The 44,250-nt window shown below is 60.0% G+C and carries 47 protein-coding genes and 2 pseudogenes; 34 read left to right on the forward strand and 15 right to left on the reverse strand.

Features of this window, described 5'->3' with window-relative positions; genetic code table 11:
* The 4 genes from VE934_RS00005 to VE934_RS00020 form a co-directional block, all read left to right on the forward strand.
* A partial coding sequence (locus VE934_RS00005; RefSeq protein ID WP_324883034.1) for an ATP-binding cassette domain-containing protein occupies positions 1–447 on the forward strand: 447 nt, incomplete at its 5' end.
* Positions 448–496: 49 nt separating this feature from the next.
* Positions 497–1,462 carry a phosphonate ABC transporter substrate-binding protein gene (phnD, locus tag VE934_RS00010; protein ID WP_324883036.1) on the forward strand — a complete coding sequence of 322 codons (966 nt, stop codon included), beginning with the start codon at positions 497–499 and terminating at the stop codon, positions 1,460–1,462.
* Between the two features lie 85 nt (positions 1,463–1,547).
* Entirely contained in the window at positions 1,548–2,279 is a 732-nt protein-coding gene (gene phnE / locus VE934_RS00015) for a phosphonate ABC transporter, permease protein PhnE (RefSeq protein ID WP_324883122.1), read from the forward strand.
* A gap of 8 nt (positions 2,280–2,287) precedes the next feature.
* On the forward strand, positions 2,288–2,866 hold the full coding sequence (locus VE934_RS00020; RefSeq protein WP_324883038.1) for a phosphonate degradation HD-domain oxygenase: 579 nt from the start codon (positions 2,288–2,290) through the stop codon (positions 2,864–2,866).
* Positions 2,867–2,870: 4 nt separating this feature from the next.
* On the opposite strand, the gene phnN is transcribed toward VE934_RS00020, so the two are convergent.
* From phnN to phnF, 3 genes are read right to left on the reverse strand one after another with little or no spacing between them, the layout of a single operon-like run.
* The gene (phnN, locus tag VE934_RS00025; protein WP_324883040.1) at positions 2,871–3,413 is read right to left on the reverse strand and encodes a phosphonate metabolism protein/1,5-bisphosphokinase (PRPP-forming) PhnN; all 543 of its coding nucleotides are present in this window, start codon (positions 3,411–3,413) and stop codon (positions 2,871–2,873) included.
* Positions 3,414–3,456: 43 nt separating this feature from the next.
* A complete protein-coding gene (locus VE934_RS00030; protein WP_324883042.1) occupies positions 3,457–4,167 on the reverse strand; it encodes a DUF1045 domain-containing protein in 711 nt (236 codons plus the stop codon).
* Entirely contained in the window at positions 4,164–4,922 is a 759-nt protein-coding gene (gene phnF, locus VE934_RS00035; RefSeq protein WP_324883044.1) for a phosphonate metabolism transcriptional regulator PhnF, read from the reverse strand. The genes VE934_RS00030 and phnF overlap by 4 nt, the downstream gene beginning before the upstream one ends.
* Positions 4,923–5,023: 101 nt before the next feature.
* Here phnF and phnG point away from each other — a divergent pair, with 101 nt between their 5' ends.
* From phnG to VE934_RS00085, 10 genes are all read left to right on the forward strand, one after another.
* On the forward strand, positions 5,024–5,488 hold the full coding sequence (gene phnG / locus VE934_RS00040) for a phosphonate C-P lyase system protein PhnG (protein WP_324883046.1): 465 nt from the start codon (positions 5,024–5,026) through the stop codon (positions 5,486–5,488).
* Positions 5,485–6,084 carry a phosphonate C-P lyase system protein PhnH gene (gene phnH / locus VE934_RS00045; RefSeq protein ID WP_324883048.1) on the forward strand — a complete coding sequence of 200 codons (600 nt, stop codon included), beginning with the start codon at positions 5,485–5,487 and terminating at the stop codon, positions 6,082–6,084. Before phnG ends, phnH begins: the two co-directional genes overlap by 4 nt.
* Position 6,085: 1 nt before the next feature.
* A complete protein-coding gene (locus VE934_RS00050; RefSeq protein WP_324883050.1) occupies positions 6,086–7,234 on the forward strand; it encodes a carbon-phosphorus lyase complex subunit PhnI in 1,149 nt (382 codons plus the stop codon).
* Positions 7,231–8,130, forward strand: a complete 900-nt coding sequence (locus tag VE934_RS00055; RefSeq protein ID WP_324883052.1) for an alpha-D-ribose 1-methylphosphonate 5-phosphate C-P-lyase PhnJ — start codon at positions 7,231–7,233, stop codon at positions 8,128–8,130. The genes VE934_RS00050 and VE934_RS00055 overlap by 4 nt, the downstream gene beginning before the upstream one ends.
* A gap of 44 nt (positions 8,131–8,174) precedes the next feature.
* Positions 8,175–8,954: a phosphonate C-P lyase system protein PhnK gene (gene phnK, locus VE934_RS00060; protein ID WP_414693785.1), complete on the forward strand. Its 780-nt coding sequence runs from the start codon at positions 8,175–8,177 to the stop codon at positions 8,952–8,954.
* Between the two features lie 36 nt (positions 8,955–8,990).
* On the forward strand, positions 8,991–9,680 hold the full coding sequence (gene phnL / locus VE934_RS00065) for a phosphonate C-P lyase system protein PhnL (RefSeq protein ID WP_324883055.1): 690 nt from the start codon (positions 8,991–8,993) through the stop codon (positions 9,678–9,680).
* 21 nt (positions 9,681–9,701) lie between these two features.
* A complete protein-coding gene (locus VE934_RS00070; RefSeq protein WP_324883057.1) occupies positions 9,702–10,841 on the forward strand; it encodes an alpha-D-ribose 1-methylphosphonate 5-triphosphate diphosphatase in 1,140 nt (379 codons plus the stop codon).
* Between the two features lie 79 nt (positions 10,842–10,920).
* Entirely contained in the window at positions 10,921–11,496 is a 576-nt protein-coding gene (locus tag VE934_RS00075; RefSeq protein ID WP_324883059.1) for a serine protease, read from the forward strand.
* Positions 11,497–11,541: 45 nt separating this feature from the next.
* Positions 11,542–12,294, forward strand: coding sequence for a S1C family serine protease (locus VE934_RS00080; protein WP_324883061.1), 753 nt, complete (start codon positions 11,542–11,544; stop codon positions 12,292–12,294).
* Positions 12,291–13,292, forward strand: coding sequence for an FHA domain-containing protein (locus VE934_RS00085; protein WP_324883063.1), 1,002 nt, complete (start codon positions 12,291–12,293; stop codon positions 13,290–13,292). Before VE934_RS00080 ends, VE934_RS00085 begins: the two co-directional genes overlap by 4 nt.
* Positions 13,293–13,301: 9 nt before the next feature.
* Here VE934_RS00085 and gorA read toward each other — a convergent pair whose 3' ends face one another.
* Positions 13,302–14,675, reverse strand: coding sequence for a glutathione-disulfide reductase (gene gorA / locus VE934_RS00090; protein ID WP_324883065.1), 1,374 nt, complete (start codon positions 14,673–14,675; stop codon positions 13,302–13,304).
* A 14-nt stretch (positions 14,676–14,689) separates the two neighbouring features.
* On the reverse strand, positions 14,690–15,580 hold the full coding sequence (locus VE934_RS00095) for a LysR family transcriptional regulator (protein WP_324883067.1): 891 nt from the start codon (positions 15,578–15,580) through the stop codon (positions 14,690–14,692).
* A gap of 124 nt (positions 15,581–15,704) precedes the next feature.
* Between VE934_RS00095 and VE934_RS00100 the strand changes: the two genes are divergently transcribed.
* The 5 genes and pseudogenes from VE934_RS00100 to VE934_RS00120 form a co-directional block, all read left to right on the forward strand.
* Positions 15,705–16,358, forward strand: a complete 654-nt coding sequence (locus tag VE934_RS00100; RefSeq protein ID WP_324883069.1) for a glutathione S-transferase — start codon at positions 15,705–15,707, stop codon at positions 16,356–16,358.
* Positions 16,355–17,302 (forward strand): pyridoxamine 5'-phosphate oxidase family protein, encoded by a 948-nt coding sequence (locus tag VE934_RS00105; RefSeq protein WP_324883071.1) that lies wholly within the window; start codon positions 16,355–16,357, stop codon positions 17,300–17,302. The genes VE934_RS00100 and VE934_RS00105 overlap by 4 nt, the downstream gene beginning before the upstream one ends.
* 31 nt (positions 17,303–17,333) lie before the next feature.
* Positions 17,334–18,752, forward strand: coding sequence for an ATP-dependent RNA helicase DbpA (gene dbpA, locus VE934_RS00110; RefSeq protein WP_324883073.1), 1,419 nt, complete (start codon positions 17,334–17,336; stop codon positions 18,750–18,752).
* A gap of 339 nt (positions 18,753–19,091) precedes the next feature.
* Positions 19,092–19,958 (forward strand): transglutaminase family protein, encoded by an 867-nt coding sequence (locus VE934_RS00115; RefSeq protein WP_324883075.1) that lies wholly within the window; start codon positions 19,092–19,094, stop codon positions 19,956–19,958.
* 11 nt (positions 19,959–19,969) lie between these two features.
* Positions 19,970–20,092: pseudogene (locus VE934_RS00120) on the forward strand (GlxA family transcriptional regulator); the annotation flags it as partial.
* Positions 20,093–20,178: 86 nt separating this feature from the next.
* Here VE934_RS00120 and VE934_RS00125 read toward each other — a convergent pair.
* A complete protein-coding gene (locus VE934_RS00125) occupies positions 20,179–21,411 on the reverse strand; it encodes a DEAD/DEAH box helicase (RefSeq protein WP_324883077.1) in 1,233 nt (410 codons plus the stop codon).
* Between the two features lie 139 nt (positions 21,412–21,550).
* Here VE934_RS00125 and VE934_RS00130 point away from each other — a divergent pair, with 139 nt between their 5' ends.
* Positions 21,551–21,898, forward strand: a complete 348-nt coding sequence (locus VE934_RS00130; protein WP_324883079.1) for a DUF6172 family protein — start codon at positions 21,551–21,553, stop codon at positions 21,896–21,898.
* 166 nt (positions 21,899–22,064) lie between these two features.
* On the forward strand, positions 22,065–22,601 hold the full coding sequence (locus tag VE934_RS00135; protein WP_324883081.1) for a DUF1236 domain-containing protein: 537 nt from the start codon (positions 22,065–22,067) through the stop codon (positions 22,599–22,601).
* A gap of 118 nt (positions 22,602–22,719) precedes the next feature.
* On the opposite strand, the gene VE934_RS00140 is transcribed toward VE934_RS00135, so the two are convergent.
* The 3 genes from VE934_RS00140 to VE934_RS00150 form a co-directional block, all read right to left on the reverse strand.
* Positions 22,720–23,334: a 3'-5' exonuclease gene (locus VE934_RS00140; RefSeq protein WP_324883083.1), complete on the reverse strand. Its 615-nt coding sequence runs from the start codon at positions 23,332–23,334 to the stop codon at positions 22,720–22,722.
* 3 nt (positions 23,335–23,337) lie between these two features.
* A complete protein-coding gene (locus VE934_RS00145; RefSeq protein ID WP_324883085.1) occupies positions 23,338–24,111 on the reverse strand; it encodes a ferredoxin--NADP reductase in 774 nt (257 codons plus the stop codon).
* Positions 24,112–24,218: 107 nt separating this feature from the next.
* A complete protein-coding gene (locus VE934_RS00150; protein WP_324883087.1) occupies positions 24,219–25,409 on the reverse strand; it encodes an acyl-CoA dehydrogenase in 1,191 nt (396 codons plus the stop codon).
* 167 nt (positions 25,410–25,576) lie between these two features.
* Between VE934_RS00150 and VE934_RS00155 the strand changes: the two genes are divergently transcribed.
* A complete protein-coding gene (locus VE934_RS00155; protein WP_324883089.1) occupies positions 25,577–26,491 on the forward strand; it encodes a LysR substrate-binding domain-containing protein in 915 nt (304 codons plus the stop codon).
* On the opposite strand, the gene VE934_RS00160 is transcribed toward VE934_RS00155, so the two are convergent.
* Positions 26,488–27,030, reverse strand: a complete 543-nt coding sequence (locus VE934_RS00160) for a hypothetical protein (RefSeq protein WP_324883091.1) — start codon at positions 27,028–27,030, stop codon at positions 26,488–26,490. The genes VE934_RS00155 and VE934_RS00160 overlap by 4 nt on opposite strands.
* Positions 27,031–27,106: 76 nt before the next feature.
* Here VE934_RS00160 and VE934_RS00165 point away from each other — a divergent pair, with 76 nt between their 5' ends.
* Together VE934_RS00165 and VE934_RS00170 are read left to right on the forward strand one after the other, a co-directional pair.
* The gene (locus VE934_RS00165) at positions 27,107–28,177 is read left to right on the forward strand and encodes a DUF6352 family protein (protein WP_324883093.1); all 1,071 of its coding nucleotides are present in this window, start codon (positions 27,107–27,109) and stop codon (positions 28,175–28,177) included.
* A gap of 70 nt (positions 28,178–28,247) precedes the next feature.
* Positions 28,248–28,412, forward strand: coding sequence for a hypothetical protein (locus VE934_RS00170; protein ID WP_324883095.1), 165 nt, complete (start codon positions 28,248–28,250; stop codon positions 28,410–28,412).
* A gap of 88 nt (positions 28,413–28,500) precedes the next feature.
* Here VE934_RS00170 and VE934_RS00175 read toward each other — a convergent pair whose 3' ends face one another.
* Positions 28,501–29,916, reverse strand: a complete 1,416-nt coding sequence (locus VE934_RS00175; RefSeq protein ID WP_324883097.1) for an aldehyde dehydrogenase (NADP(+)) — start codon at positions 29,914–29,916, stop codon at positions 28,501–28,503.
* Between the two features lie 109 nt (positions 29,917–30,025).
* Between VE934_RS00175 and VE934_RS00180 the strand changes: the two genes are divergently transcribed.
* The 6 genes from VE934_RS00180 (at position 30,026) to VE934_RS00205 (ending at position 35,705) form a co-directional block, all read left to right on the forward strand.
* Complete coding sequence (locus tag VE934_RS00180) at positions 30,026–30,682, forward strand: GntR family transcriptional regulator (protein ID WP_324883099.1); 657 nt, start codon at positions 30,026–30,028, stop codon at positions 30,680–30,682.
* A 60-nt stretch (positions 30,683–30,742) separates the two neighbouring features.
* Positions 30,743–31,774, forward strand: coding sequence for a tripartite tricarboxylate transporter substrate binding protein (locus VE934_RS00185; RefSeq protein ID WP_324883101.1), 1,032 nt, complete (start codon positions 30,743–30,745; stop codon positions 31,772–31,774).
* Positions 31,775–31,968: 194 nt separating this feature from the next.
* Positions 31,969–33,165, forward strand: a complete 1,197-nt coding sequence (locus VE934_RS00190) for a mandelate racemase/muconate lactonizing enzyme family protein (RefSeq protein ID WP_324883103.1) — start codon at positions 31,969–31,971, stop codon at positions 33,163–33,165.
* Positions 33,166–33,185: 20 nt separating this feature from the next.
* On the forward strand, positions 33,186–33,926 hold the full coding sequence (locus VE934_RS00195) for a ribonuclease activity regulator RraA (protein WP_324883127.1): 741 nt from the start codon (positions 33,186–33,188) through the stop codon (positions 33,924–33,926).
* Positions 33,923–34,720, forward strand: a complete 798-nt coding sequence (locus VE934_RS00200) for an NAD(P)-dependent oxidoreductase (protein ID WP_324883105.1) — start codon at positions 33,923–33,925, stop codon at positions 34,718–34,720. The genes VE934_RS00195 and VE934_RS00200 overlap by 4 nt, the downstream gene beginning before the upstream one ends.
* 31 nt (positions 34,721–34,751) lie before the next feature.
* A complete protein-coding gene (locus tag VE934_RS00205) occupies positions 34,752–35,705 on the forward strand; it encodes an SMP-30/gluconolactonase/LRE family protein (RefSeq protein ID WP_324883107.1) in 954 nt (317 codons plus the stop codon).
* A 182-nt stretch (positions 35,706–35,887) separates the two neighbouring features.
* Here the strand turns inward: VE934_RS00205 and VE934_RS00210 are convergent, their stop codons facing one another.
* Positions 35,888–36,370: a helix-turn-helix domain-containing protein gene (locus VE934_RS00210; RefSeq protein WP_324883109.1), complete on the reverse strand. Its 483-nt coding sequence runs from the start codon at positions 36,368–36,370 to the stop codon at positions 35,888–35,890.
* Positions 36,371–36,427: 57 nt separating this feature from the next.
* Here VE934_RS00210 and VE934_RS00215 point away from each other — a divergent pair, with 57 nt between their 5' ends.
* Positions 36,428–37,081: an FMN-dependent NADH-azoreductase gene (locus tag VE934_RS00215; protein ID WP_324883111.1), complete on the forward strand. Its 654-nt coding sequence runs from the start codon at positions 36,428–36,430 to the stop codon at positions 37,079–37,081.
* A 47-nt stretch (positions 37,082–37,128) separates the two neighbouring features.
* Here the strand turns inward: VE934_RS00215 and icmF are convergent, their stop codons facing one another.
* Together icmF and VE934_RS00225 are read right to left on the reverse strand one after the other, a co-directional pair.
* Entirely contained in the window at positions 37,129–40,479 is a 3,351-nt protein-coding gene (gene icmF / locus VE934_RS00220) for a fused isobutyryl-CoA mutase/GTPase IcmF (protein WP_324883113.1), read from the reverse strand.
* A gap of 46 nt (positions 40,480–40,525) precedes the next feature.
* The gene (locus VE934_RS00225; protein ID WP_324883116.1) at positions 40,526–41,368 is read right to left on the reverse strand and encodes a PPK2 family polyphosphate kinase; all 843 of its coding nucleotides are present in this window, start codon (positions 41,366–41,368) and stop codon (positions 40,526–40,528) included.
* Between the two features lie 174 nt (positions 41,369–41,542).
* Between VE934_RS00225 and VE934_RS00230 the strand changes: the two are divergent.
* From VE934_RS00230 to VE934_RS00240, 3 genes and pseudogenes are all read left to right on the forward strand, one after another.
* Positions 41,543–42,220: pseudogene (locus VE934_RS00230) on the forward strand (MBL fold metallo-hydrolase); the annotation flags it as partial.
* Positions 42,218–42,664 (forward strand): rhodanese-like domain-containing protein, encoded by a 447-nt coding sequence (locus VE934_RS00235; RefSeq protein ID WP_324883129.1) that lies wholly within the window; start codon positions 42,218–42,220, stop codon positions 42,662–42,664. The pseudogene VE934_RS00230 and the gene VE934_RS00235, both read left to right, overlap by 3 nt.
* 53 nt (positions 42,665–42,717) lie before the next feature.
* Entirely contained in the window at positions 42,718–43,494 is a 777-nt protein-coding gene (locus VE934_RS00240) for a type III pantothenate kinase (RefSeq protein WP_324883118.1), read from the forward strand.
* Between the two features lie 70 nt (positions 43,495–43,564).
* Here the strand turns inward: VE934_RS00240 and VE934_RS00245 are convergent.
* Positions 43,565–44,250: WS/DGAT domain-containing protein (locus tag VE934_RS00245; protein ID WP_324883120.1), on the reverse strand; the 686-nt coding region annotated here is incomplete at its 5' end.

Consider the following 44,250-nt stretch of genomic DNA (forward strand, 5'->3'; position numbering starts at 1 on the left):
CGCGTCGGCATTGCCGAGTGTTATGCACAGCGTGCCTCTACCCTCTCTGGCGGTCAGCAACAGCGCGCCGCGATTGCGCGCGCCATGGTGCAGGGTGCCAAGGTAATCCTCGCGGACGAGCCGATAGCGTCGCTGGACCCGGAATCCTCGCGCAAGGTCATGGACATCCTGGCCCGCGTCAACCGGGAAGACAAATGCACGGTTGTCGTGTCGCTGCACCAGGTCAATGTGGCCATGAAGTATTGCGCCCGCACCATTGCGCTGCACCAGGGCAAGGTGGTGTACGACGGTCCCTCGGTCGGCCTGACACCTGCCGTACTGCGCGACCTGTACGGCGCTGAAGCCGACGACATCTTGTCCCTGGGCGACGCCATCTCCAGCCTGGAAGACAAGGTCAAACCCGTTCCCCACCTCGCCTGGCCGACACCGATGGCGCAGGCTGCCTGATTGACTTTTCTAGATTTCGCCTTTTTTCCAAACCCATCAAGGAACTTCAATGATTAAAAAACTGTTCACGGGACTGGCTGCCGCGGCGCTGGTCACACTGGCGCCCGCACAGGCGCAGGACATCAAGGAACTCAACTTCGGCATCATTTCGACCGAGTCTTCACAGAACCTCAAGTCTTCCTGGCAGCCGCTGCTGGACGACATGGCCAAGAAGACCGGCTACAAGATCAATGCATTTTTTGCGCCTGACTATGCCGGCATCATCGAAGGCATGCGTTTCAACAAGGTGCATGTGGCCTGGTACGGCAACAAGGCAGCCATGGAAGCGGTGGACCGCGCCAGCGGCGAAGTGTTTGCCCAGATGGTCAATGCCGATGGCACCCAAGGCTACTACTCGCACCTGATCGTACACAAGGACAGCCCCCTCAAGAGCCTGGACGATGTACTGAAGAACGCGAAGAGCCTGTCGTTCGGTAACGGTGATCCCAACTCTACCTCGGGCTTTCTGGTGCCCAGCTATTACGTCTTTGCGCAAAACAAGATCGACGCAAAGACCGCGTTCAAGGTGTCGCGCGGGGCCAACCATGAGACCAATGCACTGGCGGTTGCCAACAAGCAGGTCGATGTAGCCACCAACAACAGCGAAAACCTCGACAAGATCAAGGACAAGCTGCCCGAGAAGTTCAAGGACATTCGCGTGGTCTGGACCTCGCCGTTGATTCCGTTGGACCCTTTGGTGATGCGCAAGGACCTTCCTGAGGTGTCCAAGCAGAAAATCAAGGACTTTCTCTTCAACTATGGCAAGGGTGGTGCTCAGGAGAAAGAGGTATTGATGAATCTCTCCAAACTGTCTGGCTTCAAGGCTTCCACCAACGCACAGTTGATTCCGATCCGCCAGCTTGAACTGTTCAAGGAACGCAACAAGTTTGAAGCCGATGCCTCGCTGCCCGCTGGTGAAAAGCAGGCCAAGGTCGCCGAGATCGACCGCCAGCTTGCTGCGCTGACCAAAAACTGAGCGGCCCGTGAGTACCTCTGTACCTCTGGCGATCGCGACGCCACCCGCATTGCCGCCGGCGCCACGCGCCAGCCTGCTGGGCCTGATGGCCTGGGGCGTGGTCCTGGCTTTGCTGGCCCTGTCGTGGAACGGCGCAGACATGCGTCCGCTGGATCTGATCCGCGACTCGGGCAACATGGCCGAGTACGCGGCCAGCTTTTTCCCTCCCAACTTCAGCCAGTGGCAGATGTACCTGCAGGAGATGATCATCACGGTGCAGATCGCGCTGTGGGGTACGGCACTCGCCGTGGTTTGCGCGGTGCCGCTGGCGCTGCTGTCGTCGGCCAACATTGCGCCCGCGTGGGTCCGCCAGCCAATTCGCCGGCTGATGGACGCTGCGCGCGCTATCAATGAGATGGTGTTTGCCATGCTGTTCATCGTGGCGATCGGCCTGGGCCCTTTTGCCGGTGTGCTGGCGCTTTGGATCCACACGACGGGAATTCTGGCCAAACTGTTCTCGGAGGCGGTGGAATCCATTGATCCGCAGCCGGTTGAAGGCATAAGGGCTACCGGTGCCAATGCGATCGAGGAAATCCTTTACGGCGTGATTCCACAGGTGTTGCCACTGTGGATTTCATACACCCTCTACCGATTTGAATCCAACGTGCGCTCAGCCTCCGTGGTAGGCATGGTGGGAGCTGGCGGCATAGGCGTCGTGCTCTGGGAAATTATCCGGGGCTTTCAATACGCTGAAACCTGCGCGGTGATGATCATCATTGTGGTGACGGTCACCATCATTGACCTGATCTCTGCGCGTATCCGTAAAGTTCTTGTCTAGGAATTGTCATGGCACTTCAAATTGCCGATATCACCGGGCTGTTTCATACACAGGGCGCGGTGCAGTATGGCGCGGAAGCCATCAACCAGCAGCAACATGCGCTGCAGTGCGCCCACCTGGCCGAGCGGGCCGGAAGTTCTGTCGAGCTGATTGCCGCAGCATTGCTGCACGATCTGGGCCATTTGCTGTCGCTGGAAATGGGGACCAAAAAGCCTGGCGCGGATGACTTGCACCAGTACATGGCCATGCCCTTTTTGCGCGGGCTCTTCACTGATGCAGTGCTGGAACCCATCCGCATGCATGTGGACGCCAAGCGTTATCTCTGCCACGTAGACAAGGCTTACTGGGCGTCGCTTTCACCGGCGTCCCAGCGCAGCCTTGAGGTGCAGGGTGGACCGTTCACCGCTGATGAGGCAGCCGCGTTTATCGTTCAGCCTTTTGCGACGGATGCAGTAGAACTGCGGCGTTGGGACGACCTTGCCAAGGACCCGACGGCAACGCCGCCCGACTGGGCGCACTACGCGGGGTTGCTGGAGTGCGCCAGCGTTCAGCGCCCATTCAGTGTTTCAGCGGCAATGGCCGCCTGAAGACTTACAGCAAGCCTGTCAGGTAGTCGGCAAGATCCTGGGCGGCATCCGCCAGCGCACCGTCGTTGACGATGGCGCAGTCTGCCTGCAGGGTAGAAAAGCGTGCATTGCGTTCCAATCTTTCGGCGATCGCGCCGGCGTTGTCCCTGCCGCGCTGCGTCAACCGGTTGTGCAGCTTTTCGTGCGCAGCCGTGATTTGCACCAGGCGCACGTCTGTAGAAGTTGGCAGGAGGTCCGCATGGGCACGCGATCCATTCACCACCACCACCCGGCCGGTGTTCACATCGTGCGCGTAATGCGCCGCAACGCCGTAGCAAAAACCGTGCGCCTCCCAATGCCATGAGAGACCCCCAGATTCCTGAAGCGAGCGAAATTGCTGCTCTGTCACAGGATCGTGGTCCGATCCGGCTTGCGCCGGACGCGTCACCATGCGCCTGGAAAAAACAATGTTTGGGTTTGCTGAAAGGATTTCCGTGGCGGCGGAGATGACGCTGTCTTTCCCCGCACCAGACGGTCCGCAGACAAAGACCCAGACACCGTTGCTCATGCGCAGTTCCCGCATATTTTTTGTAGTTGGCGAGGTAAGGCGTTCATGCATGCAAGCTTAAGTCAAGGATGCGCTGAAACGGCGCCTGCGGTGCGTGCTCCACAAAAAGGCAGAGCCGGTCCAGTGTCATGGGGTTTGTAGCGTTGAGTTGCGCAACCTGCGAAGCCACGGCGTCTGTCACGCGAGCGGCAACAGACTGCTCCACCGGCCCGGTAAGCGTCATGTGGAAGCGGTAGCGCTCCATCACGTAGGGATAGCCGTAGCGGTCCAGCAACTCAATCTCGCGCGCGTCCAGAGTCTCCACGCGGCGGCGCAAGCGGTCGGACGGCACAGGCTCAGCACGCAGGTCGTCAAGCTCTGTCACGCAGGCAGCCGCCAAATCCAGAAGCCGGTCCGGGGAAGCCTCGGGAACCAGCGCAACAAAATTACCCAATGTGGCTGCGCGCAGCGGCCCCAGCGGGACCGGACGCAGTCGGGAGGCCAGCGTGCCAAGGCGGGAGATGAGGCCGGCTTCATCCTGCCCGGCGGCGAGGCGGAAGGGTGCTTTCAGCGTAGCGTGAAATCCGTAGTGCCGGGGCTCCTGGGTGATGTTGTAAAGCTCGGCGGCCGAGATGCCTTCAAGTGCTGGTTGCTGCAAGGGCGCGTCATTGTGTTCGTCGCGGCCCAGCCAGTGGCTGCCCAAAGCCCACCAGGGGGAGAGTTTGTCAGGGGAAAAGTAAACGGCGTAACGAGGGGTCACGAGCAGGTTGTTCATGTAGCGCTCCCGGCGCTGACCACCAGTTGCACCCGGTCACCGCAGAAGACAGTTTCACCGTACTTGATGGCCTGACCTTCCATGTCGATATCCAGACATTCCACACAGAGAACCGGCCGGGTCGTGGGTTGTTTCAAAAGGCGGGCAGTTTCTTCCGATGGCATTTGTGTGGTGACACGGCTCTCCGCCCGGACATAGTCCTGCACGCCAAAATGCCGCAGGATTTCAGTTGTCCGTGTGCCTTCATTGAGCATCTCCAGCAGTCCGGCAAAGCGAGCGGCCGGGTAGTAAGCGGTAGCCAAAGCCACGGGCTGCTCATTGGCTTCATCCAGCATCTCCACCATGAGAACCTTCGCGCCACGGGGGAGTTTAAGTTCATCTGCCGCCCGTTCCGGGGCCACCATCTCGCGGGCTGTCAGCAGCTGTTTGCTGGGCAGCAGGCCCTGGCGCTGCAGGTTTTCGCTAAAGCGGGTGCGTCGCGATAAAACGTAGTCAAGCAATTCGTTCTGGATAAACGTGCCACGGCCAGGTTCAATCCGCACCAGGCCATCTACCTGCAGGGCCGCGACTGCCTGACGCAGCGTGTGACGATTGACGCCAAAGCGCGTGGACAGCTCGTTTTCGCTGGGGAGGCGTCCGGTTGCGGTGAAGGCCCGATCGCGAATTTCACGACTGAGGGTGTCGGCAATCTGCTTCCATACGGCAACGCCGCTTCGCCTGCCTGGAGCACTTGAGAGAGAGCGTTCGCTTGTCATCATTTGGTCATGTTGCCCGGTTGAACTAGCGTTTGTGGAGCCGGGGCTTCAAAAAGTTTGCCTCGACGTTTTTGACTTTAGCAACTGATTTAGACATCTGTATGACAACTCAACCGAACGAATCCGAAAGCTTGCCGCGCAAACGGTGGCTGGGGGTGCTTGCGCGTGCTACCCCACCTGAGCTGGAACAAGCCCTTGCATCTGTGGGCAGCACGGGCCCTCTCGAGCATGTGAGACCTGCCGAGTCGGGCATGGTCATGTTGCGAGGACGCGTAGGCGGCACAGGTGATGCATTCAACCTCGGGGAAGCCAGTGTCACACGCTGCGCATTGCGCGTGGGCTCTGGTGCGCTGGGCGTTGGCTACGCGCTGGGCCGTGACAAGCGCAAGGCGGAGCTCGTCGCGATTTTTGATGCCCTGCTGCAGGACGGTGACCGGCATGCGCATATCCAGCGGACGGTGGTTGCTCCTCTCGCAGAGCGTCAGCTCGCGCAGCGGGACGCGGCCAGTCGCTCGGCGGCAGCCTCCAAAGTCGAATTTTTCACCATGGTGAGAGGAAAAATATGACAACCGCTATTCAACTGAGTGCCGGTTTCGCAGACCCGGTGCATGACGCACAAGACGCGTTCCGGCGTGTTCTTGATGCGTTGTCGCGCCCGGGCCGACCTTTCGCCCTGGGTCAGTCGGTCAAGGGACAGGCGATGGGCGCAGCCACTGCGCATCTGCTGTTGGCATTGACGGATGATGACACCCCGGTCTGGTGGCAACGTAGCGATGAGGCTGCCCTGGGATGGTTGCGTTTTCACACCAGTGCGCCGCTGGCCACGACGCCGGAAGCAGCCGCTTTTGCGGTGATCGCTGACGCATCCACCATGCCGGCGCTCCACGCATTTGCCCCAGGCTCACTGGAGTCACCCGAAGACTCGGCCACCTTGTTTGTTGAAGTGACGTCGCTGGATGAGGGCCCTGCCGTTGAGTGGCGCGGTCCGGGCATCCGCGATACACAGACGGTCCGCATCGCGGGATTGCCGGACGACTTCTGGGCGCAATGGCAGACCAACCACGGCTCCTTCCCCCAGGGAGTGGACATTGTTTTTACCTGCGCGGATCAGGCTGTTGGCTTGCCACGCACGACGCGCGTGCGGCGCCTGGAAGGAGTTTGACATGTATGTAGCAGTCAAGGGCGGCGCTGCCGCCATCGAGAGTTCGTGGCGTTTGCTGGCCGAGCAGCGCCGCGGCGATACGTCGGTGCCGGAGTTGTCCGTGACCCAGATTCGTGAGCAGTTGCCACTGGCGGTGGACCGGGTCATGTCGGAAGGCTCGCTGTACGACCCGGAACTTGCGGCACTCGCCATCAAGCAAGCCAGCGGCGATCTGGTTGAAGCCATTTTTTTGCTGCGTGCCTACCGCACCACCTTGCCGCGTTTTGGCTACAGCCTTCCCATGGATACCGCGCAGATGCAACTCGTCCGCCGGGTCTCGGCCACTTTCAAGGACGTGCCGGGCGGCCAGGTTCTTGGCCCCACGTATGACTACACCCAGCGCCTGCTGGACTTTGCCTTGTTGGCAGAAGGCGGAACACCGTCAGAAAGCGCTGCAACGACGGAGTTGCCACCGCCTCTGCCGGCCACTATGCCTCGCGTCAATGACCTGATGGCCCGTGAAGGTCTGATGGAGACGCCGCGTCCCTCTGGCGATACAGAACCAGGCGATCTCACGCGCGACCCATTGATGTTTCCCGCAGAGCGGCCGCTGCGCCTGCAGGCGCTGGCACGTGGTGACGAAGGCTGGCTGCTGGCACTCGGCTACTCCACCCAGCGCGGTTACGCCAACTCGCACCCGTTTGCCGGGGAAATTCGCCGGGGCAAGGTGTCCGTAGAAATAGTGGCTGATGAGCTGGGCTTTCCCATAGACATCGGTGACGTAGAAGTCACCGAGTGCCAGATGATCAACCAGTTTGCCGGCAACCGCGACGTGGCTCCGCAGTTCACCCAGGGCTACGGCCTGGCCTTTGGAGGGTCCGAACGCAAGAGCATGGCGATGGCGCTGGTGGATCGTGCCCTGCGGTGCCGCGAACTTGACGAGCCCGCCGTGGCGCCTGCCCAGGATGAAGAATTTGTGCTCTCGCACGCCGACAGCCTGGAGGCATCGGGCTTTGTGCAGCACCTCAAATTGCCGCACTACGTGGATTTCCAGTCCGAACTGGAACTGGTGCGCAAGTTGCGCGCCGCGCACGCGCGTGAAAAAGAGGCGGACCGGGACGGCCTGCAGGCTGATCTGACAGCCCTGTCGACCATACAGAAAGCAGCATGATGGACCAGCATTACAACTTCGGATTTCTTGACGAGCGAACGAAAAAAATGATTCGCCGCGCCATGCTCAAGGCGGTGGCGATACCGGGTTACCAGGTACCGTTTGGTTCACGCGAGATGCCCTTTGCCTACGGCTGGGGAACGGGCGGTGTGCAGGTCACGGCCAGCATCATCGGGCGTGACGATGTTCTCAAGGTGATTGATCAGGGCGCCGATGACACGACGAATGCGGTGAATATCCGCCGTTTTTTTGCCCGGACCACCGGTGTGCCGACCACCGAAAAAACTACAGAAGCAACCATCATCCAGACCCGACACCGCATTCCGGAAACGGCGCTGTCCGAGGCGCAGATCATCGTTTACCAGGTGCCCATGCCCGAGCCCTTGTTCCGGCTGGAGCCACGCAGGATGGAAACCATCACCATGCATGCGCTGGCTGAGTACGGGCTCATGAACGTCAAGCTTTACGAGGACATTGCCCAGCTTGGCGCGATTTCCAAAACTTACGACTATCCGGTGCTGGTTAATGAGCGTTACCTCACCTCACCGTCGCCGATACCAAAGTTTGACAACCCGAAGATGCACATGAACCCGGCCTTGCAACTGTTTGGAGCGGGTCGCGAGAAGCGCATTTATGCAATCCCGCCCTACACCGCTGTGCGCAGCCTCGACTTTGAAGACCATCCGTTTGAAGTGCAGAGCTGGGAGCATGCCTGCGCCTTGTGCGGAGCCGCAGACAGCTTTCTGGACGAGATGATTGTGGACGACGAAGGCAGCCGCCTGTTTGTTTGTTCGGACAGCGATTTTTGTGGCGAACGCCGCGATGCGGGCCACGTGGGTACCCAACAGTCGGTCAGGATGCCGGATGTGCTTGCCACCGAGGAGAAAGCAGCATGAACGACGATCTGCTGTTGTCCGTACGCGGTGCGGGCAAACAATTCATGTCGGGCAGCCGCATGCGCTGGGCTTGCCGCGATGTCAATTTTGATCTTTACCCCGGCGAAGTGCTGGCGGTGGTGGGTGAGTCCGGCTCGGGCAAGTCGACCTTGCTCCGATTGCTCGCCGCGCGTCTGGCCTGTGATGAGGGCTCGGTTTTTTACGATGTGCGGGACGAAGGTGGGGTGTCTGCGCAATCGTCCGCAGGCAGTGCTTCGCGGCTGGTTGACCTGGCCCAGCTGTCACAGGCGCGCCTGCGCTGGCTGGCCCGCACGGATTGGGGTTATGTGGAGCAGCATGCGCGCGACGGCCTGCGCATGAATGTTTCTGGCGGCGCCAATATTGGCGAGCGCATGATGGCTTTGGGTGGGCGGCACTATGGCAAGTTGCGTGGCCAGGCCTTGAGCTGGATGGAGCGCGTCGAACTTGATGTGGCGCGGATCGACGACCTTCCCGACACCTATTCAGGTGGCATGCAGCAACGCCTGCAGATTGCGCGCAACCTGGTGACGCATCCGCGCCTGGTTTTCATGGACGAGCCCACCACCGGTCTGGACGTTTCCGTTCAGGCGCGCTTGCTGGATCTGTTGCGGGAGCTGGTTGATCAATTGCATCTTGCGGCCGTCATCGTGACCCACGATCTCGCCGTAGCGCGACTGCTGGCACACCGCATTCTGGTCATGAAGGAAGGTGTGGTGGTAGAGCAGGGCCTGACTGACCGCGTGCTCGACGATCCGCAACACCCTTATACCCAGTTGCTGGTGTCATCGGTGCTGACACCCTGACCTGTTGCTCATTCCCGAATTTTTACGGTACTTTTTATGATTGCACTTCTCGAAACCAGGGATTTATCAAAATCGTTCACGCTACATGGGCGCGGTGGTCTCACGCTGCCCGTGTTTTCGGGCATTGAACTGAGTGTTCGCCCCGGCGAATGCCTGGCATTGACGGGGCACTCCGGCAGCGGCAAGAGTTCGCTGTTGCGCTGTTTGTATGGCAACTACGGTGCTACGGAGGGCGAGGTACGCATCCGCCATGAAGACCGTTGGGTCAGCTTGTCGGCCGCTGCGCCACGCGAGGTGCTGGAAGTGCGGCGGCGCACGCTGGGCTATGTGTCGCAATTTCTGCGTGTCATCCCACGGGTGTCCACGCTGGACATTGTGGCGGAGCCGTTAAGGCGTCTGGGCATGGCTGCCGAGGCTGCGCGTCACGAGGCTGGCCTGTGGCTGACGCGCCTGAACCTGCATGAGCGTCTCTGGCATTTGCCGCCCGCAACTTTTTCCGGAGGCGAACAGCAACGTGTCAATATTGCGCACGGCCTGATTGCGGCGCAGCCCGTGCTGCTGCTCGACGAGCCCACAGCCTCACTGGATGCGGACAACCGCCGTGTTGTGGTGGAGCTGATTCATTTGGCGCGAGAACGCGGGGCCGCCATCGTGGGCATTTTTCATGACGACGAAGTACGTGAGGCGGTGGCCAGCCGGTGCTTCGACGTTGAGCAATATCGCTAGTTTTTTTGGGATGAACGGGTCATGACGCAACGAGTTATCAAAAACGCAAAAATAGTTACCGCTACTGAAGAGTTCACCGGATGCATGGTGATCGAGGATGGCCTGATCCGCTCCATTGAGCGTGGAGACACATCGGTGGCATCCGCCGAGGACTGGGCCGGCGATTGGCTGCTTCCCGGCCTGGTAGAGCTGCACACCGACAATCTCGAAAAGCACCTGGTCCCGCGCCCGGGGGTGCTGTGGAATGCCCATTCCGCCACGGTCATGCATGACGCCCTGTGCGCAGCCGCGGGCATTACAACGGTGCTGGATTCCATTGTTATTGGCGATATGGATCAGGGCGGTTCACGCAGTCAGACCCAGCATATGTCCATTCAGGCGCTCCATGAGTGCCGGGCAGAGGAACTGCTTCGCGTTGAGCATCTGCTCCACTTGCGTTGCGAGGTCTCCGCGCCGGACATTGTGGAAGTGTTTGAGCAGTATGCGGATGACTCGCTGCTCGAACTGGTCAGCGTGATGGACCACACGCCCGGTCAGCGGCAGTGGCGGGACCTGACCAAGTACCGTCTCTACGCCGAGCGAAATGGGAATTTTCGGGACAACGAATACGAGGCCTTGGTGGCGGAGCGCAGGGAGCATCAGCTCAAGTACGCCATCCCCAACCGCGCAGCCATCATTGCCGCCAGCCATGCGCGCAGCCTGCCGCTGGCGAGCCACGACGACACAGAAGTTGAACACGTGGAGCAGGCGCATGAGGAGCGCATTGGCATTTCGGAATTTCCCACCACGGTTGCAGCGGCCAAAGCCGCACGCGCGGCGGGTATTGGCATCGTCATGGGTGGTCCCAATCTGGTCAAGGGCGGCTCGCATTCGGGCAACGTCTCTGCTGCCGAGCTGGCGCGACTTGATCTGCTGGACATTTTTTCGTCAGACTACGTGCCAGCCAGCCTGTTGCAGTCCGCTTTTTTGCTGCGTGATTCCGTAGGCTGGACTCTGCCAAAAGCCGTGAACACCGTCACCCGCAACCCGGCACATGCCATCGGGCTGACCGACCGTGGAGAACTCGCGCCGGGTTTGCGGGCTGATGTGATCCGCGTGCGGATGAGTGGTGACATGCCCATCGTTCGCGGTGCCTGGCATAAAGGCGAGCGCGCTTTCTAACAGTGCCCTCATGAGGGGCGAGCATGGGCGTGTTGCCAGGTCCATGCTCAGGGTCATGACCCTCCCCTAGAATCCGCTGATGAAGTATCACAATAAGGTGGAACGCCAGCGTCTCGCACGCAAGATCGTTCTTGGAATTTCCGGGGTGCTGGGTGTATGGGGTATGGTGTCCGCGCCCCCTGCCCAGGCGCAGACCCAGGCTCCCAAAGCTGGCAGCGCCGTGGCGCCGGTCCAGATTTCGCGGGATGCCCAGCGCGCCTACGAAACAACCCGCGACAAGCTGGTGCAGATCCGCACCTTGCTGCGCAACTCCAATACACAGGCCAGTCTGGGGTCGGGGTTTTTTGTTTCCAAAGACGGTCTCATCATCACCAACTTCCACGTGGCGAGCCAGCTTGCCCTGGAGCCCGAACGCTATCGCGGTGTGTATGTTCCGGTCGATGGCAAGGAAGCCGAAGTCGAGCTACTGGCATTTGATGTGCGCAACGACCTGGCTTTGCTGCGGGTCAAAGCACCAGCCGTGAACATGCCGCAGCTGGATTTTCGCGATGAGGCAAAACCACTGGCGCGCGGGGAGAGGATTTACTCACTGGGCAATCCACTGGACATTGGTTTTGCGGTAACCGAGGGCACCTTCAACGGGTTGGTGCAGTGAAGTTTTTACCCCCGTATTTTCTTTGGCGGTGCACTCAACCCCGGCATGAGCGGTGGCCCGGCCCTGGATGATTCAGGTCAGGTGATCGGAATCAACGTCTCCAAGCGGCAGGGTGGGGAGTTGCTGAGTTTTCTCATCCCTTCGGCCTTCGCCAAAGCGTTGATGGTTAGAGCCGGCTCGGCAAAACCTCTTACGCAGCCTACCCATGCTGAGGTAGCCCGGCAGCTGGGCGAACACCAGGCTTTGCTGACGCAAAAGTTCATGGCGGTGCCGCTCACCCAGCAAAAGCATGGCGGTTACAGCGTGCCGGTCCCGGAGGACTCGCTGGCACGATGCTGGGGACGGGGGCGCGATCCGGACTTCAAGGCCTTCGATCTGGAGCGTACCGATTGTCAAATCGACAGCCATGTGTTCGCCGGTGACTTTAATACCGGCTACATCCGCTTGCGTTATGAATCCTATGACGCCCGCAAGTTGGGATCGCTTCGCTTTGCGGCGATGTATTCGCAAAGCTTCAGCAATGAATATTTCGCGACGCGGGGCTCGCGCAAGGCAACGCCGGCTGAGTGCTCGGAGCGTTTCATCGAAACCGGTGGCATGGCCATGCGCGCCGTGGTGTGCATGAGCGCGTATCGCAAGCTACCCGGTCTTTACGATGTTTCGGTGCTCACCATGTCGGTCAACCAGCCCGCCAGCGGTGTACAGGGACGCATGGATGTGCAGGGTGTCAGTTTTGAGAACGGGCTCAAGCTGGTGGCGCACTACCTGGATGGTTTCAGGTGGGAGGTGCAGCCATGACCGCGCCGCTGTTGGGTGTTCTGCATGCCACCGATCGCAACGGCGCTTTTGTGGCACGGCTGGATGTGACCCACTGGCCTGTCACCGTGGGCCGTGCCCTGACCGCTGACCTGGTTCTCGATGACAGCCATGTGGCTGCCGAACATCTTCGCGTAGATCAGACGGCCGAGGGCGACATCACGGTGCAGGTGCTGGGTAGCAACAACGGCGTGGCCTTGAACCGCAGTCAATATGCGCAGGATGCGCAATTCGTCTGGCCATCCGGCCAAGTCTTGACCCTGGGTCGCCTCCGGCTGGGGCTGCGTCTGGCGCATGAACCGGTGGCTGCTGAGGAGCCGCTCCCTCACTTCCCCTGGCTGATGATTGGGTGGACAGTCCTGGCGCTGGCCGGCCTGTTTGCCCTGGTTTTGGGCCAGTCGTGGCTAACCCTCAGTGAACCTTCCCAGCTGGCGCGGCGTTTGCCCGGCTTATTGGCGGTTGTGGCAGTTTCCGTGGCTGCATGGGCAGGCTTGTGGGCACTGGCGACAAAGCTTTTCACCGGGCGCCTGCAGTTCTGGCGCCATGTGCGTATTGCCTGTGTCAGTTCATTGGCGGTGCAGGCGGTCGTCACTGTCGCGAGTGTGCTGGGTTTCATGTTTTCGCTGGAGAGTCTGGCGAGGTTTGATACCCAACTGAGTTTGCTGGGAGCGGCCGTCGGAATTTATGTTCACCTCACCGTGATCGTGGTGCAGCGGCGTCGTAGTCTGGCCGGGCTGGTTGCCGGCCTTGCACTGCTGGGGGTCGTGGCAATGCTGGGGACCAACTGGCTGCAGAACAAACGGCTGTCTGGCAAGTTGTACATGTCAGCGCTTTACCCACCGTCGTGGCGGGTGGCTCCGGCCGTGCCTGTTTCCACGTTCCTCGAGGAGGCGGGCGACATCCGTGATCGCCTCGACAAGCGTCTGAAGGACCGTGAACCCGACGGCAGCGACCCGGACGACAGTAGCGATACGGAATAAGGCCCTGCGTTAGACCGGTTCCCGCATGGTGACAAACTCCTCAGCGGCCGTCGGGTGTATGCCGATGGTGCTGTCAAAGACCGCCTTGGTTGCACCAGCTTTCATGGCCACGGCAAAACCCTGAACAATTTCCCCAGCGTCCGGGCCGACCATGTGCAGACCGACTACACGGTCTGTCGCGTCATCGACCAGCAGCTTCATCAGTGTGCGTTCCGGGCTGCCGCTCAAAGTGTGCTTCAGCGCCTTGAAGTCGCTGCGAAACACGCTGACCTTGCCAAACTTCTGGCGCGCCTGTGCTTCGGAGTAACCCACCGTGCCGATGTTGGGATGGGTAAAGACCGCAGTGGGAACAAAGTCATAACTCATGCTGCGCGGCTTCCTGCCCGTAACTGCGCCCAACAGGTGATCCACCACCACCATGGCTTCTCCCAGCGCCACGGGTGTCAGTTGCAGACGGGCAGTGACATCTCCGATGGCATAGACCGATGGCAGGGAAGTCTGGTAGTGGCCGTTGACCTGTACCGCGCCTTTGTCGTTGAGCACGACACCGGCTGTCTCCAGACCCAGGCCATTTGTGTTGGGCACACGGCCGGTAGCGTAGAGCACGGTGTCTGCCAGAACGCGGGTGATGTTACCGGATCGGTCTTTCACATCGACCTGCAGACCGGCTGCCGTTTTGGCAATTGACGCAATCTCACTGTTTAACTGGAGATTGACTCCGGTCTTGCCCATTTCCGTGGCGATGAAGCTGCGCACGTCGTCGTCGAAACCGGTCAACACCTTCTCGCCTCGATGCACCAGCGTAACATGGGCACCCAGGCCATTGAAGATGGACGCGAACTCGCAGGCGATGTAGCCGCCGCCGACCACGAGCAGTCGTTTCGGAAATGGCTTCAAGTCAAACATCTGGTCCGACGTCACCACGTGTTCGCGGCCGGTTACCGCGGGCACGGTGGGGGTGCCGCCGGTAGCGATCAGAATGGTTTTGGCGGTGAAGATCTGCTGATCCATCTGCACGGTGTGGGCATCTTGCAGCGTGGCCCAGCTGGTGATGATCTTGACGCCCGCACCTGTCAGCAACTGGTTGTAGATGCCGTTGAGACGCGTTATTTCACGCGCGCGGTTTGTTTTGAGCATTTCCCAGTCCAGCACCGGTGCCTCGCCCACCCAGCCAAAACCGCGCGACTCTTCAAAGGCGTCAGCATAATGCGCAGCGTAGCTGTAAAGTTTTTTGGGAATGCAGCCCACGTTGACGCAGGTGCCGCCCATCGCTGCCGCTTCTGCAAGGCCGACGCGCGCTCCCCGCTGCGCCGCCATGCGGGCGGCGCGCACACCGCCGCTGCCGCCACCGATGACAAACAGGTCAAAGTCAAAATTTTGCATGCCTTCTTTTCCCTTCAGGACTGAAATTCCTTCAGCTCATTTTTCATCCACTCAATAAAGGCCCGGGTTCGCATCGGAAGCAGTCGGGCGTGCGGATAGATCACATGGATCGGACGGGGCGCTGGCTGAAAACCCGCGAGCACGGTGCGCAATTGCTTGCTCTTCAGGTAGGGGGCCACCTGGTACGACAGAAACATGCCAAAGCCCGCATCTGCGACACACGCCGCAATGGCTGGTCCGTTCTGGTTGAATTCAAGATTACCACTGACCGTCAGGCGCAGCTGGCGCCCCTGGTCATTGAACGGACCCCATGTGGGGGTATGGTCCGTAACCCGCACGCAGTTGGCTTTGAGCAGGTCTTTGGGGTGCTTTGGGATGCCATGACGCTTGAGGTAGGCGGGGCTGGCCACCACCACGCGCTGAATATGGCCCACCTGCCTGGCGACAAGGCTGGAGTCCTGTAGCGAGCCGATGCGTATGCCGACATCAATACCTTCTTCCAGCAGATTGACCACGCGGTCCACCAGCATCACGCTGCAGCGCATCTTGTCATACCGCTGCACAAAACGGGCAACAGCGGGGGCCACATGCATCTGGCCGAACAACATAGGCGCAGTAATCGTCAGGTGGCCAGCCGGTTCATCGGCCTCTGCGGTCAGCGCTGCTTCAGCCTCGTCGAGAGCCGTCAGCACCTGACGGCAGCTTTCAAGGTGGCGTCGGCCTTCATCGGTGAGTGAAATGCGCCGTGTTGTGCGGTTAAACAGGCGCACACCCAGCTCCGCTTCAAGAGCTGCCAGCGTGCGCACCATTGCTGGGAGGGACGACTCCATGACCCGCGCCGCAGAGGTGAGACTGCCTTGTTCTGCGATATGAATGAAGGCCTGCATGGCCTTGAGCTTGTCCATACGCCATGGTAGATCATTAATCCGATTTGTGGATGAGACAAATACGGATAAGTCCATTTATTGAAATGCAGAAAACCAACAGAATCCGTTTGTTCCTGCCAACCATTCATCTTGAAAGTCCTTCATGACCACCACTGCTGCTTCCCATCCTGACCAGCCCATCAAGCTCTATCGCATGAATATTTCAGGCCATGCTCACCGCGTGGAGCTGTTCCTTTCGCTGTTGGGTCTTCCATTCGAGTTGATCAACATCGACCTGACCACCGGCACGCACAAGAAGCCGGAGTTTCTGGCCCTCAATCCTTTCGGTCAGTTGCCGGTGATACAGGACGGCGACATCACGCTCGCTGACTCCAACGCCATCCTGGTCTACCTGGCCACCCGTTACGCGGCCCCATCGGCGTCTTGGCTACCGAAGGACGCTCTGGGCGCTGCCCATGTGCAGCGCTGGTTGTCGGTTGCTGCCGGCCTGCTGGCTTTCGGTCCTGCCGCGGCGCGTGTGATCCAGCTCTTCAAACGGCCGGACAACCCTGAGGTCCCCATTGCACGCGCTCATGCCTTGTTCTCGGTGATGGAGCAGCAGCTCGGTCAATCCATGTTTCTGGTTGGCAACGCGCCGACGCTCGCCGACATTGCCAACTACAGCTACATCGCACGCGCACCAGAGGGTAATGTCTCGCTCGTCGCATACCCCAATCTGCGCGCCTGGTTGGCCCGTATTGAAGCGCTTCCAGGCTTTGTGCCCATGGTCAGCAGCCCCGTCGGTTTGGCCGCATGAGCAATACCATCTGGCACGAGGGCGAGCGCGCGGTGCAAGAGCGCGTGGGTGCGCGCGAACGGCTGGAGCAGCTGGGGCAACGCGTCATACGCGAAGCCATGCCGGATCAGCACCGCGAATTTTTTGCCCAACTGCCCTTTGTGATCGCCGGGTCGGTGGATGACGCGGGCCAGCCTTGGGCCTCGGTACTGGCGGCACCGCCTGGATTCATGCAATCACCTGATCCGCAACAACTGGTTTTGCGGGTTCAATCACTGGCCGACGATCCACTGAAGCAGAACCTGGCTGATGGCATGGCCATTGGTCTGCTGGGCATAGAGCCGCACACACGGCGGCGCAACCGATTGAACGGTGTGGTTCATGGTTTGAATGAAGCGGGGTTTTCCGTCCGGGTCACCCAAAGCTTTGGCAACTGCCCCAAATACATTCAGGCCCGTGAACCGATGTATGTCGGTGACGCCCCCGAAGGCGCAGCAGTGACTGAGGGTAGCCAGCTCGACGCCGCCGCGCGTCGGCTGATCACATTGGCCGACACCTTGTTTATCGCGACGGCCTATGCCGGAATCACCGGCGAGGCCGGTCGCGCAGGTGGAGTGGATGTTTCGCACCGCGGCGGCAAACCCGGCTTTGTACGCGTGGATGCAGACGACACGCTAACGATGCCGGATTTTTTTGGCAATTTTTTCTTCAACACCCTGGGCAATATTGCAGTCAGTCCGCGCGCCGGCCTGCTCTTTGTTGATTTCGATAATGGCGACCTGCTGTACCTCGCCGTGCATGCCGAAATTATTTGGGATGGCGCCGAGCTTGAGTCTTTTCCTGGCGCTTTGCGTTTGCTGCGCTTCAAGGTTATGGCCATGAAGAGAGTGACCGGCTCCCTGCCTTTGCGTTGGGGCCCTGCAGAGCTGTCCCCGGCGCTGCAAGCCACCGGTACTTGGGCCTGAAGCGGGGGTTTCCCGGCGCCGATAATGGGGGATGACCTCCTCCTCTCCTGATTTCAGTACCCTCTCCCTGCCGGCCCACGTGCTGGCCAACCTCCAGCAGCTCGGCTACCTGAGCATGACCCCGATCCAGGCCGCCAGCCTGCCTGTGGCCTTACTGGGCAAAGACCTGATTGCCCAGGCCAAGACCGGCAGTGGCAAGACCGCCGCTTTTGGCATTGCCCTGCTGGCCAACCTGAATGCGCGGCGTTTTGCCGTGCAGGCCATGGTGCTGTGCCCCACGCGGGAACTGGCCGATCAGGTGGCTACCGAGATCCGGCGTCTGGCGCGGGCTGAAGAAAACATCAAGGTCGTGGTGTTGTGTGGCGGTGTACCGCTGCGCAACCAGACAGCCAGCCTGGAAAACGGCGCGCACATTGTGGTCGGCACACCCGGCCGCATCATGGACCACCTGGCCCGTGGTCATTTGAATCTGGAGGCCATGAACACGCTCGTGCTGGACGAAGCCGACCGTATGCTGGACATGGGCTTTTTTGACGACATCGCAACCGTTGCAAAACAGTGCCCCAAAGAGCGCCAGACTTTGCTGTTCTCGGCCACCTACCCGGAAGGAATTGCGAAAATCAGCCAGCAGTTCATGAAAACGCCGCAAACCATCGCGGTGCAGGCTCAGCATGAAAAAACCAAGATCCAGCAGCGCTGGTACCAGGTACCAGACAGCGACCATGACGAAGCCCGCCTGGGCGCCGTGGCACAAGTGCTGCGCCACTTCCGTCCGGCCAGCACGCTGGCGTTTTGCAACACCAAGTCGCAGTGCCGCGCGCTCGTGGCTTATTTGAAAGAGCAGGGCTTCAGCGCGTTGGCCCTGTTTGGCGAGCTGGAGCAGCGTGAGCGTGACCAGGTGCTGGTGCAGTTTTCCAATCGGAGTTGCTCGGTGCTGGTAGCCACAGACGTCGCTGCGCGCGGCCTGGACATTGCACAACTTGCAATGGTGATCAATGTCGACGTCACGCCGGACGCCGAAGTACACATTCACCGCATAGGCCGCACCGGCCGTGCTGACGAAGAAGGTTGGGCCATCAGCCTGGCGAGCATGGACGAGATGGGCTCGGTCGGAAAGATCGAGCAGTTGCAAAAGGCCGAATCCGAGTGGCACAAACTGACGGAGCTCACCCCCGCCAGCAACGAGCCACTGTTACCCCCAATGATCACCCTGCAGATTGTCGGTGGCCGCAAGGAAAAAATCCGCGCTGGCGATGTGCTGGGCGCGCTGACCGGTGAGGCTGGAAATGTCCCACCGTTTACGCGAGAGCAGGTGGGCAGGATCAACGTCAACGAATTCTCAACCTATGTCGCCGTGGATCGCGCCATGGCCAGCCAGGCGCAGCAGAAGCTGGCCAATGGCGGCGTCAAGGGAAAAAGCGTGAAAGTCCGCTTCATGGACGAGGCCTGATGGCCTTGGGTTGCCTCTGGGCTCTCAAAGTGCCGGGGCAGGCGAATTTGTGAATCAAATGCCCCGTTTTCCCTTAATTGACGGGCGCTGAATGCTATATAAACAATAGCAAATGCGCATGTGTCGTGGCGGGCAAGTGTTCGTAGGACGACACGAAGACTGCTCGTGAGCGCGCAGCGCTTTTGCGTTGGCCAATCGGCTCAACTTCGCGCCCGTCAGGCGTTTTGAATTCAAAATGGAATGTTGTCGCCGCGCGCCGGCTTGAACCGCCAGACTGCTGACGACGCGAACGTCGGCGCAATGCCGCAACCGCACGCTAAACCCATTTCAGGACACAACATGGTCAGACTTAAATTTTCAATCGAACTGAACTATCTGGTGGCAGATGCCGGATGTGATTTCATTTTCAACATCCAGGCCGCCCGAACCGCCCAGCAACGCGTTGTTGCCGAAACGCTGGGTATCAGCCAGATCCTGCAACCCGAGAGCTACACCGATGCGGTAACCCATACGCGCTTCCTCATGCTCAAGGCCGCTCCCGGACCGCTGACTGTCAGTTATGACGCAACCGTGGACATCGAGCATCATCTTTCACAGCCTGATCAATTGATGGAAACCGGTGTGCTCCAGTTGCCGGGCAACGTTTTGCCTTACCTCTACCCCAGCCGTTATTGCCAGTCCGACCGCCTGCACAGGCTGGCGGTCAAGGAATTTGGCCATATGCGCCAGGGCTATAGCCGGGTGCAAGCGATTCGTGACTGGGTCAACCAGCGCGTCACCTTCACGTCCAACAGCTCGACCGGCAACACCACAGCCATCGACACGCTGATCGACGAGGCCGGTGTGTGCCGCGATTTTGCGCACCTGATGATTGCGCTTTGCCGTGCGGTCAACATCCCGGCCCGTTTTGTCAGTGGAATTGACTACGGTGCAGATCCCGCATTGGGCCCAACTGACTTTCATGCCTATGTGGAGGTCTACGTTGGGCATCGCTGGTATATGTTCGATCCGTCGGGCACGGCGATTCCCATGGGATTTGTGCGGCTTGCCACGGGGCGCGATGCGGCGGACTCGGCATTTGCCACCATGTTCGGTGGCGTCTCGTCATCGGCGCCGGTGATCGCCATCGAAGCGCTGCCTGATGACAATGGCAACCTGGTCACCCCGCAACATCTCGCCGAGGCGCTGTCGAGCGCCAGCGCATAAGGCTGACCAGTCGCAGCATTGAGCAGATTGCGGCTGACGCGGGTTTTGGCTCGGCCGCATCACTGCGCCAGCATTTTTCTGCAGCGTTGAAAACCTCGCCTGCAACTTATCGACGAGAGTTTCGCAGCCTGTAATTCGGTGAAAAATGGCGCTCGCCCATTCAGCATATGCGTTGATAGCTATGAATACGATAGCAACCGCCGCCAGGCAGAAAAACGAGCTAACCCGCTTTGGTTGCTGCGCGGAGCTTGTCTTTCTTGCTCGGGCGTTTGCCCTTGATGCCGCCGGTTGATGGCGCGGCTGCTGCCTCCGTCTTCTCAGGCTCGAAGCCCTCGATCTGTTCGCGCGGCAGGTTCAGGCTCTGGCGTTTTTCGATCAAACGGAAATGCGCTTCTGTGTCTGCGCTGATGAAGCTCAGTGCCACGCCGCTTTCGCCAGCTCGGCCGGTACGGCCGATGCGGTGAATGTAGTCAACAGACGAACGGGGAAGGTCATAGTTCACGACCACGGGCAGCTGCGCAATATCAACGCCCCGCGCTGCGACGTCGGTGGCGATCACTACTTTCAGACGTGACGCCTTGAAGTCGGCCAGCACCTGCGTGCGTTTGCCCTGACTCAGCTCGCCATGAAAAGGCTCTGCGTTGATGCGGGCCTTGCGCAATTTGTCAGCCACAATTTCAGCAGCGTGTTTGGTGGCCACGAAAACAAGCACCCGTTTCCACCCGTTTTGCCCAATAAGGTGGCGCAGCAACTGGGTACGTCTGCCGGCATCGACCGCAATGGCGCGCTGAAGAATGTCCGGCTTGCCTTGCGCCTCAGGCAGTCCTTCAATGCGAACCGGGTCGCGCAGCAGCTGGTCAGCCAGCGCCTGGACGCTGGCCGGAAACGTAGCGGAGAAAAACAGGTTTTGCCGTTGCGATGGCAGCAATGCCAGGATGCGCGTCAACTCTTCAGCAAAGCCCAAGTCCAGCAGGCGATCCGCTTCGTCAAGCACCAGCGCGGATACGCCAGACAGGACAAGCGCGTTCTGACCGACCAGATCCAGCAGGCGGCCGGGTGTGGCCACCACAATGTCGGTGCCTCCACGCAAATGCATCATTTGCGGATTGATGGAAACGCCTCCAAAGAGGGTGGACACCTTCACCGCTTGCGATAACTGTTGCGAAAAGCCGCGTATGGTTTCACCCACCTGAGCCGCGAGTTCACGCGTGGGGACCAGAATCAGCACCTGAACACGTTTTGGTTTTTCACCCTGCGTCTGCTGCAGCTTGTGCAGAAGCGGGAGGGCGAAAGCGGCCGTCTTGCCGGAGCCGGTCTGCGCCGCGCCCAACACATCGCGGCCTTGCAGCACCGCTGGTATGGCGGCGGCCTGGATGGCGGTGGGTGTGACATAGGCCTTGGCGCTTACGGCGCGCAGCAGGTCAGGGTGCAAACCCAGGGAGGAAAACGGCATGAACGGAGCGCTTCGCGTTGGAGGAGGGCACCCAGTTTAAGGCTTCGCGCTATTGGAGCCCGCATAATCAGGCGCTTGCGAATCACTTCATCGAGGGAGATTCAGACCTTATGAAGACGCAGACCCGGTAAAGGCAGCCATGAAAAAAACATTCAAACTCAATATCGAAGGCAAAAACCGCGACCGCTTGCTGGACGCCGTCAAGCACGATATCCGCAAATACGTGAAAAGGCAGCGGCGCGTGGCCTTACCCGAAGGCGTTGATTTCTGGGACTTTGACTGCCGCTTTGGCAGCAGCGAGGAAACAGCTGCGGTTGTGCATTTTGCAACCATCATCCCGCTGGTAGACGCCGCGGCGAAAGAAGGCGTGGACAGCTTTTATCTTGAGCTTCTGGCCAAAGAAGGCCGGCGCACGGTGCGTCCGCGGCCGCTGGAAGCTGAGGGTGGTTTCGGCGGCGACGCGAATATGCAGGACGCCGAAGATTGAGTTAACGCTTTGGCTCGGCTCCGAACTGCTGCTTACGTTTTATCGCGTTCGACCCCAATACCAAAGTCAGTGACTTACTTCCAATGGGTCTGAATTCCTACGCCGGCATGTAAGAAAAGGTGACAAGCTGACATCTGAGCCAATTCCGGCTTCAAGGAGACATGCCATGACTTATTCTTTATTCAAAACCCGCATCGCGACACTGGCTATCGCCACCCTTCTGCTTGCAGGGCCTGTCCTGTCCAAGGGAAAGGACGATGACGACCATGGCGGAAAAGGCAATGGCAAGCACTCCCAGAAGGCGGAAAAGCAGCAAAAGCACGCGTCCAAAGGGAGCGGGAAGGACGACAAGGACGCCAAGCGAGAGCGCAAGGAAGTTCAGCCCGGCACTTACTTCAATGATCAGCAGCGGACGGTTGTGCGGCAGTACTACACGCAGAACTACACCAACGGCAAAAAATGCCCTCCCGGCCTGGCCAAAAAGAACAATGGCTGCATGCCTCCAGGCCAGGTACGTAACTGGGCCGTTGGCCAGCCCATACCTAGCGGCGTCACGACCTACTCGGTACCTCAACCCGTTATTGTGCAGCTACCCCCTGCCCCCTACGGCTATCGCTATACCCGCATTGGCGGGGACATCGTATTGGTAGAGCAAAAAAACAACCTGATCGTGGACATCATTCAGGGTCTGTTCGGCACCTGAAACCGGTTGATGGCCCCTGCGAGTCTGGCCGCGGGGCTGTTCGCTACTCTGAGCGAAAGCAGCCTGGCTGATGTGGCCACCAGAGAAGCAGTGGTCAACCTCTCCAGGCCCTCATCGGTCAGGGTTTAATTGCCTTGACCGCTGGCAGGCCGAGTGCATCAAACACCTTAATCGCGGCCCAAGCGTCGTTAGCCGCGTACACGATCTGGCTTTCCGTTAATTGTCGGTTGGCCCAGTTCGAGGTTGTGGCTTTTCTTGACTTCAGGAAACGGCGATTGAACAACACCGCCACCGCCCCGCGCACGCCAAGCTCCTTGGCATAACCCTGTTTCTTGAAAATCACATTGAGGTCCAGCACATTGCTGGGCTCCACGCCCAGGGTGCGCCGGATTTGCTGGTGATCACCCGCCAGCCCGAAGCCAACTTTGGCAATGCTGTCAGACGCCAGCAGGGTGCAAACCACCTCCCGACATCCCTCGTCGTGCAACTGGAAGACATAGGCCTTGGTCAGCGTGGCGAACTGCACGATGTGCGGTCCTTCAGACACCTGGTCTTTGAAAAATGTGGGTTTGGACTCGGTGTCAAAGCCTACCGCCGCGCAGGCCGCCAGGGCCTTGAAGGCCAGGCTTGCCTGCTCGCGTGTGGCGACGAGAACGATGTCCCCCAGTCCCAGCCGGTTCAGGGGTTCTAACGCCGCCAGCTCCTCCTTGGTCGGCGACGGAATGTGAGGCACGGCTTATTGTTCTGCGAAGGCGCGTTCGATGACGAAGTCGCCCGGCTTGGAGGTGTTGCCTTCCTTGAAGCCCCTTGTTTCCAGCAGATGTTTGAGGTCCTTGAGCATGCCGGGGCTGCCGCAAATCATCACACGGTCATTTGCCGGGTCCAGCGCGGGGAGGTTCAGGTCGGCTTGCATTTTGCCGTTTTCAATCAGGTCGGTCACGCGGCCCATGTTGCGGTAGCTCTCGCGTGTAACAGTGGGGTAGTAGAGCAGCTGTTTGGCCACCATCTCGCCCAGAAACTCGTGCTGGGGCAAGTGCTCCACCACGAGGTCGTGGTAGGCCAGCTCGTCGGCCTGGCGCACGCCATGCACCAGCACGATTTGCTCGAACTGCTCATAGGTTGCCGGGTCGCGAATGATACTCATGAAGGGCGCCAGGCCGGTGCCGGTGGACAGCAGGTACAGGCGCTTGCCGGGAAGCAGGTAGTCAATGACCAGCGTACCTGTGGGTTTGCGCCCGACGATGATCTTGTCGCCGACCTTGACGTGCTGCAGCCGCGAAGTCAACGGGCCGTCGGCCACCTTGATGCTGAGAAACTCCAGGTGCTCTTCGTGGTTGGGGCTGACGATGCTGTAGGCCCGCAGCAGGGGCTTGTCATTGACCCTCAGGCCAATCATGGTGAAGTGCCCGTTGCTGAATCGCAGGGAGGTGTCGCGGGTGGTGGTGAAAGTAAACAGCTTGTCTGTCCAGTGGTGAACGGACAAGATGGTTTCTTCGTTGAAAGCGCTCATGGTAGGGGGGATGACTCGGGTAGTTGAAAACTTGCATCCCAGGCGGGACGCATCTCCGATTATCCGTTGTCCGGCCTTGACCCCGCCGTCAGCCCTCCGTCAAGCCCTCAGGAGAAAGCCGAAATACCAGTGATGCCGCGACCCAGGATCAGCGCATGCACATCGTGCGTGCCTTCGTAGGTGTTGACCACTTCGAGGTTGACCAAATGGCGCGCCACCCCGAATTCATCGCTGATGCCGTTGCCGCCAAGCATGTCGCGGGCCATGCGGGCAATGTCCAGCGCTTTGCCGCAGGAGTTGCGTTTCATGATGGACGTGATCTCGACTGCCGCCGTGCCTTCATCCTTCATGCGGCCCAGGCGCAGGCAACCCTGCAGGCCCAGCGCGATCTCGGTTTGCATGTCCGCCAGCTTTTTCTGAATCAGCTGGTTTGCTGCCAATGGCCGGCCAAATTGCTTGCGGTCCATGGTGTATTGGCGCGCTTTTTCAAAGCAGTCTTCTGCCGCGCCCATAGCGCCCCAGGCAATGCCGTAGCGGGCTGAGTTGAGACAGGTAAACGGGCCCTTAAGGCCGCGCACCTCGGGAAATGCGTTTTCCTCGGGGCAAAACACCTCGTCCATGACGATTTCGCCGGTGATGGATGCGCGCAAGCCGACCTTGCTGTGAATCGCTGGCGTGCTCAGTCCCTTGCTGCCTTTGTCGAGCACAAAGCCGCGAATGGCACCTTCGTCGTCCTTGGCCCAGACCACAAATACGTCGGCAATCGGGCTGTTGGTGATCCACATCTTGCTGCCAGAGAGCGCATGGCCGCCGGGCACTTTCCGGGCGCGGGTGATCATGCTGCCGGGGTCGGAGCCATGGTTGGGCTCGGTCAGGCCGAAGCAGCCAATCCACTCGCCGCTGGCGAGTTTTGGAAGATATTTTTGTTTGGTCGCTTCATTGCCGAATTCGTTGATGGGCACCATGACCAGCGATGACTGCACGCTCATCATGGAGCGGTAACCGGAGTCGACGCGTTCCACCTCACGCGCGACCAGGCCGTAACACACGTAGTTCAGGCCCGCGCCGCCATAGGCCTCCGGAATGGTGGCGCCCAGCAGGCCGAGCGCGCCCATTTCGCGAAAAATCGCGGTGTCGGTTTTTTCATGGCGAAAGGCTTCCAGCACGCGCGGCGCCAGCTTGTCCTGGCAATAGGCGCGGGCGGATTCGCGCACCATGCGCTCGTCCTCGCTCAGTTGCTGGTCCAGCAGCAGCGGGTCGGCCCAGTGGAAGCTGGCTTTTTTAGGGGAAGGGCTCATGCGGGAGGTCTCCGGATTAATGTCGATGTGTGCAAAAAACGCAATTCACGCAGAAAACACATTTTGAATAGTACCGAAGCATACGATGAGAAGGAGTTTGCAGACAATCGAATATTAGGAACATGTCTGTGCAAAAATGGAACTCCAACACCTTCCGACTTTAGCCCATGCGACGCAACATCCCTTCCACCACGGCGCTGGCACTGTTTGAAGCGGCGGCGCGCCACCAGAGTTTTACCCAGGCGGCAGAAGAGCACTCAGTCACACAAAGTGCAGTTTGCCGGCAAATTGCCGGCCTGGAAGACTTTCTCAAGGTCAAGCTGTTCAGGCGAACCAAACGCGGCGTATTGCTGACCGAGGCGGGCACCCACTACGCCCGCAACGTGCGTGCCCGGCTCGATGATGTAGAGCGTGACACCCTGGAGCTGATGGCCAAGGGCGGTGCTGGCGGAGCGCTGGAACTGGGCGTGGTGCCTTCCTTTGCTGCCCGGTGGCTGGTTCCGCGCCTTGGCGGCTTTCAGCGCCTGCACCCCGATATTGCTGTTCATCTGTCTTCGCGCACACGGCCATTCCTGTTTGCCGACACCGGGCTGGACGCGGCCATCTGCGCCGGCGAGGCGGGGTGGCCGGGTACGGAGTCCTGCTTCCTGATGGATGAACCGCTCGTGGCTGTTGGCAGCCCCGCGCTGGTCAAGACCCGGCGCACGCTCAAGGCGTCTGATGTGGCGGCGCTGCCCCTGCTGCAAATGAGTACGCGTCTCTACGCTTGGCGGCAGTGGTTTGAATCCTTGGGTCTGAGTGTTGAGAACGATCTGGCCGGCGCAAGAATGGAGTTGTTTTCCATGAGCACAGAAGCGGCCATTCATGGGCAGGGGCTGGCGCTGGTGCCGCGTTTTTTGATTGAAGATGATTTGAAGCAGGGGCGGCTGGTCCCCTTGATTGAGCACGCCTTTGTCAGCGACCGGCGTTACTACTTCATCTATCCAGAACAGAAGTCGGACAATGCGGCGTTGTCGCTGTTTCGGGGCTGGCTGGACGGGGAGGCGACCCGATATCGCGAGGCGCTGGCGAAATCGTCCTAAGGTCGCGTTCCCGTTGTCGCTCGGCCCTGCTCACGCCGGTTCTGTGCCTGCTCACGCAGAGCGCGTGCACCCAAAGACTCTTCACTTTGACGCACCGCCTGATCATCCCGCCGGGTAGCGCTTCGCTGTTGACGCACTGCTTCGCGCTGCAGCAACTGTTGTTCTTTCCAGGCGCGCTCCTGATCGCTGAGCCCAGGTCGCTCTGAGCCATAAGTGCCGTCGCGCTGAGCCTGCTCGCGTAGCGCGCGCTGCCCGAGGGACTCCTGACCTTGGCGAATCTGGGCGTCCTGCGAGCGCGTCAATTCGCGCTGGCGCCGTTCATGCTCGCGCTGCATGTGCCATTGCTCCCATTGCGCCCGCTCGCTTGCGTTGTGGTCGGCGGGTGGGTGGCTTCCCGTCCAGCTTTCGGTTCGCGTCGTTACGGTCGGAAACTGTGCCCATGCGGGCAGGCTTGCAAGCATCAAAACGCAGGTGGCGAGCAGGACGGCGGATGCGTGGGCGGCTGTGTGTATCGACTCTTCGGCTTGGGCGTGGTGCATACCCTACTGTACGCAAAATAGCGCCGCCGCGGGCAACCGGGGTGCCGAAGAGTCCGCGCGTGTGCGACGATGCCGAATGTTTGATTTTTGGCCCTCCAGCGGCTTTACCCAACTCCAACGCAATGATCGGGGCTGGCTGCTGCCCACTGACGACTACCTGCGCTTGTTTCTCGCGCGTCCTGAGTTGGCGCTGGTGCCCGAATCGTGCGCAGCTGAACATGCCTTGCACAACTCATTGCAGGGCGCCCCTTCGCGTGCCGTGGCCGCTTCAGAACTCCAGGCCTTGCAGGACGCAGATGCCCGCGACAGCTACCAGCTTTTTTTGCGTTTTCGGGACGGGTTACTGGCCGCGGGCACGCTGGAGGCGTATTACTTAAGCCTTTTTCCGCGGGACGGCAGCGGCAGCATCACCATCCCGCCGCTCTTTATCGATCTCGTCGTTCAGGCCATCGTGCGCAACATGCTGCGAGACGAAACCGATGCCTATCAGGTGCGCGCCGCTGAAATGCTTTTTCGCACCCAGCGGATTTCGACGCATGAAGGACAGGTGCTCGCGGGTGATCAGAACCTGGTTGACATGCTGCATGAGACCGGTGGCCTCGGAGACTTCGGACGGTTTCTGGCGGAGGCCAAAGCCCCGTTGCTCGCTATCGACATGCAGGTGCTGACAAACAACAGCGCGCCTGACTACTGGCTAGCCAGCGACAGCCACCGCTTTCTGCTGGATTTGACCCACGAGGTCAGCAATGACCTGAGCCACGGCCTGGTGCTGACCATGACCCGCGCGCGATCCGGCTTGAAGGCGCTGGCTCGTGTGTTTGAAAAATGGGTGCTGCATCTGCTGGCCGTCGAGGTGCGCATCACGCCCTTGCAAAAGATTGATGACGACGCATGGCGCTGGCACGTGGGGCTGGATGCCGAAGCAAGCGCCTTGCTCAACGATTTGTACGAAGGCATCGAAGCAGGGCCCGAGCGAATGCAACGCCTGCTAAGCCTTTTCCGCCTGGACTTTGTCAATCCGCAGGAGATGCGCCTCGACGTTGCGGGAAAACCGGTTTACCTGGGACTGATGATGAACGCGGAAAGAGTGCTAAGGCTGAAGCCCCAAAACCTGTTGTTGAACCTTCCTCTGCGTTTGCCTCAGTAGTTGCCGATCCATTGGACCTCAGTTGGCTTAAAATGACGGGTTCTGCCATTTTTAATCCCCGGAGTTCTCCATGCCGAAAAAAATCCGCGTCGAAGCCGACATTTGCGCCCCTAAGCCCGTTCCAGCAAACGGCATGACCCGTACCGCTGGCCGTGGCCAGAAAATCAGTCTGGAGCGCGGTAGCTGGACACGCAGCAAAAAGAACCCCGGTAAGCGCCCGCATAAAGGCGGTTAAGCGCTTTCCGATAACTTCCATCGTGAATCATGATGGAAGCGCAAAAAGCCCCGGCCGACGGGGCTTTTTTGCTGGTCAAAGTTGCGGCCTAGGCGGGGACGCCCTGGCTCTGACTGACCCAGTCCGGTGCGTCCTGTAGGGCCAGCGGACGCAGGAAGCGGTCCGCAGCTGCCAATCCGACCGAGGTGAACAAGGCCTGCGTTGATGCGGGCCAGGGGCCACCATGGTGCTGGGCCGGCGTGACGGCTACGCCGGTTGGCACGCCCTTGAAAAGAACCCGACCTGCAATGGACTGGGCGGTACGCAACAACAGGCGGTTTTCTGCGCTCTCTTCCTCGGCGCCCCAAAGCGTGACAGTCAAAGAGCCAGCGACTTCTTCCAGCACGGCGTGAATCTGCGCCATTGACTTGGCGAGCACGCACAGGCACGAGGAGCCAAAAACTTCGTGGCGAAGCCTTTCCTTGTCCAGAAATGCAGAAGCTGAGGTGACGCCAACAAAGCCCGAGCTTTTCTCATGCTCCCAGCCAGGCTCGGCCAATACCTCGACACTGTCCTCGGCCGCCAGCGACCTGACGCCTGCCTTGTAGCCTTCAGAAATCCGAGGCGACAACATGGGGTGAAGCACCACGGCCGCGACCTCACGCGCCAGGGCGCGCGCGAAGGCGTGCGACTCGGGGGTGTCCAACATCAGGACCAACCCCGGGCTGGTGCAAAACTGGCCTGCCCCCTGTGTAACGGAGCCTGCAAGCAGGCGTGCCTTTTCGTCGAGCGATTGTTCCAGGGCACCGGGCAACACCACGACCGGATTGATGGAGCCCAACTCCCCATAAAACGGGATGGGTCTTGGTCGGCTTGCTGCCTGCTTTGAAAGCGCCTGGCCGCCGCTGAGGGAGCCGGTGAAAGCCACGGCCCGGATCCCGGGATGGGCCACCAGGGCCATTCCGGCCTCAAAGCTGTCCTCGTCTATGTGACCCACCAGACCTGCCGGCAAATCCAGGCTGGCCAGCACCCGCAGCGTCAGTTGATGGACGGCACGGGAAAGCAAGGGGTGTGCAGGATGGGCTTTAACCACCACGGGGCACCCGGCGGCCAGGGCAGACGCTGTGTCACCGCCCAAAACTGAGAACGCAAATGGAAAGTTGCTGGCCGAAAACATGGCTACAGGTCCCAGCGGCACCCGGACCCTTGTGATTTGTGGCCTGCCTTGTGGTGGCGGACCTGCCACCGCAGGGTCAGCGTGGCAGGCAAAGGGGCCGCCGTCGCGTGCGTAGTCCGCGAATCGGCGGAGTTGGAAGCAGGTCCGGTCCAACTCACCATTGAGCCGGGGCAAACCCAGTTTTGTTTCGCGGTCAGCCAGAGCTACGAGTTCAGCGCGCTCAGCCTCAAGGCCTGTCGCGAGCGCATTGAGCAGGTCAGCCCGACGCGGGCCGTCGGATTTTGCCCAATGGGGGGCGGCAGCTTGGGCTGCCGAAACGGCGTTGTCAATTTCGATATGTGGGGTCATGGAGTTCAGTTTTTGAAACGTGAAGTTGAGAAACGGGCGGAAGGCAAAGGATGAAACCATGCTTTGAAAATAATTATACATTTTATAAAATGTGGAATATACTGCGGTCATGCCAGCCATCAACACCCCTACCTACATGCGATTGCGTGATCAAGTGCGAGCAGACATCGTCACCGGTGTCTGGGCGCTTGGGAGTCATGTGACCCTTGCCCAGTTGTCTGCTCATTACCAGGTCAGTGCCAATCCGGTACGTGAAGCCCTTCTCCAGTTGCAGGGAGAAGGTGTGATTGCCATGCGCATGAATCGTGGCGCGGTTATTCCATTGGTGGATGAAAAATATATCGACAACCTCTACCGCTTGCGCGGTGCCATCCAGTCGATGCTTGTGCGCGATGCGGCGCGAATGGCGACCCCCGAGCAGGTCGATCGGTTGATGGAGATGGCATTGGCCTATGAAACGGCTGCGGCGTCCAGTGACACAGATGCCTGTGTTGCGGCCAATCGGGAATTGCACCGCCATATCGATGTGATTGGCAACAACCCGCTTGCGGTGGATTTGCTTCAAGGGCGCTCGACCCTGGTTGATGCATACCGCCGCTCGGTGGGCTATGGCGTGGGCCGCCTGGAACTGGTTGTTGAGCAGCACAAAAAAATCGTCGAGGCGATCGCCTCGGGCGACGAAGAAAAAGCGGCACAGCTCATGCTGGAGCACACAGACTCATCCCGAATTGATCTGCTTGCGACTTGCGCGCCGCAGGCTAAATAGGTTCTTTCACGGCGGTGGCGAAGCCACCGTCTTTATGTGTTTTTAAAAGGAGACAACTCAATGAAACAGGTCACAAAGCTTCATCTCAATCACGTCGGCACTTTCCGCCGCCACCTTCTTGCCGCTTCGCTAGGTCTTGCGGCCACTGCGGCCTTGGGTCAGCCTTCTTTTGCGCCTCAGTCCAACTATCCCGACAAACCGATCCGCTTTGTGGTTGGATTCGCAGCGGGTGGCTCGGCCGACGTAGTGGCCCGAGCGATTGCGCTGGAGTTGACCAAAACGCTGGGCCAGCCGGTCACGGTCGACAACAAGCCTGGTGCAGGTGCGCACATCGCCACACAGGCCCTTCTGTCGGCGCCCGCTGATGGCTACACCATCCTGTTTGCAGGCCTGACGCTGGCAACCAATCCCGCCCTGCTTGGTAACCTTGGCTATAACCCGGACAAGGATCTTGTCATGGTGTCGCAACTGACTGCCATACCCGTCGTCGTGTTTGTACCCGCCAAATCTCCCATCAACAACATGCAGGATCTCATTGCTGCCTCAAAGGCAAAACCGGAAGGTCTGACCTTTGGATCGGGTGGAACGGGGACTTCCTCGCACCTCGGCCCCGAGCTTCTGTCCCGCACTGTCGGGTTCAAGTACACCCATGTGCCCTACCGCGGCGGTGCGCCAGCACTCCAGGGGTTGTTGTCCGGCGACACCGATGCCATGTTTGACATTGCCGTCACGCCCATGCACCGGGCCAATGTTGAAGCGGGGAAAATCAAATTCATCGGCGTGATGCAAAAAGACCCCATCTCAAGCTATACATCCATCAAGCCTGCCGGGCAACAAGGCATTCCGCCTGCTGCCTTCATGCGCAGCTGGCAAGGGATCGCCGTCAAGCAGGGAACCTCACCAGCCATTGTGGGCAAACTGCACGCCAGTATTTCTGCCGCCTTGAAGAACCCCGAAGTGATCAACCGCCTGATCGCTTCCGGCGCCGAAGTCCAGGGCAGCAAGAACCCTGAGGAATTCCAGAAGCTGTATCAGCAAGAGCTGGTGCGCTGGACCGGACTTATCAAAGCCGCAGGTATCAAGGCCGAGTGATTGCCTGCAAGGGCCGCTAACCGGCCGCGTCCGCAGTTGAAACTGCGTGTCAGTAACACGCTGCTGCGCCCCTACGTCGTTGATTTCCATAACCACATCGGTCTGGGGCGTGGCAGGTGGCACCGTCTGAGCAAGCCATATGACCACGCCGAGACAGGCACCGACGAAAACAAAGCAAGCCTGGAGAACACGCCATGAAAATAACCGCGATACGACGCCACCTCATGCAGGCCGGCGCGCCAGGGCATACCGGTTGGTCATCGACCGGAAAAAGCTCGCTTGCCACGGGCCGCAACTGGTTCTTCATCACTATTGAGACGGATAGCGGCCTGATCGGAACCGGCGAAGGCTCCGGTTGGCCTCGGGTGGTGGCAGCCGCGGTTGAAGACCTCAGCCACATACTGATTGGGGAAAACGTCAGCGATATCGAACGCATCAGCCAAAAAGTTCGCGTCGCGTTAATGGGCCATGGCAACACCGGCGTGGTTGGCATGGGTGCCCTGGCTGCCATCGACATGGCGCTTTGGGATCTGAATGCACAGGCGCTTGGTGTACCGGTATCCCGGTTGCTGGGCGGCACCATCCGGTCGCAAGTGCCATATTACGTTCATGCCTCTGACGTGGCCAGCGCCAAGGCAGCGGTCGCGGAAGGGGTACGCGCCATCAAGGTCGGCGGCCTCAAGGATGTGGTGGAAAGAGCCTTTGCGATACGCGCTGCGGTGGGTGACGACATCGACATGATGGTTGATCTTCACGGACCGCCTTGGCTGACGGCGGCCGATGCCGTTGCGATTGGCCGCGATCTGGAGCGGCTGCACCTTCTGTTTCTGGAAGAGGCTGTTGCACCCGACGATATGGCGGGCTGGAAGCGGGTGCGAGACAAAGTTGCCTTGCCATTGGCAGGTGGCGAACGGCTGGCTAGCCTGGCCGAGATGCGGCCCTTTCTTGAAAACGGCTTGCTGGATGTGGTGCAACCTGACACCGGCCGATTCGGCGGATTGACGCAAATGAAAAAACTGGCAGCGATGGCTGAGGCCTGCTCGGTCATGGTCGCACCCCATTCAGGCTCACTGGGGCCAGTGGCCGAATTTGCGGCGATTCATCTGCTGTCAGCTATTCCAAACGGACTGATGCTGGAGCGTCTGAACCCCGATTGGGCGGGCAGGGCAGACGCCATCCACGGCTCGCTTCCTGGCATCGATGGCACGGTTGCTGTACCGCAGGGCCCCGGTCTTGGCGTGACTTTAAATCTGGACTTCATTTCCCAATACCCGAGCCAGAAAAACATTGCCATCGCGACCGGTGGATGGAACCCCGACACCGAGTCCGAAACCGTACTTACCCAGATGCGCCGACCACGCGCGTCCCAGTTTCCTTCCTCCAACACATGAAAACACTGACCATGACCACCCTGAATGACACTACTCGCGCGCGCTTGATGAAGGTGTCCACCGCGACCCTGACCACCGTGCTGTTCAAGCGCGGATTTCACAACACCTTTTTGCAAAAGCTGCATCTGGTGGGCGGTGCCACAGCCAACATGGTGGGGCCGGCTTTTACCCTGCGCTACATTCCGGCGCGTGAAGACCTGGACGGCATTGAAGCCTTTAACGACCGCAAGCATCCCCAGCGGGTAGCGATTGAAGAATGTCCTGCCGGGCAGGTACTGGTGATGGATTGCCGCGAAGATGCCTCGGCCGCGTCGAGCGGCGGCCTGCTGCTGACACGACTGATGAAGCGGGGCGCTGCAGGCGTCGTGACCGATGGCGGCTTTCGCGACACGCCCGAGATTGCTGCGCTGGATTTCGCTGCCTACCATCAGCGGGCGTCTGCGCCTACCAATCTCATCAAGCATCACGCGGTTGACCTGCAGTTGCCGATTGCCTGTGGCGGTGTGGCCGTGTACCCCGGTGATGTGATGGTGGGCGACGCTGAAGGCGTAGTCTGCATTCCGTCCGGCATCGCAGACGCAGTTGCCGCCGAGGCTTATGACCAGACGATTTACGAGGACTGGGTGGCAGTTCGCATCGGCGAGGGCGCGGGCTTGTTTGGCGTCTATCCCATGACCGACGACGCAGAGCGCCAGGCGTTTGCTGCGTGGAAGCGCGCAAAAGCCAGCTCTTATCCACTGTCAGTCGCTGCTACCGCATGACTGGCTGTGTCGTCCTGACTGGTGCCGCGGGAAAGCTCGGCCGCTCGCTCCGACCAGCGTTGGCGGTGGTGTGCCGCGAGGTGCGGGTTATTGACCAGGCGCCAATTTCGGCCGAGCACAACAATGAAAAGGCCTTTCAGCTGGACCTGAACGACGGGTCCGGCCTGGCTGCTGCCATGTCAGGTGCTGACGCAGTGGTTCATTTCGCGGGTTATCCGCGTGAGGCAGACTGGGCAACGCTGTTGGCAGCCAATGTTGCGGGCGTGGCTTCACTCTGGGAAGCGGCGCGATCAGCCGGTGTAGGGCGTGTCATCTACGCCAGTTCAAACCACGCTGTTGGCATGTATCCGCGCACCGAAAGCCTGGACGAAAACGCTTTGCCCAATCCCGATTCGCGTTATGGCGTGACAAAAGTTTTTATGGAAGCCGTCGCCAGCCTCTACGCAGCCAAGCACGGTGTGCGGGGCTTTGGCATTCGCATAGGCCATTGCGCGCCCGAGCCGTCCGACGCACGAATGCTGGCGCACTGGATTCATCCGGAAGACCTGTCTGCACTTGTGCAGGTCGGACTGGAGGCTGATTATCAAAACGAAATCGTCTATGGCGCATCGGCCAACAGCCGCTCATGGTGGGTTAACACGCGCGCCCACGCCCTTGGCTATCGCCCGCGGCACAGCGCAGACGGCTGGACACAAGCCTTGACCGGCAAGGTCAGCGACAACCCGGTGGCCGAGCATTTTCAGGGTGGCTCATTTGCTGCGGCCGAATTTGCTTGCAAGCTGCCGACTATGTAGCTTGGCCTTGTGTCCACACTTCCTGAAGCCAATGGAATTGTCAATTCTCGAGCCGCAGCATGAGCCGGTGCAACGTCTGCCCGTTCCCCCGCCTTTTCAGGACATGTATTACTGGACCGTACGCAACAAGGTTGGTGAGTCTCCGGTCTGGGATGTGCAAAGTCAATCGCTCTTCTGGATAGATGTGCGGGCGCCCGCTGTGCTGCGCCTTTGCCCCTCCACATGTCGGCTGACACGGTGGACGCTACCCGAGGTGGTGGGCGCACTGGCGTTAACCGCCGACGGTCGACTGGTACTTGCCCTGAAGAATAGCCTGGCGTTACTGGATTGCGTCACGGGTGAGTTGCGTTCACTCAACAGTGTGGATACCGAGCCGGCCGGTAACCGTCTGAACGAAGGCAAGGTGTCGCCAGGCGGGCGCTGGTTTGTTTTTGGCTCCATGGACGACAGGCCAGAGCCCAAACGCCCCACCGGCGCGCTGTACCGAACGGATGGAACTGGCTCGGTACGTTGCCTGCTGCGCGGGCTGACTGTGGCCAACGGCATTGCCTGGTCGCCCGACGGCACGCGGATTTATTGCTCCGACAGCCATGCCGGCGTGATCTGGCAGGCTGCGTGGCAAGAGGAGCTTGGCGAGATGGGCCATCCAGCCCTTTTTGCCACCAGCCCGGAAGTATCGGGCCGCCCCGACGGCGCATTGGTAGACGCGCTCGGTAATTACCTGTCAGCCGGCGTCTCGGCGGGCTGCCTCAACACGTTTGACGTGACCGGACGGCTGCTTCGCAGGCTGGCCATGCCAGTCCGCGCACCCAGCATGCCGTGCCTGGGAGGGGAGGACCTTTCACGCTTGTTCGTGACCTCACTGGTGCGGCCCGGTTGGGACTGCAGCGAAACCCTTGATGGGTATTTGATCGAAATGGCAGCGCCCTGTGTGGGATGCCCCCCCACCGCGTTGGCGTATGCGTCGATCCGCCTCCAGCCATGACACCGATCCCAATAGGCTCCGGGCGGGTACTAGCCTTCAGTTGTGAATGAAATGTGGCTCTGGCCCAATAAATTCGGGCGCTAGAAGCTATAAAAAGCATAGCGATTGAAGAAGTGCCTCCCGGCGTGCCACAGGACTTTTTCGGCTCTGGTCGTCTCAATCAGGTGACATCTGAAGCAGCATTAAAGCCTGTGAACCACCTGACCCGCCACTGGCTGCGTTGACACGTCATACGCTTCGCGCGCTTGCGCCATCGCTTCGTGATTGGCGGCAGCCCATGACGCAACACCCCGGAGCGCACCCAGAAGCGACTGGCCGAGAGGACTGAGTCGATACCTCACGCCCGGCGGGCGCGTGTCCATGACCTCCCGCAGCACAAGTCCGTCACGCTCCAGGCCACGCAGGGTCACCGTGAGGACCCTCTGTGAAATAACACCCACAGCGCGAAGAAGTTCCCGAAACCGCAGTGGCTTCACGCCCAGCTGCAACATCACAAGGACAGACCATTTGTCCCCGATGCGGTCGTACACGTCACGAACCGGGCAAGGGCCAGCGTAATCGCAGTCTGCCCACTCTTGCGGTGACGATGGTGAAGCTTCAGGGGTAACCTCGGCGTCACCATCGGACCTCAAGGTATCTCGTTGTGGCGATTTTTCAGTCAGCATAGGATGCGGTTCCTTTTCGTAACCATTCTACTCAAGGTAACCATGTCACTTCAACTTTTGCATATTGATGCCAGCGCTCGTCCCGGCAGCTACTCCAGACAAATGTCCCAAGCCTTTGTCGACAGGTTTGTCAGCTTGCTCCCCGATACAACCGTTATCCGTACCGACCTCAACGCGGCGCCACCCCCATTCGTCGATGAGAATTTCCTGGCCAACGCATTTCTTCCAGAGGCGCAGCAAGATAGCAAGGCCTTGGCTGCAAGCAACCAATACACCCGGGATTTCCTGTCGGCCGACGTTGTTGTCGTTGGGATGCCCATGTACAACTGGGGCGTGCCTGCGATCGTGAAAGCCTGGATTGATCAAATCGTGCGTTCTGGACTCACGTTTTCGATGAGTGCCAACGGCATAGAAGGGCTGGCGCAGCCCGACAAAGAAGTGTTTTCCCTGGTGAGCCGCAACGGAGGATTTTTGCCGGGCGAACCGTTCGCAAACGCTAATTTTCAGGACGGCCATTTCGCGGGCATCATGGGATTTTTGGGCGTTAAACAGACGCGCCTGGAAGCGCTGCAGGACATCTTCAATCCCGCAACACTGGAGCAAAATTTGGCCACGGCATTGGGTAATGCGAGAAAGCTCGCAGAGGAAACTGCCGCGCGTCACAAGAAAGGGTCTCGGGCGGGCTCGGATCTCTGGAATCGAGCCGCCTGACGACCCAAGAGGGATTGCGGGCGGATTTGCTGGGCGGAAGTTCCCGCCTACATATTCCGCCGGTACTGCCCACCCACTTCAAACAGCGCGTTGGTGATCTGCCCGAGCGAGCAGACACGCACGGCGTCCATCAGCACCTCAAACACGTTGGCGTTGGCTATCACGGCTTGTTGAAGGCGCTTGAGCATCGCTGGTGATTCTTTGGCGTGGCGCTGGTGAAAGTCTTCCAGCCTTCTGAGCTGACTTTGCTTTTCCTCATCGGTGGAGCGGGCCAGCTCCAGCTTGTCCTGCACCGCATCGCCGTTCGGATTGCGGAAAGTGTTGACGCCGATGATGGGCAGCTCGCCGGTGTGTTTGAGCATTTCGTAATGCATGGACTCGTCCTGGATGCGGCCGCGTTGGTAGCCGGTCTCCATGGCGCCCAGAACGCCGCCGCGCTCGGCGATGCGTTCAAACTCACTGAGCACTGCTTCCTCCAGTAACTCGGTCAGCTCTTCAATGATGAAAGCCCCCTGTGAGGGGTTTTCGTTTTTCGCCAGGCCCCATTCACGGTTGATGATCAGCTGGATGGCCATGGCGCGGCGGACCGACTCTTCGGTCGGCGTGGTGATGGCCTCGTCAAACGCGTTGGTGTGCAGGCTGTTGCAGTTGTCGTAGATGGCGATCAGCGCCTGTAGCGTGGTGCGGATGTCGTTGAACTGGATTTCCTGGGCATGCAGACTGCGCCCCGAGGTCTGGATGTGGTACTTGAGCTTCTGGCTGCGCTCGTTGGCGCCGTATTTTTCTTTCATGGCCACGGCCCAGATGCGGCGCGCGACGCGGCCCATGACGGTGTATTCCGGGTCCATGCCGTTGCTGAAGAAAAAGCTCAGGTTGGGCGCAAAGTCGTCAATGTGCATGCCGCGCGCCAGGTAGGCTTCGACAAAGGTGAAGCCGTTGGACAGCGTGAAGGCAAGTTGCGATATCGGGTTGGCCCCGGCTTCGGCAATGTGGTAACCGCTGATGGAGACGCTGTAGAAGTTGCGCACCTTGTTGTGCACGAAGTACTGCGCAATGTCACCCATGACTTTCAGGCTGAACTCGGTCGAGAAGATACAGGTGTTTTGCCCCTGGTCTTCTTTCAGGATGTCGGCCTGCACCGTGCCGCGCACGTTTTCCTGCACCCATTCGCGGATTTTTTCAGTCTCGGTGCCAGTGGGTTCGCGGCCGTTGTCGGTTCTGAACTTTTCCATGTTCTGGTCAATGGCAGTGTTCATGAACATCGCCAGAATGCTGGGCGCCGGGCCGTTGATAGTCATGCTGACCGACGTGCTGGGGCTGCACAGGTCAAAGCCGTCGTAGAGCACCTTCATGTCGTCCAGCGTGGCGATGCTGACGCCGCTGTTGCCCACCTTGCCGTAGATGTCGGGCCGCACATGCGGGTCATTGCCGTAGAGCGTGACCGAGTCAAAAGCGGTGGACAGGCGTTTGGCTGCCATGCCTTCACTGAGCAGCTTGAAGCGGGTGTTGGTGCGAAACGGATCGCCTTCACCAGCAAACATGCGGGTCGGGTCTTCGCCTTCGCGCTTGAATGCGAAAGTGCCTGCGGTGTAGGGGTAGCTGCCCGGAACGTTATCCAGCATCAGCCATTTGAGAATTTCGCCGTGGTCTTCATACTGCGGCAGGGCAACCTTGCGGATCGGCGTGCCCGAGAGTGACTTGGTGATCAACGCGGTGCGGATTTCTTGCCCGCGAATTTTCACCACGTACTCTTCACCGGCGTAGGCTTTTTGCATTTCGGGCCACTGGGCCAGAAGCTGACGCGCATCGGTGTCCATGCGGGCCTTGCGATGGCCCGCCAGGTCAAGCGCCGCTTCAGCCGCGGGTGCGCGCTCCGGCTTGTCAATCTTTAGCATGGTGGCAGCGGCTTTGAGCTGCTGCACTTCACGGGCCAGTTGGGCCTGAGCTCGAGCGCGCTTTTTGTAGCCGCGCACGGTGTCGCTGATCTCAGCCAGATAACGGGTGCGGGCGGCAGGCACCACTGGCGTCTGGTTGGTGCTGTGGCGCACATCGACTTTGGGCAGCGAGCCGTCGGACAGCGACAACCCCAGTGCCCCCAGGCGGGGCTTCAGCGCCTGGTACAACGCCGTCACACCGTCGTCGTTGAAACGCGCAGCCATGGTGCCGAACACCGGCATTTTGTCGGCTGGTGTGCTCCATGCCTCCTTGTTGCGCTGCACCTGCTTGGAGACATCGCGCAGGGCGTCGAGCGAGCCCTTGCGGTCGAACTTGTTGATGGCAATGAACTCGGCAAAGTCCAGCATGTCGATTTTTTCAAGCTGGCTGGCGGCGCCAAACTCGGGCGTCATCACATACATGGGCACGTCCACATGCGGCACGATGGCAGCGTCGCCCTGGCCGATGCCCGAGGTCTCAACCACGATCAGGTCAAAGCCTGCTGCCTTGCAGGCGGCGATCACGTCAGGCAGGGCCTTGCTGATTTCGGAACCGAAATCGCGCGTGGCCAGTGAGCGCATAAACACTCGCTGCCCGCCAGCCCAGGGGTTGATCGCATTCATGCGGATGCGGTCCCCGAGCAGCGCGCCACCGCTCTTGCGGCGTGATGGATCGATGCTGATGACGGCCACACGCAGCGTGTCGTTTTGATCCAGCCGCAGACGGCGGATCAACTCGTCCGTAAGTGAGGACTTACCGGCGCCGCCGGTTCCAGTAATCCCCAGAACCGGTATCTTTTTGATAGCAGCCTGCGCCCGTATCGCCTGGACTAGTGCAGGATTTAAGCCCGCTTCGCGGGTTGGGCTATCGCCCGCCTTGTCATTTTTGCCTTCGGCAGAAACCTCTCGGTTTTCCAAGGCGGTGATGAGCTGCGCCAAAGCCCGCCAATTCATCTCGCCGTGGCCTTCAATAGCCTTGGCATCCTTGGGCGCAAAGCCGGTCAGGTCCTTGTCGCAGCGCATGACCATTTCGCCGATCATGCCGGCCAGGCCCATCTTCTGCCCGTCTTCCGGGCTGTAGATACGGGTCACACCGTAGGCATGCAACTCGCGGATTTCCGGCGGAACAATCACGCCGCCGCCGCCACCAAAAACCTGGATATGCTCGCCGCCGCGGCTTTTGAGCAAATCCACCATGTACTTGAAGTACTCAACGTGCCCGCCCTGGTAGGAGCTGATGGCAATGCCCTGCGCGTCTTCCTGAAGGGCGGCAGTAACCACCTCATCAACACTGCGGTTGTGGCCCAGGTGGATCACCTCGGCGCCCATGCTTTGCAGAATGCGCCGCATGATGTTGATGGCGGCGTCGTGCCCGTCAAACAGGCTGGCAGCGGTGATGAAACGCACCTTGTGCGTGGGGCGGTAATTGGCAAGCGCCTTGTATTCGGCGGATAGGTCTGTCATGGCGGCGCTCTCTGGGGGGTTGTCTCGTGGCTGCAATGCGGGGGAGTTATTCGATCTTCAACCCGGCCAGCGCAGGATCGTCGGGCGGGTAGCACAGGTCCAGCGACTTCAGCTTGTCGCGTACCAGCGTGGCGATCATCAGGTTGCGGTGGGTCTTGGAGTCGGCGGGCACCACCGTCCAGGGTGCCCAGGGCGTGCTGGTCGCCTGCAGCAGCCCTTCGTAGGCCTTCTGGTAATCGGCCCACTGTTTGCGCACCTCCAGGTCACCCATGCTGAATTTCCAGCGTTTGGCCGGGTCGTCGATCCGTTCCTGCAGGCGCTGGCCTTGTTCTTTGAAGCTGATGTGCAACATGAATTTGAGAATCACGGTGCCGGTTTCGGCTAGCAGGCGCTCGAAGTCGTTGATGTGGGCATAACGCTGCGCGGTCTGCTCGGATGTGATCCAGCTTTTAACCACCGGGACCAGCACGTCCTCATAGTGACTACGGTTGAAAATCATCGTTTCGCCTGCGCCAGGCACCTGTTGGTGGATGCGCCACAGGTAGTCGTGCGCGCGCTCTTCGTCGCTCGGTGCCTTCCAGCCCACCGTGTGCACGCCCAGCGGGCTGGTGCGGCTGAACACGGCGCGAATCGTACCGTCCTTGCCGGAGGTATCGGTGCCCTGCAGCAGAACCAGCAGCTTGTAGCGCTTGTCGGCGAAAAACAGGTTCTGCAGGCCGTCCAGTTCGCTCGCCAGCGCCTCAACCGTTGCTTTGTCCGCTTCCTTGTCACCGCTGGACCAGGGTTTGGCGCCGGGGTCCAGGGTGGCCAGCGAAAAAGCGCCAGCCCGTTTTCCCGCAGGGGGTTGCCAGTCAGACAGAGAAGGGTCGCCGGAAGATTTTTTTGCCATACAAGCCAAGGTAGGGGTTGAAAGGTAGTTGACGTTTACGTAAACGTCAATATTACTGCTTTTCCAGCGTAAAAGGCAATCATGCAGTTGGGGCTGGCGCCCGCCGCAGGTTCTAAACTCGCCTTTCGTTATGAGTGCTTGTATGTTGCGAGCGTCACGCAAGGAAAACCGGCCATGAAACCTCTTCAGCTTTTCGATCCAGCGTCCAGCACCTACACCTACCTGTTGTGGGACCCTGCCACGCGTGAGGCTTTGATCATTGATCCGGTGGACGAGCAGGTGGAGCGTGATCTTGCAGCCATTCGGGATCATGGTCTCCAGCTTGTATGGGCTGTCGAGACCCATGCCCATGCTGACCACATCACGGGCGCCGGCCTGCTGGCCGAGCATGCCGCCGCCCGCACGGCCGCTCCGCAGGGTTGCGGCATCACGACCGCGGCGCGGCAGCTCATTGACGGCGACGTGCTTCAGTTTGGATCGGAAGAGATAAAAGCGCTTGCCACGCCGGGGCACACCGCCGGCAGCATGAGTTATCTGTGGCGCGGCCATGTCTTTACGGGCGACACTTTGCTGATCAACGGCTGCGGCCGTGCAGATTTTCAGTCGGGCAACGCGGAGGCCTTGTACAACAGCATCACGCAAATCCTGTTTGTATTGCCGGACGAGACGGTGGTCTGGCCCGGGCATGACTATCAGGGCCGCGCGCATTCAAGCATTGGAGCCGAGAAGACTGGCAATACGCGTGTAGCCGGTAAAACCATGGCGCAGTTTGTGCAGGCCATGGAGCAGCTCAATTTGCCCCGGCCCCGGCGTATGGACGAGGCGCTTCCCGCCAACCTCAGTTCGGGCATGAACCCCACGCGCCACGATGCTGGAAGCGACTCTCCGCTCCAGTCGCGCCCCGCCCCGGGCTATGCGGGCGATGTGTCACCGCAGCTGGCCTTTCAATGGTGGCAGGCGGGCGAGGCGGTGCTGGTGGATGTGCGCACCGACGCCGAGCGCGAGTGGGTCGGTTTTGTGCCCGGTGCGGTGGCACTTGCGTGGAAGCAGTGGCCGGGTATGGCCATGAACCAGCAGTTTGATGAGCGCATTCAGGCTGAGGTGCCCGCGGGCACAAAAGTTGTGTTGCTGTGCCGCAGCGGTGTTCGCTCGATCGCCGCGGCAAAACGCGCGACGGAGCTTGGCCTGCAGGCCTACAACATTCTTGAAGGTTTTGAGGGCGATCCCGATGGCGAGGCGCACCGCGGGCTGCGCGGCGGCTGGCGCTTTCATGGCTTGCCCTGGAGGCAGGGTTAGTCCCCTTGGAGCCTGAGCCTGACGCTTGGGATAAGTGTTCATAATCGCGTCACATGACCTTCCTGGCACTTGATGTAGGCAACACCCGCCTGAAGTGGGCTCAGTACGAGGCCCCGGTTGCCGGCGCGCGCCTGCTGGCTCAGGGGGCGGTGTTTCTGGAAAACATCGACAAGCTTATTGATGAAGAGTGGCACAGCCTGCCAGCGCCCAGGCGCATTCTGGGCTGCATCGTGGCGGGTGACGCGGTCAAGCGTCGGGTCATCGAACAAATGGAGCCATGGGATGGCGCACCACACTGGGTAGTGCCGAGCGCGCATGAGGCCGGCCTCAGCAATGGCTATGACCATCCGGCGCGGCTGGGCGCTGACCGTTGGGTCGCAATGATTGGTGCGAGGCATCGCCTGCTGGCGCGCGGCAGCACCAAGCCCTGTGTGGTGGTGATGGTGGGCACTGCGGTCACGGTGGAAGCGATTGACGCATCCGGAAAATTTTTGGGTGGCATCATCCTGCCGGGACACGGCATCATGCTGCGCGCACTGGAGTCCGGCACGGCCGGCCTGCATGTACCCACAGGGGACGTTAAAGACTTTCCCACCAACACCAGTGATGCCTTGACCAGTGGCGGCACCTTTGCGATTGCGGGCGCGGTGCAACGCATGGTTGAAAACACCACGCGGCATTGCGGGCAAGCGCCCGAGTGCATCATGACGGGCGGCGCGGGCTGGAAGATGGCTCCCAGCATGTCGGTCGAGTTTGAGTTGGTCGACAGCCTGATTTTTGACGGCTTGCTTGAAGTTGCTGCGCGGCGTTATCCGGCAGAAGTTCGATAGCTATACATTCAATAGCAAACTTCGCCCGTCACGAAAGGGCGGAAGGCAAAAAAGACTCTTAAAGTCCGCCTCAATCGCCCCAGGGCAGCATGAGCGTCACCAGGGACAGCTTGGCAAACTCGGGCACAAACTCATCAATGATGCGCTGCGGCTCGGGACAGAGCGTGCTGTCGGTGATGACACCAAACTGCACACCGCCGCCATAACTCAAAATCGACACGCCCAGCCCCACATCACCCGACTGCGGCACCCAGAACATGCTTTGCTCCAGTGTGGAGCCGCAGAACTTGAGCTTTTCGCGCGGGCCCGGCACATTGGTCATGACGGCGGTGGTCTTTTTTGCGAAGAGGTTGAGTAGCGCGTCTTGCGCCGGCTTGATCAGCAGTCCCGCAACTGCCAGCAGACTGAACGCGAGCAGAGGCTGGTAGCTGCCTTTGAGCGCGGCCATACGGCGGCGCACTTCGTACACACGCTCGACCGGGTTGTCGACGCCGATTGGCAACACCAGAGGGACCAGACCAAAGCGGTTGCCCAGCTTGTAGGCCTGCTCCATGGGCCGCAGATTCACCGGCACCATCGCCCGTATCTCCTGCCCGGTCACGTCGTCACCGTGTGACTTGAGGTATTCGCCAATCGCGCCCGCCACGCAGCTCAGCAGCACGTCGTTGATGGAGCAATTCAGCGCCCGGCCAACGGCTTTGACTTCGTCGAGCGGAATCGGCTGGCACCAGGCCACCTTTTTTGCAGTTCCCGGTT

Origin of the sequence: Polaromonas sp. (genome assembly GCF_035638815.1) — a bacterium.
GTDB lineage: Bacteria > Pseudomonadota > Gammaproteobacteria > Burkholderiales > Burkholderiaceae_C > Polaromonas.

What these genes read in the sequence shown, in the direction of transcription:
- VE934_RS00175 (WP_324883097.1), bottom strand. Translation starts at nt 29,916, where the DNA reads ATGACCCCACATATCGAAATTGACAACGCCGTTTCGGCAGCCCAAGCT.
- VE934_RS00240 (WP_324883118.1), top strand. Translation starts at nt 42,718, where the DNA reads ATGACCTTCCTGGCACTTGATGTAGGCAACACCCGCCTGAAGTGGGCT.
- phnL (WP_324883055.1), top strand. Translation starts at nt 8,991, where the DNA reads ATGATTGCACTTCTCGAAACCAGGGATTTATCAAAATCGTTCACGCTA.
- VE934_RS00125 (WP_324883077.1), bottom strand. Translation starts at nt 21,411, where the DNA reads ATGCCGTTTTCCTCCCTGGGTTTGCACCCTGACCTGCTGCGCGCCGTA.
- phnH (WP_324883048.1), top strand. Translation starts at nt 5,485, where the DNA reads ATGACAACCGCTATTCAACTGAGTGCCGGTTTCGCAGACCCGGTGCAT.
- VE934_RS00105 (WP_324883071.1), top strand. Translation starts at nt 16,355, where the DNA reads ATGAGCAATACCATCTGGCACGAGGGCGAGCGCGCGGTGCAAGAGCGC.
- phnD (WP_324883036.1), top strand. Translation starts at nt 497, where the DNA reads ATGATTAAAAAACTGTTCACGGGACTGGCTGCCGCGGCGCTGGTCACA.
- VE934_RS00155 (WP_324883089.1), top strand. Translation starts at nt 25,577, where the DNA reads ATGCGACGCAACATCCCTTCCACCACGGCGCTGGCACTGTTTGAAGCG.
- phnE (WP_324883122.1), top strand. Translation starts at nt 1,548, where the DNA reads ATGGCCTGGGGCGTGGTCCTGGCTTTGCTGGCCCTGTCGTGGAACGGC.
- VE934_RS00055 (WP_324883052.1), top strand. Translation starts at nt 7,231, where the DNA reads ATGATGGACCAGCATTACAACTTCGGATTTCTTGACGAGCGAACGAAA.
- phnG (WP_324883046.1), top strand. Translation starts at nt 5,024, where the DNA reads ATGACAACTCAACCGAACGAATCCGAAAGCTTGCCGCGCAAACGGTGG.
- VE934_RS00100 (WP_324883069.1), top strand. Translation starts at nt 15,705, where the DNA reads ATGACCACCACTGCTGCTTCCCATCCTGACCAGCCCATCAAGCTCTAT.
- VE934_RS00080 (WP_324883061.1), top strand. Translation starts at nt 11,542, where the DNA reads ATGAGCGGTGGCCCGGCCCTGGATGATTCAGGTCAGGTGATCGGAATC.
- VE934_RS00085 (WP_324883063.1), top strand. Translation starts at nt 12,291, where the DNA reads ATGACCGCGCCGCTGTTGGGTGTTCTGCATGCCACCGATCGCAACGGC.
- VE934_RS00150 (WP_324883087.1), bottom strand. Translation starts at nt 25,409, where the DNA reads ATGAGCCCTTCCCCTAAAAAAGCCAGCTTCCACTGGGCCGACCCGCTG.
- VE934_RS00130 (WP_324883079.1), top strand. Translation starts at nt 21,551, where the DNA reads ATGAAAAAAACATTCAAACTCAATATCGAAGGCAAAAACCGCGACCGC.
- dbpA (WP_324883073.1), top strand. Translation starts at nt 17,334, where the DNA reads ATGACCTCCTCCTCTCCTGATTTCAGTACCCTCTCCCTGCCGGCCCAC.
- VE934_RS00115 (WP_324883075.1), top strand. Translation starts at nt 19,092, where the DNA reads ATGGTCAGACTTAAATTTTCAATCGAACTGAACTATCTGGTGGCAGAT.
- icmF (WP_324883113.1), bottom strand. Translation starts at nt 40,479, where the DNA reads ATGACAGACCTATCCGCCGAATACAAGGCGCTTGCCAATTACCGCCCC.
- VE934_RS00235 (WP_324883129.1), top strand. Translation starts at nt 42,218, where the DNA reads ATGAACCCCACGCGCCACGATGCTGGAAGCGACTCTCCGCTCCAGTCG.
- VE934_RS00160 (WP_324883091.1), bottom strand. Translation starts at nt 27,030, where the DNA reads ATGCACCACGCCCAAGCCGAAGAGTCGATACACACAGCCGCCCACGCA.
- phnK (WP_414693785.1), top strand. Translation starts at nt 8,175, where the DNA reads ATGTCGGGCAGCCGCATGCGCTGGGCTTGCCGCGATGTCAATTTTGAT.
- VE934_RS00095 (WP_324883067.1), bottom strand. Translation starts at nt 15,580, where the DNA reads ATGGACAAGCTCAAGGCCATGCAGGCCTTCATTCATATCGCAGAACAA.
- VE934_RS00030 (WP_324883042.1), bottom strand. Translation starts at nt 4,167, where the DNA reads ATGAACAACCTGCTCGTGACCCCTCGTTACGCCGTTTACTTTTCCCCT.
- phnF (WP_324883044.1), bottom strand. Translation starts at nt 4,922, where the DNA reads ATGACAAGCGAACGCTCTCTCTCAAGTGCTCCAGGCAGGCGAAGCGGC.
- VE934_RS00020 (WP_324883038.1), top strand. Translation starts at nt 2,288, where the DNA reads ATGGCACTTCAAATTGCCGATATCACCGGGCTGTTTCATACACAGGGC.
- VE934_RS00145 (WP_324883085.1), bottom strand. Translation starts at nt 24,111, where the DNA reads ATGAGCGCTTTCAACGAAGAAACCATCTTGTCCGTTCACCACTGGACA.
- VE934_RS00205 (WP_324883107.1), top strand. Translation starts at nt 34,752, where the DNA reads ATGGAATTGTCAATTCTCGAGCCGCAGCATGAGCCGGTGCAACGTCTG.
- VE934_RS00075 (WP_324883059.1), top strand. Translation starts at nt 10,921, where the DNA reads ATGAAGTATCACAATAAGGTGGAACGCCAGCGTCTCGCACGCAAGATC.
- VE934_RS00225 (WP_324883116.1), bottom strand. Translation starts at nt 41,368, where the DNA reads ATGGCAAAAAAATCTTCCGGCGACCCTTCTCTGTCTGACTGGCAACCC.
- VE934_RS00050 (WP_324883050.1), top strand. Translation starts at nt 6,086, where the DNA reads ATGTATGTAGCAGTCAAGGGCGGCGCTGCCGCCATCGAGAGTTCGTGG.
- gorA (WP_324883065.1), bottom strand. Translation starts at nt 14,675, where the DNA reads ATGCAAAATTTTGACTTTGACCTGTTTGTCATCGGTGGCGGCAGCGGC.
- VE934_RS00180 (WP_324883099.1), top strand. Translation starts at nt 30,026, where the DNA reads ATGCCAGCCATCAACACCCCTACCTACATGCGATTGCGTGATCAAGTG.
- VE934_RS00200 (WP_324883105.1), top strand. Translation starts at nt 33,923, where the DNA reads ATGACTGGCTGTGTCGTCCTGACTGGTGCCGCGGGAAAGCTCGGCCGC.
- VE934_RS00170 (WP_324883095.1), top strand. Translation starts at nt 28,248, where the DNA reads ATGCCGAAAAAAATCCGCGTCGAAGCCGACATTTGCGCCCCTAAGCCC.
- phnN (WP_324883040.1), bottom strand. Translation starts at nt 3,413, where the DNA reads ATGAGCAACGGTGTCTGGGTCTTTGTCTGCGGACCGTCTGGTGCGGGG.
- VE934_RS00190 (WP_324883103.1), top strand. Translation starts at nt 31,969, where the DNA reads ATGAAAATAACCGCGATACGACGCCACCTCATGCAGGCCGGCGCGCCA.
- VE934_RS00210 (WP_324883109.1), bottom strand. Translation starts at nt 36,370, where the DNA reads ATGCTGACTGAAAAATCGCCACAACGAGATACCTTGAGGTCCGATGGT.
- VE934_RS00070 (WP_324883057.1), top strand. Translation starts at nt 9,702, where the DNA reads ATGACGCAACGAGTTATCAAAAACGCAAAAATAGTTACCGCTACTGAA.
- VE934_RS00165 (WP_324883093.1), top strand. Translation starts at nt 27,107, where the DNA reads ATGTTTGATTTTTGGCCCTCCAGCGGCTTTACCCAACTCCAACGCAAT.
- VE934_RS00135 (WP_324883081.1), top strand. Translation starts at nt 22,065, where the DNA reads ATGACTTATTCTTTATTCAAAACCCGCATCGCGACACTGGCTATCGCC.
- VE934_RS00185 (WP_324883101.1), top strand. Translation starts at nt 30,743, where the DNA reads ATGAAACAGGTCACAAAGCTTCATCTCAATCACGTCGGCACTTTCCGC.